The sequence below is a fragment of the Brevibacillus dissolubilis genome, from assembly GCF_006170445.1.
In the GTDB taxonomy this organism is placed as follows: domain Bacteria; phylum Bacillota; class Bacilli; order Brevibacillales; family Brevibacillaceae; genus Brevibacillus_B; species Brevibacillus_B dissolubilis.
This window is the reverse complement of record NZ_VCNA01000009.1, coordinates 1-57,671: the sequence shown is the minus strand read 5'-3', so window position 1 is coordinate 57,671 and position 57,671 is coordinate 1. Positions and strand designations below refer to the sequence as shown.

The 57,671-nt window shown below is 48.7% G+C and carries 49 protein-coding genes and 1 riboswitch (1 of these 50 running past the window's edge); of the genes, 38 read left to right on the top strand and 11 right to left on the bottom strand.

The features are described from left to right. Nucleotides 1-407: the 5' portion of a DUF2507 domain-containing protein gene (locus FGI41_RS17055; RefSeq protein ID WP_255298517.1), read on the bottom strand. The gene continues 64 nt to the left of window position 1, outside the view; the window shows 407 of its 471 coding nt (coding positions 1-407); its start codon is at nt 405-407; its stop codon lies off the left edge, out of view. 352 nt (nt 408-759) lie between these two features. On the opposite strand from FGI41_RS17055, the gene FGI41_RS17050 reads away from it, so the two are divergent. The 10 genes from FGI41_RS17050 to FGI41_RS17005 all read left to right on the top strand — a co-directional run bounded on the left by FGI41_RS17050 (nt 760) and on the right by FGI41_RS17005 (nt 12,241). Further along, nucleotides 760-1,371, top strand: coding sequence for a succinate dehydrogenase cytochrome b558 subunit (locus tag FGI41_RS17050; RefSeq protein ID WP_139491551.1), 612 nt, complete (start codon nt 760-762; stop codon nt 1,369-1,371). A 23-nt stretch (nt 1,372-1,394) separates the two neighbouring features. Beyond that, a complete protein-coding gene (gene sdhA / locus FGI41_RS17045; protein ID WP_139491550.1) occupies nt 1,395-3,158 on the top strand; it encodes a succinate dehydrogenase flavoprotein subunit in 1,764 nt (587 codons plus the stop codon). A gap of 2 nt (nt 3,159-3,160) precedes the next feature. Next, nucleotides 3,161-3,910, top strand: coding sequence for a succinate dehydrogenase iron-sulfur subunit (gene sdhB, locus FGI41_RS17040; RefSeq protein WP_139491549.1), 750 nt, complete (start codon nt 3,161-3,163; stop codon nt 3,908-3,910). A gap of 361 nt (nt 3,911-4,271) precedes the next feature. Further along, on the top strand, nt 4,272-4,895 hold the full coding sequence (locus tag FGI41_RS17035) for a BLOC-1 subunit 2 family protein (protein WP_139491548.1): 624 nt from the start codon (nt 4,272-4,274) through the stop codon (nt 4,893-4,895). Nucleotides 4,896-5,015: 120 nt separating this feature from the next. Beyond that, entirely contained in the window at nt 5,016-8,837 is a 3,822-nt protein-coding gene (locus tag FGI41_RS17030; protein WP_139491547.1) for a S8 family serine peptidase, read from the top strand. Between the two features lie 63 nt (nt 8,838-8,900). Further along, on the top strand, nt 8,901-9,326 hold the full coding sequence (locus tag FGI41_RS17025; protein WP_139491546.1) for a hypothetical protein: 426 nt from the start codon (nt 8,901-8,903) through the stop codon (nt 9,324-9,326). 44 nt (nt 9,327-9,370) lie between these two features. Continuing rightward, the gene (locus FGI41_RS17020) at nt 9,371-9,826 is read left to right on the top strand and encodes a chemotaxis protein CheX (protein WP_139491545.1); all 456 of its coding nucleotides are present in this window, start codon (nt 9,371-9,373) and stop codon (nt 9,824-9,826) included. Nucleotides 9,827-10,022: 196 nt separating this feature from the next. Continuing rightward, complete coding sequence (locus tag FGI41_RS17015; RefSeq protein WP_255298516.1) at nt 10,023-10,886, top strand: ABC transporter permease subunit; 864 nt, start codon at nt 10,023-10,025, stop codon at nt 10,884-10,886. Beyond that, nucleotides 10,879-11,811, top strand: coding sequence for an ABC transporter permease (locus FGI41_RS17010; RefSeq protein ID WP_139491544.1), 933 nt, complete (start codon nt 10,879-10,881; stop codon nt 11,809-11,811). Before FGI41_RS17015 ends, FGI41_RS17010 begins: the two co-directional genes overlap by 8 nt. A 208-nt stretch (nt 11,812-12,019) precedes the next feature. Then, nucleotides 12,020-12,241, top strand: a complete 222-nt coding sequence (locus tag FGI41_RS17005; RefSeq protein ID WP_003334928.1) for a helix-turn-helix domain-containing protein — start codon at nt 12,020-12,022, stop codon at nt 12,239-12,241. 65 nt (nt 12,242-12,306) lie between these two features. On the opposite strand, the gene FGI41_RS17000 is transcribed toward FGI41_RS17005, so the two are convergent. Beyond that, a complete protein-coding gene (locus FGI41_RS17000) occupies nt 12,307-13,344 on the bottom strand; it encodes an ATP-grasp domain-containing protein (RefSeq protein ID WP_139491543.1) in 1,038 nt (345 codons plus the stop codon). A 785-nt stretch (nt 13,345-14,129) separates the two neighbouring features. Here FGI41_RS17000 and pruA point away from each other — a divergent pair. The 7 genes from pruA to nfsA all read left to right on the top strand — a co-directional run bounded on the left by pruA (nt 14,130) and on the right by nfsA (nt 26,030). Beyond that, nucleotides 14,130-15,713: an L-glutamate gamma-semialdehyde dehydrogenase gene (pruA, locus tag FGI41_RS16990; RefSeq protein ID WP_438358032.1), complete on the top strand. Its 1,584-nt coding sequence runs from the start codon at nt 14,130-14,132 to the stop codon at nt 15,711-15,713. 86 nt (nt 15,714-15,799) lie between these two features. Next, complete coding sequence (putP, locus tag FGI41_RS16985) at nt 15,800-17,263, top strand: sodium/proline symporter PutP (protein ID WP_139491541.1); 1,464 nt, start codon at nt 15,800-15,802, stop codon at nt 17,261-17,263. 179 nt (nt 17,264-17,442) lie between these two features. Then, nucleotides 17,443-19,140, top strand: a complete 1,698-nt coding sequence (locus FGI41_RS16980; RefSeq protein ID WP_139491540.1) for a sigma-54 interaction domain-containing protein — start codon at nt 17,443-17,445, stop codon at nt 19,138-19,140. A gap of 561 nt (nt 19,141-19,701) precedes the next feature. Further along, on the top strand, nt 19,702-23,154 hold the full coding sequence (locus tag FGI41_RS16970; protein WP_176560322.1) for a copper amine oxidase N-terminal domain-containing protein: 3,453 nt from the start codon (nt 19,702-19,704) through the stop codon (nt 23,152-23,154). A gap of 52 nt (nt 23,155-23,206) precedes the next feature. Then, nucleotides 23,207-24,265: a hypothetical protein gene (locus FGI41_RS16965; RefSeq protein WP_139491538.1), complete on the top strand. Its 1,059-nt coding sequence runs from the start codon at nt 23,207-23,209 to the stop codon at nt 24,263-24,265. Between the two features lie 764 nt (nt 24,266-25,029). After that, on the top strand, nt 25,030-25,209 hold the full coding sequence (locus tag FGI41_RS16960; RefSeq protein ID WP_139491537.1) for a hypothetical protein: 180 nt from the start codon (nt 25,030-25,032) through the stop codon (nt 25,207-25,209). 71 nt (nt 25,210-25,280) lie between these two features. Further along, nucleotides 25,281-26,030 (top strand): oxygen-insensitive NADPH nitroreductase, encoded by a 750-nt coding sequence (nfsA, locus tag FGI41_RS16955; RefSeq protein ID WP_139491536.1) that lies wholly within the window; start codon nt 25,281-25,283, stop codon nt 26,028-26,030. A gap of 88 nt (nt 26,031-26,118) precedes the next feature. On the opposite strand, the gene FGI41_RS16950 is transcribed toward nfsA, so the two are convergent. The 3 genes from FGI41_RS16950 to FGI41_RS16940 form a co-directional block, all read right to left on the bottom strand. Next, complete coding sequence (locus tag FGI41_RS16950; RefSeq protein WP_139491535.1) at nt 26,119-26,496, bottom strand: hypothetical protein; 378 nt, start codon at nt 26,494-26,496, stop codon at nt 26,119-26,121. A 302-nt stretch (nt 26,497-26,798) separates the two neighbouring features. Then, complete coding sequence (locus FGI41_RS16945; protein ID WP_139491534.1) at nt 26,799-27,095, bottom strand: putative quinol monooxygenase; 297 nt, start codon at nt 27,093-27,095, stop codon at nt 26,799-26,801. Between the two features lie 38 nt (nt 27,096-27,133). Then, nucleotides 27,134-28,042: a DMT family transporter gene (locus tag FGI41_RS16940; RefSeq protein WP_139491533.1), complete on the bottom strand. Its 909-nt coding sequence runs from the start codon at nt 28,040-28,042 to the stop codon at nt 27,134-27,136. 181 nt (nt 28,043-28,223) lie between these two features. Between FGI41_RS16940 and FGI41_RS16935 the strand changes: the two genes are divergently transcribed. From FGI41_RS16935 to FGI41_RS16915, 5 genes are all read left to right on the top strand, one after another. Then, a complete protein-coding gene (locus FGI41_RS16935; protein WP_139491532.1) occupies nt 28,224-28,886 on the top strand; it encodes a GntR family transcriptional regulator in 663 nt (220 codons plus the stop codon). A gap of 81 nt (nt 28,887-28,967) precedes the next feature. Further along, entirely contained in the window at nt 28,968-29,672 is a 705-nt protein-coding gene (locus tag FGI41_RS16930) for a futalosine hydrolase (RefSeq protein WP_139491531.1), read from the top strand. A gap of 3 nt (nt 29,673-29,675) precedes the next feature. Beyond that, nucleotides 29,676-30,512 carry a 1,4-dihydroxy-6-naphtoate synthase gene (locus FGI41_RS16925; RefSeq protein ID WP_139491737.1) on the top strand — a complete coding sequence of 279 codons (837 nt, stop codon included), beginning with the start codon at nt 29,676-29,678 and terminating at the stop codon, nt 30,510-30,512. Nucleotides 30,513-30,789: 277 nt separating this feature from the next. Next, nucleotides 30,790-33,228 carry a copper amine oxidase N-terminal domain-containing protein gene (locus tag FGI41_RS16920; RefSeq protein ID WP_176560321.1) on the top strand — a complete coding sequence of 813 codons (2,439 nt, stop codon included), beginning with the start codon at nt 30,790-30,792 and terminating at the stop codon, nt 33,226-33,228. A 30-nt stretch (nt 33,229-33,258) separates the two neighbouring features. Further along, a complete protein-coding gene (locus FGI41_RS16915) occupies nt 33,259-34,191 on the top strand; it encodes a TcaA NTF2-like domain-containing protein (protein WP_139491529.1) in 933 nt (310 codons plus the stop codon). A gap of 139 nt (nt 34,192-34,330) precedes the next feature. On the opposite strand, the gene FGI41_RS16910 is transcribed toward FGI41_RS16915, so the two are convergent. Continuing rightward, nucleotides 34,331-36,742, bottom strand: coding sequence for a M4 family metallopeptidase (locus FGI41_RS16910; protein ID WP_139491528.1), 2,412 nt, complete (start codon nt 36,740-36,742; stop codon nt 34,331-34,333). Nucleotides 36,743-37,076: 334 nt separating this feature from the next. Further along, nucleotides 37,077-37,175, top strand: a riboswitch (purine riboswitch). 67 nt (nt 37,176-37,242) lie between these two features. Here FGI41_RS16910 and FGI41_RS16905 point away from each other — a divergent pair. Then, on the top strand, nt 37,243-38,673 hold the full coding sequence (locus FGI41_RS16905) for an NAD(P)/FAD-dependent oxidoreductase (RefSeq protein ID WP_139491527.1): 1,431 nt from the start codon (nt 37,243-37,245) through the stop codon (nt 38,671-38,673). Nucleotides 38,674-38,763: 90 nt separating this feature from the next. Here FGI41_RS16905 and FGI41_RS16900 read toward each other — a convergent pair whose 3' ends face one another. Genes FGI41_RS16900 through FGI41_RS16890 form a run of 3 tightly spaced genes read right to left on the bottom strand, consistent with a single transcriptional unit; the run spans nt 38,764 to nt 42,506 of the window. Beyond that, complete coding sequence (locus FGI41_RS16900; protein ID WP_139491736.1) at nt 38,764-39,870, bottom strand: Ger(x)C family spore germination protein; 1,107 nt, start codon at nt 39,868-39,870, stop codon at nt 38,764-38,766. A gap of 41 nt (nt 39,871-39,911) precedes the next feature. Next, a complete protein-coding gene (locus FGI41_RS16895) occupies nt 39,912-41,420 on the bottom strand; it encodes a spore germination protein (protein WP_139491526.1) in 1,509 nt (502 codons plus the stop codon). A gap of 3 nt (nt 41,421-41,423) precedes the next feature. Further along, entirely contained in the window at nt 41,424-42,506 is a 1,083-nt protein-coding gene (locus tag FGI41_RS16890) for an endospore germination permease (RefSeq protein WP_139491525.1), read from the bottom strand. Between the two features lie 232 nt (nt 42,507-42,738). Here FGI41_RS16890 and FGI41_RS16885 point away from each other — a divergent pair, with 232 nt between their 5' ends. From FGI41_RS16885 to FGI41_RS25080, 12 genes are all read left to right on the top strand, one after another. Further along, nucleotides 42,739-42,993: a hypothetical protein gene (locus tag FGI41_RS16885; RefSeq protein ID WP_139491524.1), complete on the top strand. Its 255-nt coding sequence runs from the start codon at nt 42,739-42,741 to the stop codon at nt 42,991-42,993. Nucleotides 42,994-43,512: 519 nt separating this feature from the next. Beyond that, nucleotides 43,513-44,088 (top strand): ribonuclease H-like YkuK family protein, encoded by a 576-nt coding sequence (locus FGI41_RS16880; RefSeq protein WP_139491523.1) that lies wholly within the window; start codon nt 43,513-43,515, stop codon nt 44,086-44,088. After that, nucleotides 44,078-45,502: an RtcB family protein gene (locus FGI41_RS16875; RefSeq protein WP_139491522.1), complete on the top strand. Its 1,425-nt coding sequence runs from the start codon at nt 44,078-44,080 to the stop codon at nt 45,500-45,502. Before FGI41_RS16880 ends, FGI41_RS16875 begins: the two co-directional genes overlap by 11 nt. A gap of 322 nt (nt 45,503-45,824) precedes the next feature. Beyond that, entirely contained in the window at nt 45,825-47,780 is a 1,956-nt protein-coding gene (locus FGI41_RS16870) for a primary-amine oxidase (protein WP_139491521.1), read from the top strand. Nucleotides 47,781-48,341: 561 nt separating this feature from the next. After that, nucleotides 48,342-48,497, top strand: coding sequence for a hypothetical protein (locus tag FGI41_RS25085; protein WP_176560320.1), 156 nt, complete (start codon nt 48,342-48,344; stop codon nt 48,495-48,497). A 46-nt stretch (nt 48,498-48,543) separates the two neighbouring features. Next, nucleotides 48,544-48,996: an ArpU family phage packaging/lysis transcriptional regulator gene (locus tag FGI41_RS16865; protein WP_139491520.1), complete on the top strand. Its 453-nt coding sequence runs from the start codon at nt 48,544-48,546 to the stop codon at nt 48,994-48,996. A gap of 342 nt (nt 48,997-49,338) precedes the next feature. Further along, the gene (locus tag FGI41_RS16860; protein WP_139491519.1) at nt 49,339-49,584 is read left to right on the top strand and encodes a hypothetical protein; all 246 of its coding nucleotides are present in this window, start codon (nt 49,339-49,341) and stop codon (nt 49,582-49,584) included. Nucleotides 49,585-49,676: 92 nt separating this feature from the next. Next, entirely contained in the window at nt 49,677-49,988 is a 312-nt protein-coding gene (locus tag FGI41_RS16855; RefSeq protein WP_139491518.1) for a hypothetical protein, read from the top strand. Continuing rightward, complete coding sequence (locus tag FGI41_RS16850) at nt 49,985-50,197, top strand: hypothetical protein (protein WP_139491517.1); 213 nt, start codon at nt 49,985-49,987, stop codon at nt 50,195-50,197. Before FGI41_RS16855 ends, FGI41_RS16850 begins: the two co-directional genes overlap by 4 nt. Further along, nucleotides 50,185-51,003: a baseplate J/gp47 family protein gene (locus FGI41_RS16845; RefSeq protein WP_139491516.1), complete on the top strand. Its 819-nt coding sequence runs from the start codon at nt 50,185-50,187 to the stop codon at nt 51,001-51,003. Before FGI41_RS16850 ends, FGI41_RS16845 begins: the two co-directional genes overlap by 13 nt. A 268-nt stretch (nt 51,004-51,271) precedes the next feature. Continuing rightward, nucleotides 51,272-51,586 carry a hypothetical protein gene (locus FGI41_RS16840; RefSeq protein WP_255298515.1) on the top strand — a complete coding sequence of 105 codons (315 nt, stop codon included), beginning with the start codon at nt 51,272-51,274 and terminating at the stop codon, nt 51,584-51,586. Then, nucleotides 51,587-51,736, top strand: a complete 150-nt coding sequence (locus tag FGI41_RS25080) for a hypothetical protein (RefSeq protein WP_176560319.1) — start codon at nt 51,587-51,589, stop codon at nt 51,734-51,736. On the opposite strand, the gene FGI41_RS16835 is transcribed toward FGI41_RS25080, so the two are convergent. After that, a complete protein-coding gene (locus FGI41_RS16835) occupies nt 51,728-52,882 on the bottom strand; it encodes a HupE/UreJ family protein (protein ID WP_139491515.1) in 1,155 nt (384 codons plus the stop codon). The genes FGI41_RS25080 and FGI41_RS16835 overlap by 9 nt on opposite strands. 189 nt (nt 52,883-53,071) lie before the next feature. Next, a complete protein-coding gene (locus FGI41_RS16830; RefSeq protein ID WP_139491514.1) occupies nt 53,072-54,022 on the bottom strand; it encodes a superoxide dismutase in 951 nt (316 codons plus the stop codon). Between the two features lie 156 nt (nt 54,023-54,178). Between FGI41_RS16830 and racE the strand changes: the two genes are divergently transcribed. The 3 genes from racE to FGI41_RS16815 all read left to right on the top strand — a co-directional run bounded on the left by racE (nt 54,179) and on the right by FGI41_RS16815 (nt 57,491). Further along, nucleotides 54,179-55,000, top strand: a complete 822-nt coding sequence (gene racE, locus FGI41_RS16825) for a glutamate racemase (RefSeq protein WP_139491734.1) — start codon at nt 54,179-54,181, stop codon at nt 54,998-55,000. Between the two features lie 245 nt (nt 55,001-55,245). Further along, nucleotides 55,246-55,896, top strand: a complete 651-nt coding sequence (gene trhA / locus FGI41_RS16820; protein WP_255298513.1) for a PAQR family membrane homeostasis protein TrhA — start codon at nt 55,246-55,248, stop codon at nt 55,894-55,896. 131 nt (nt 55,897-56,027) lie between these two features. Next, nucleotides 56,028-57,491, top strand: a complete 1,464-nt coding sequence (locus FGI41_RS16815; RefSeq protein ID WP_255298512.1) for a hypothetical protein — start codon at nt 56,028-56,030, stop codon at nt 57,489-57,491. Nucleotides 57,492-57,671: the final 180 nt, after the last annotated feature.

Below are 57,671 nucleotides of genomic sequence, written 5' to 3'. Positions count from 1 at the left end.
TGTCCGTCCGCCTGCTGTCCAAGCCATTGGCTGATGGCTCCGGTGATGATTCCCGTTTCAAGCGAAAGCATCTTGGGTAAACGATCCTGTGGAAGCTGGGCGAAGAGGGAGTGATCCAGTGTAAACGCAATCTCCTGCTTGGACTGATCCGCGACTTCTAATTTGCCAAGTCCCAGGCGCATGAACGGCAGAATCAAATCCTCAGGTGAGTCGATCGGAATTTTGCCTCCGATATCTTTTCCCATCCAATAGAGAATCGGGGCCTCACTCTCACCGAGCATGGTGGTGGAGAGCGTCTCCCGCAAAAAGTAATATCCGGTATAGGGCATATTCATCTGCTCCATCGTACCACGCAGCTGGGCTGGAATCAGGTTGATCAGCTGGTCTGTCTTCTCTCCCATCGGCATCGGCTATCTCCCTTTCTTTGAACCGCATTTTTACTAGAATATGAGAGAAGAAGAGTAGAAATGCCTGATCATCGTAATTTGGGGTGACCCACTATGTTTAATCTAACGATGGATTAAGTCTATCCATGTCTTGACGCTCTATCCTGACAGGAGTACAATAAATTTTGGTCACATAATGTACAACTTTTCTTCTATATTCCGACATGATTCGCACGGCCCGGGAAGCGCTATGAACACTAGGTTTTTTGTGAAAGCGTATCCTTGGAATGTGTGTAACCTTTTTCCGATTGGGATAGGATATGGAAGGACAGGGAAACACAAGTTACAAGATTACTGAAGGGGGGACCCATGCATGGCAGCATCAACGAAACAATTTTTGTATCACAAGCTTCACACACTATTGGGCTTGTTCCCAATCGGTTTGTTCGTGATCTTCCACTTAGCGGCAAACCATCAGGCAACACAAGGACCTGAAGCGTACAATTCTGTTGTCGAAATGATCGAAAGCACGCCATTCCTTATTTTCCTTGAGTTCGGTTTTATCTACATTCCACTTCTTTTCCACGCGGTATACGGACTTTATCTCGCATTCCTTGGAAAACAGAACGTAAATAACTATGGTTATTTCCGTAACTGGATGTTCCTCTTGCAACGTATCACAGGTGTAATCACCTTGATCTTCGTTGCTTGGCACGTTTACGAGACTCGCATTCAAGCAGCACTCGGCGCGGAAGTCGGTTATGAGATGATGCACGAAATCCTCAGCAACCCAGCGATGCTCGGCTTCTACATCCTCGGTGTTCTGTCCACCGTTTTCCACTTGTCCAACGGGATCTGGTCATTCCTCGTTCACTGGGGTATCACAGTGGGTCCTCGCTCTCAACGCCTCGCTACGTACCTGACAGTGGGAATCTTCGTGGTTCTGTCCGTCATCGGTGTACGTGCGGCTCTCGCATTCGCATAATCTAGGATAGGGGGAAACAAAACATGGCAAAAGGTAAATTAATCGTTGTCGGTGGTGGCCTGGCCGGTCTCATGGCAACCATCAAAGCGGCTGAAAAAGGCGTACCGGTAGAACTCTTCTCCCTCGTACCTGTAAAACGCTCTCACTCCGTTTGTGCTCAGGGCGGTATCAATGGTGCGGTGAATACCAAAGGGGAAGGCGACTCTACTTGGGAACACTTTGACGATACAATCTATGGCGGTGACTTCCTCGCGAACCAACCACCTGTAAAAGCAATGTGTGATGCCGCACCTGGTATCATCTACATGCTGGACCGTATGGGCGTTATGTTCAACCGTACGCCAGAGGGTCTGTTGGACTTCCGCCGTTTCGGGGGAACCAAGCATCACCGCACAGCGTTCGCTGGTGCAACTACCGGTCAACAGCTTCTGTATGCACTCGACGAGCAAGTTCGTCGTTTTGAAGCAGAAGGTCTCGTAACCAAATATGAATACTGGGACTTCCTCGGTGCTGTTCTCGACGATTCCAACGTATGCCGCGGTATCACTGCACAAAACATGCGTTCCGGCGAGATCAAATCCTTCGCTGCTGACGCGGTTATCCTTGCAACAGGTGGTCCTGGTATCATCTTCGGTAAATCGACCAACTCCATCATCAACACCGGTACGGCTGCTTCCGCTGCTTACCAACAAGGCGTTACCTATGCAAACGGTGAGTTCATCCAGATCCACCCAACCGCAATCCCAGGCGATGACAAGCTGCGTCTCATGTCTGAGTCTGCGCGTGGTGAAGGTGGCCGTGTATGGACCTACCGCGACGGTAAGCCTTGGTACTTCCTCGAAGACAAATATCCTGCGTACGGTAACCTCGTTCCGCGCGATATTGCAACCCGCGAAATTTTCCATGTCTGCGTAGATTTGAAGCTTGGGATCAACGGTGAGAACATGGTATATTTGGATCTCTCTCATAAAGATCCGAAAGAACTCGACGTTAAACTCGGCGGGATCATTGAAATCTATGAGAAGTTCGTTGGGGAAGACCCGCGCAAAGTTCCAATGCGTATTTTCCCAGCGGTTCACTACTCCATGGGCGGTATGTGGGTAGACTACAACCAAATGACCAACATCCCAGGTCTCTTCGCAGCTGGTGAGTGTGACTATTCTCAACACGGTGCAAACCGTCTTGGTGCGAACTCTCTGCTTTCTGCGATCTACGGCGGTATGGTTGCAGGTCCGAAAGCACTCGAATATATCAACGGTTTGGAGAAGTCCTCCAGCGATCTGTCCAGCTCTCTCTTCGATTCCTTCACCAAGAAAGAGCAAGACAAGTACGACAGCATCCTCAAAATGGATGGTACCGAAAACGCATATGTCATCCACCGCGAGCTTGGTGAATGGATGACTGACAACGTAACGGTTGTACGTTACAACGACCGTCTGCAAAAAACAGACGACAAAATCGTTGAGCTCATGGACCGTTGGAAAAAAATCAACATCCACGATACACAACGTTGGAGCAACGCTGGTGCTTCCTTCACCCGTCATCTGTGGAACATGCTTGTTCTCTCCCGCGTCGTGACCCTTGGTGCACTCAAGCGTGACGAGTCCCGTGGTGCTCACTACAAACCAGACTTCCCAGAGCGCGACGACGAGAACTTCATGAAGACCACCATGGCGAAATACAATGCGGCTACTACTGCTCCTGATATTTCTTATGAAGATATCGACGTTTCTCTCATTAAGCCACGTAAACGCGACTACTCTCAGAATAAGAAGGGAGGCAATTAACCATGGCTGAAAAAACCATCTCTCTTGTCATCACCCGTCAGGATACTCCTGAGTCTACTCCATATAAAGAGGAATTTACCATTCCTTACCGTCCGGGTATGAACGTGATTTCCTGCTTGATGGAAATCCAACGTAACCCAGTCAACTCCCAAGGTCAGAAGACCAAACCGGTTATCTGGGAATCCAACTGTTTGGAAGAGGTCTGCGGTGCTTGTTCCATGGTCATCAACGGCAAGCCACGCCAAGCTTGTACGGCACTCGTTGACAAGCTCGAGCAACCGATCCGTATCGCTCCTATGAGCACCTTCCCTGTGCAACGCGACCTGTCCATCGACCGTAGCCGTATGTTCGATGCACTCAAACGCGTCAAAGCATGGATTCCAATCGACGGTACCCACGATCTTGGCCCTGGTCCACGTATGCCAGAGGTTGAACGTCAATGGGCTTACGAGCTTTCCAAATGCATGACGTGTGGTGTATGTCTGGAAGCTTGCCCGAACGTAAACGAAAAATCTCCATTCATCGGTCCATTTGCGATCTCCCAGGTTCGCCTGTTCAACGAGCATCCAACTGGTAACATGAACAAACACGAGCGTCTGGAAGCTCTCATGGGCGAAGGCGGTATCACAAATTGCGGTAACTCCCAAAACTGTGTACAATCCTGCCCGAAAGGCATCCCGCTCACTACTTCCATCGCTCACATGAACAAAGAGACTACGAAACATGCTGTGAAGCGTTTCTTCTTCTCTTAATCGTTCGTGATATATGTTTTAGGAAAAAGGTCGTCGTACGAATAAGTACGGCGGCTTTTTTTATTTATAGTGGGCTCTCCAGCGGAGAGCGAGAGGATGATCTGTTTTCCAGTCGCCTTTCCCTCACTACGTTCTGCCGGTCTCCTTACAAACAGATCATCCTCTCGCTCTCGGTGGAAAATCCATGATTATATAAAAAAGAGCCGATCTAATAAAGTAACCGCTAGATACCAGATTGATCAACATATATAAAAAAGTTATGTAATAACGAATAAAATTTAGGAACATGTATTCGGCGAAAAAATCTTAACAGGGTGTAAGATAGAGGCGAAGTAAGCAGAACATTGAAGAGGGTGAGTGGATGAGTGTTTTGAGAAAGGATTTCAATAGCGATTGGGTGCAGGTGTTTCGGGGGATTTTGCAGGAGGAATTGAAGCCGATTCATGAAAGTTTGGAACGGCTGGATGCAAGGCTGGAAAGGGTAGAGACGAAGGTAGACGGTTTGGAAAAGAGGATGGATGGTTTAGAAGCCAGAATAGACAACCTCGAAGCGCAAATGGCTAATCTCCAATCCCAAGTCAACAGAATCGAGGCTAAAGTCCACAGTCTCGAAGCCAAAGTCAACAGCCTCGAAGCCAAAGTCAACAGAATCGAGGCTAAAGTCGACAGACTCGAAGCCAAAGTCAACAGCCTTGAAGCTCAAGTCAACAGTCTGCAATCTCAAGTCAACAGTCTGCAATCGCAAACAGACCGCTTGGAACTCCGCATGAACAGTATGGAGACACAGGTCGCAACGCTTCGGGCGGAGATGAACTTCAAGTTTGAACAGCTGCATGACTCCATTCATAGACATCAGGTGTCATGCATTGACAGCGATGAGAAGATTCTAGCTAAGGTTCATAACATGCATGAAGACGTGCGCTTCATCAATCGGCGCATTGCCGATGTCGAATTGGAAGTCAACAAACGCAGAGCCGCTCAATAATCCTGCACTCATTTTGCAGGCTGTTATTTTCTTTCATCCAATTTGTGCATATCCAAGCCCTCCCTATGGAAAACTTTAAGAAATGGAAGAGCGATTGCTTACATCAGGAGGGGGCTGAACATGAAAAAACAGGTTCTAAGCATCGGACTGGCATCATCCTTAGTGCTGATGCCGTCCATGAGCCACGTCAGTGCGTCGCAGACGGCAGGAACAACAGCCGATACATCATTAAACCATCCATACCCAAACCCAACGAAACAGACGGAAATCCAGCAGGCTGACCCGTTGACTCTAACACAGGTACTCCAAGACATCCGTCCGAATACCGCAGCCCGACCTTTGAACAGTCTGATCCAAGCCAACGAATGGGACAAGGTCGATCATGTCATTTTAGACGAGCAGGTAAAGATCGCACCTACCTCCACACTGGATATGATCCAAGCCGCTAAAGCATGGCAAGAGCTGGGGGTTAAAGGAGAGGGGATGCTGGTCTCGATCATCGATACAGGGGTGAATCCGCAGCATCCCGATTTTCAGCCACCGCGCGATAAACGGGCAGCCCAGGCCAAATCCGGCTCCCCCAAAAAAGTCATCCCCGGCTATAACTGGGCTGACCGCAACAAAATCACCAAGGACGTAGGTGAATCCCAGCACGGTGTTCATGTCGCCGGGATTGTCGCTGCCAACGGCAAGATCAAAGGGGTGGCGCCAGAGGCACAGCTTTTAAGTGAAAAGGTCTTCTCCAATTACCAAGGAGAGATGTCGGGATTAAGTGAATCAATTCTCTTTGCCATCACCGATTCCGTCACCAAAAAAGCGGACGTCATCAACCTGAGCCTTGGTTCGTCTGCAGGCTATGTCGATGACACCAACACCGAGCAATACGCGATCAAACGCGCGGTGGACAACGGAGTGATCGTCGTGGCCGCAGCAGGGAACGATGCTTACTTCGGCAGTGAAAAGGTGAAGACAGAGAACCCAGACTACTCCATGGTCGGCTCCCCTGGAATCTCCCCAGATGCATTCAGCGTAGCTTCGGCTAATGCGACCACCCTTGCTGGAATGAGCTTTGCAGTCACAGGCGTGAGCGGGTTGGATCGTGCCGTCTATCTCACTTCCCACCAGTCCCAAGGAGACGCTATAGATCCTGCTCAAGCCCTCACCAAGACCTATTCACTCGTCTATGTGGGCAAAGGAAAAAAAGAAGACTACAATATCAATGTCAAGGATAAAGTCGTGCTGATTGAGCGCGGAGACATTTCGTTTGACGAAAAGCTCCGCCTCGCCAAGCAGGCAGGAGCAGTCGGTGCAATCATCTACAACAACACCAACGGTCCGCTGATCATGAGCGGCCAGGAGATGAAGAACATCCCCGCTGTAGCCATCCTCAAGCAGACCGGAGAACAGATCGCCTCCCGCTTGAAAAAAGGCAAAAACGTCACCGTCACCTTCGACGGTCATTATGCGCAAAACCCACTGCCCTATCCTAATGGCGGCACCATCTCCGGATTCACTTCATGGGGGCCTACTCCTGACCTGCAATTCAAGCCAGAGATCACTGCACCGGGTGGCGGGATTCTCTCCACCGTCTATGATGACGATTATGGTGTCAAAAGCGGTACATCCATGGCGACCCCGCACGTCGCAGGCGGCATGGCACTCCTAAAGCAGTACTATATCAAACAAGGCCGCAATCTCACGGGCCGTCCACTGGTCGAGACACTCAAAGCAGCCACCATGAACACCGCCGAACCGATCTTCGATCCACGCGATGTAGCCGCCATCTCCAAAGGCAGCGAGGAAAAAGCATACCCATACTCCCCGCGTGTCCAAGGGGCAGGCATGATACAGCTCGTCCGCGCCGCCAAGACCCCAGTCGTTGTCACCGATGCCAAAGGCAAAGCAGGTATCTCGCTCGGACAAGTAGGGAAGACCACCAGCTTCTCGCTTTTTGTAGAGAACAAGTTCGGCAAAAGCCCGATCACCTACACTCTCCAAGATGAATTCGGCGTCCTGACCGACCTGCAGCATAACGGGCAAAACATGCTGACCGATGTACCCCTGCAAGGAGCCAAGCTCAGCTTTTCTAAGGCACAAGTGACGGTGAAGCCGGGCGAGCGGCAAGAGGTGAAGGTAACTCTGACGATTCCAGAGCAAGCTGATAATAATATTTTTGCGGAAGGCTTCATCGCCCTGACCCCGGAAAAAGCGGACGTTCCGAAGCTCCGCGTCCCCTACTATGGCTTCTACGGTGACTGGAACGCCCCTCGCGTGATGGATGCACCGATGTGGGAGGATTCCAGCCAAGAAAAACTGACAGGAGTCAAAACCACCTGGTATCACGACAAAGAAAACGACAAATGGAAATTCCGCGATTACCTCGGCGTCAACGGAATCGATGAGCATGGCAATGTGATGATCGACCCAAGCCACATCGCTTTTTCACCCAATGGAGACGGTCACTATGACACGGCCGCACCGTCGATCACCTTCCTGCGCAATGCCAAGCAGGTGTCGATCGATATCGTGGATCAATCCGGCAAGCTGATTCATTCCCTGGTTCAGGATCAAAAGGTCTCCAAGTTCGATCAGTCCAAGCTGGGCATCCCCTATTACTACACCGAACGGGAAGAGTGGGGCTGGGACGGCAAAGCCTATAATCCTGATAAAGGAACCTACGAGCCTGTAGCCGATGGAGCCTATCAATTCGTCATCAAGGCCAAAATCGACGGACGCCACGCCAACTGGCAAAGCATGACCCTGCCCATCCGCGTAGACCGCAAAGCACCGAGCCTATCAGCATCCCTTAGCGGCAACCGGGTCAACTGGAGCAGCCGTGACAAGGATGTCCAAGGCTACCTCGTCTATGTGGACGGCAAAAAGACAGGCGGCCCATACTCGTCTGCATCCCATATGACCGTCGTCAATCAGCCTAACAAAAAGATCACAGTGGTCGCCTATGACTACGCCGGCAACATCACGATGGCCCAAGTCAACGGCAAAAGCGACACCACACCGCCATTCGTAGAGTTCCCCAATGATATCTTCGAGCAGATCCTGGTGAACAAACAGCCGCATGTAGCGATCAGCGGGAAAATCGCTGGGGAAGACATGCTCGACCGCGTCACACTCGTGATCAACAACCACACTGTGCCGGTCGAAGCAGACGGCGCTTTCTCCACGCTGCTCTCGCTGCCAGAGGGGCTTAACTACGTGACCTACAGCGCCACAGATGTCTTCGGCAACAACCGCCAGTTCACCCAGCGCATCATCATCGACTCGACCGCTCCACAAGTTATGGTGGTCAACGATGGCACAGAAGAAGCCTTCTACGACACCGGCACCGAGAAAATGTGGATGCCGATCGAGATCAGTTACCGTGACGCCAACTTCAAAGGCCAGCTGCGCGTCAACGGCGAGATCATCCAGAGCTGGGAAGAAGACCAGATCGAAAAAATGGTGGAGAAAAGCTTTACCAAGCATGTCCTGCTCAACCACGGCGAAAACAAAGTCCTGGTAGAAGGAATCGATGAAGCAGGCAATCTGGCCTTCATCACGGTCAACGCCTATGTCGATACCCATGCAGGCACACTGGTCCTCCAATACGGCGAACAGCGCCTCAGCTACACCGCCAAACCGATTCCACAGCCATCTGTCGGCTTCGGTCACGCTGCCTACGAAGGTGTCATTGGTGACGGACTCGTGATCCGTGGGCGGGTCGTCGCGCAGACACCGACCCGGTTGCATTTCTACTACGGCGATCAGCGTCTCCAGGCGGATTTTAACGAGCGGGGAGAATTCCAGCTCGACCTGCCCGCCCTCAAGGAAGGCAAAGAAACCCTGACCGTCGTCGCCACCGACCCACTCGGCCGCGAAGCCAAAGCACAGACAGCCGTAGTCGGGAAACGATCCAAGCAGTCACCAACGGATAAAAATAAGTAAAAACAGGGAGTAGGGGATACGTGAAGCAGGCGTCTCCCCTTTTCTCTATGGAGGTGCAAAAACATGTTTTATCATGGCATAAAAAAGGAATATGTATATCAACACTATCCGATCTTATCACCCCGTCGAAGCGTCTCAAAAAAGGACAAAGAGCAACTTCAAGACAGACAACACCTCATCGAAAAGTTCGGTTGCGAACCGATCCATTTATTAGAAGAAAGTCCAGATTATCCGCGAGTCCGCTGTGTGGTGGAATGCTTACATTTTGGAGATACGGTCTTTGCTTTTTCCCGCCTGTCAGACCCGCTGTGGCAGCTGAGCAAGCACGAAGTCGGAGTTCCCATTTTAGATTTGAACGAGGCCGTTGCCATCTATTTGACTTCTAATGATCTACAACTACGAACATTATTTGGTAACATCCCTATCTTTTTGGTAAAGTCTTCCCAAATAGTGAAAAAGTCTTGTATGATACAACTTTCGACACTATAATTATGAAGGTAGGGTAAATTAGCCTTGAAAGGATTTGTTAACCTATGAAAGCTCAATATATCAATCCGTTTCTAGAGTCAGCTTCCCTCGTCATCTCACAGGTATGCAATGTTTCCCCTACACGTGGAGAGTTGTCGATTAAAGACGTGAAGTTTTACGATGAACATATTTGGATCAAAATTGGTATGACCGGTCAATTACAAGGCGATATCGTATTCGGTCTGCATAAAGAGGTAGCTCTGCGTATTGTCTCTGCCATGATGGGAGGTTTCCCCATTGCTGAGATGGATGAAATCGGAAAAAGTGCGATCTCGGAACTGGGCAATATGATTTCAGGGAATGCAAGTACCCTGCTTTTCAATCAAGGCGTAGCCATCGATATCACGCCACCACAGCTGGTAGAGGATATCGAACACTTCAAAGCCGAAGGCAAAGCCCTGACTGTTCCGCTTGAAATCGGCGATCTGGGCAAACTTGAAATTCAAGTGTTGGTTCTGTAAGTGATGAAAAGAAGAATCGAAAACGACCTTCTGGTGTCGATTTGCTGACATTCAGAAGGTTTTTTGTTTTGGGGAAACAGGTATGACAGAACTTATGACTTTGTAAGGATATATAAAAAAGAATAAAAAAAGTGCATTTGTATAGCGTGACAAAAAAAGTTATTGTAAGATTTTTGAATAGTAGGAGGTGTTCGAATTGTTTAAATATTTGATGCAGATCATAGGTGTTTTCCTGCTGATTCTGCTGGTGTCGGGGCTGCCCATCATGTTTGGAATTGATGACGAGCGGGACGTGGTTTTCCGTCCAGAGGTATTGGTGATCCAGTCCGCAGACCTGCTCACCGATCTTTCGCAAGGCACGCTGGGCACATATTGGATCGGGAGAACGGAGCGCAGCATTGCCGATGACCTCGTATCGTTTACCGAGCAATCGTTTATTCTTCTTTTATCGAGCCTCCTGATCGCGGTTATCAGCAGTATAGTGTTTGGTCTGTTCCTGCATCACAACCGACTGTCTCGGGGAGTGAAGCGGGTACTGGATTTTTTGTCCACGATTCCTGACTTCATTATGATCATGTTCTTCCTTGTGGGAGCGATTGCGTTTTACCAGATGACAGATATTCGTCTGATCACGCTTTCTCCGTTTGCAGAGGGGGGGCTTAGGCTTTGGTTCCCTATTGTGGTGCTGTCGATTGGGCCGACGATTTTCCTGCTCAAAATGGTAGATCTCAAGTACTACCAGGTGGGGGGAGAGGATTATATCCGGACAGCCTTGGCCAAGGGGCTGGCGATCCGCCATATCCAGCTTCATCACGTCTATAAGAACATCAAGCCGTTTTTGGTCGCTGACTTGAAAAAAGCGATTGCCATCACCATCGCCAATCTGTTCGTTGTCGAGTATCTGCTCAATGTGTCGGGGATTACCCGCTTTATTTTCGGGGATTATGCCTTCGCCACGGCGGCAATTGGGCTGGGTGTTTTGTTGTTGCTCTCCGTCTTGATTTATGGCTTAATCCGCGGCATCCTATACTTGTTCGAGCGAGGTTTTATCTATGAGTAGTGTGAGCAGAGGCCGTTTTCCGGTTAGCTTTTGGATTGGCAGTGTCATTGTCTTCGTGTTGGTCATGGTCGCTTTGCTGGGGCCTTCGATGGCTCCGTATGGCGTGAAGGATCAGGTCAAGGTGCACAGCACGGTCGTCGACGGCAAAGATGTCATCGTCTCCCCACCGCTTCCCCCGTCAGCTGAGCATTTGCTTGGGACGGACAAATGGGGCTATGATCTCTTGACGCTGTTATTATATGGCGCCAGATATACCCTGTTCACAACTGCGATCATCGCGTTGCTGCGTGTTGTGCTCGGGACCATCATCGGCTTGTACATCGGGATGGCGGAGCGCAGGCAGAACTGGTGGATCTCCATTGAGAATGCTTGGAGCTACATGCCGGTAATACTGCCTGTCTACTTCCTATTGGTGCGGGTCAATATCAACTCGCCCTTGTCGGAGACGGAATTGACGCTCTTTTTCATCGCCGTCGTCACGATACTGGGCATCCCAAGTGCAGTGTCGTCAGTACGGCAAAAGACAGAGCAGATCAAGGAGATGCCATTCGTTACCGCAGCAGAATCGCTCGGAGCGGGCCGCGAGCATATCATCGTACGACACGTCTTCCCGCAGCTGAAGGAGCAGCTGATGATCGTCTTCGTCATGGAGATCATCACGGTCATGTCGCTGATGGGTCAGCTCGGCATCTTCAACCTGTTCGTCGGTGGCACTCTACAGACCTTCTCGCCGGATTTGTACCACTCGATGACACACGAATGGGCCGGCCTGATCGGCCAATCCCGCGGCTTCATCCAATACAAGGTCTGGGTCTTTTTCGCCCCGCTTACCGCATTCATCATCGCCGTCGCAGGCTTTACGCTCATGTCAAAAGGACTACAGGCGCGTTATCAGATGACGTATGAGCGTAAGCCGTTTGTCTAAAGGGATGTGGCACGTGCTGGCGGAATTTTTGACGGAAAATCTGCGGTTGCAGAGGAACCACCCGCCCAATTTTGACATAGAGTAATAAGGCAAAAGCCTAAATACCCTTTACCTTCGGCACCATCACCACCCACCCCACATAGGATAAGGTGACTGTAACAATCCCTCAACCTTGTTCCTGTAGAGCCCACAAGGAGGGGTGGCACGATTGAAGAGTAGCGATCAGAGTAAACCACTGTTGACCAATCGTGAAAGAGAAGTATTTGAACTCCTAGTTCAGGATAAGACAACGAAAGAGATAGCAGGACAACTCTTCATCAGCGAGAAAACAGTCCGAAATCACATCAGCAACGTAATGCAGAAGCTCGGCGTGAAAGGACGGTCACAGGCAGTAGTTGAACTTGTTCGACTTGGAGAACTGAAGATTTGAGACGTACTTATCAAACAGCCTCCCCGACTTCCGTGTATGGAAGTGAGGGGAGGTATTTTTTTGCGTCATCCTATTGTAACGAGTTGACCACTCCGATTAAATTTTGATAAGTCGAGTCTGAGGAGATGATCTACGTCCTCCTCTTTGAAGTACTCGAAGAAGACTACACCGAACAACTGCGGATCGTACTCATTAGACTTGTAGTAATTCAACATTCTCGGAAAGTTACTGAATAAACCGTTCCAGTCCACGGCACTGAACGTTCCCTCTGCGCAGAAGAACCCGTACTTCCTGCCAGAGTGAGAGGCGTGAATTTCGCTCCAATTGGGTGTTTCACCTCGGATGAACATGACATATGGGTTAAACCCGTACGCGTAGTAGGTAAGATCAGACGTGAAGGAGCCAGCGAATCGGATCGGGTTAAATTCAATCGGAACAGGTTCACCTGTTCTTGAGCATGTTCTCCATTCGAAATGAACAGGGAAATCCCTGAGATCGAGAGGAGCCAAGCTGTTCATCACTTTAGTTGCTTCATGAATCTTCTCCATAACCAAGTCAGACGAGGATAAGTAGATTCGGTCTGACACGTCATTGGAAGATAAAAACGATCTTTTATAGATGTTCAGGATGACCGGAGTCCCGTAACTGTCGAAGTAAGCGTCTGCCGCGAATTCCTCACCTTCGATTCGTGTTTCGATTAGAAGTGTGGACCTTGACACTACGTCCTCTGCATAAACCTCTCCAGAGCCTACTATAGAGATGAGTGCTCTTAGTTCGGTTTCTGAATCAGCTCCGTTTACTCCTAAGCTACCATAACCCATGTTAGGTTTTAGGATCACAGGATACGCTAGTGAGCCGAGGTCTGAACTTAATAGTTGATCTTTTGTTCCTACTAGGAATTGAAGGGTAGGGTACGACTTCGAGATGATCTCGCGCACAACACCTTTGTTCTTTAGCGTAAGGGCATCCCTGTACGATTTCGGGTACTTTTTGCTAAGTTCTTTGATGTAAGCTTCGGAAGTTACGATGCATTTGTCTGACGTGTCAATCTCAATCGCTTCCTTCACTACTCTAGTTACGTACTTCATATCTGTAATAATCATGTTTAACCTCCGTCGTATAAATAGCAAAAAGCCAGTTTTTTAGGCTGGCTTTGTTGTATCGGTAATTTACGTTTGTGCGATGCCGAGCTTGATTTCGTTAGCTTTGATTTTTTCTTTGAGCAACGAGGTGGCTTACAACCTCGGCACTTCATTACACCCTCAACGCGATTGTCTTTACCTTCGGAGTCTGCCTTGGTTGGGAATTGGTACACGTTTTTTACGATAGTGAGTTTCGAGTCGTAGGACTTTTGATATATTTAGGATAACAGGTAGCTTGAAAATCTTCAACCTTTTGAGCAAAGGCTTTGAATGTTCAGATTGACCGTTAACCAATGTTCGTAGAACTGGATCTACTGCACTTTTCTAGACAAATCGCGACAGAATCAAGGGAATCGTACTGCCTCAATGGTTTGCCAAGGGTGCGCATCAGCAACGTCATGCAGAAGCTCGGCGTGAAAGGACGGTCACAGACAGCAGTTGACCGATAAAAAAGTGTCAATCAATCATACAAACTTGTTCAAAACAGGTAAGAAACCGTGCATGTCAATGGTATTAAATTGACAATGTTGCTAATGTAAAAAATATATAGACACTTTTGTATAAAATAATATAAAATTAAGTAAAGGGATTAAACAACGAACAACAATGTATACGTTAACAAGGATTCTGAGGGAGTGTTCAGTCGCTTACGAACAACGAACAATACCTCACAACCAGTCAAGGGTTCGTACGGAAACAGCTTTTAGAAACAGATGGAATAAAAAATTTACATCAATAGGAGTCGGATAATTTTGACAACTCTAATTCAGCAAACCCCATTTCAAAACGAACCCTTCACGAATTTCTCTCTGGAAGAGAATAAGCAAGCGATGTATGCCGCTCTGTCAAAAGTAAAACAGGAGCTGGGCAAGACGTATCCGCTCGTGATCGGTGATGAAAAGCTGTTTACTGAAGAGCAGACCATTTCCATCAATCCGGGAAATGTAGATGAGGTCATCGGTTCTGTCAGTAAAGGATCGAAAGAGTTAGCAGAAAAAGCGATGCAAGAAGCTTTGAAAACATTTGAAACATGGAAAAAGGTGCCTCCTGCAGAGCGTGCTGCATATTTATTCAAAGCAGCAGATCTCATGAGACAGCGCAAGCACGAGTTTTCTGCTTATCTGATCTATGAATCAGGTAAAAACTGGGCGGAAGCAGATGCGGATACAGCCGAGGCGATTGATTTTCTCGAGTTCTATGCAAGAGAAATGATCCGCCTCAGCGAGACAAGCCTTCATCAGCCGCTTACCAAAATCGAAGGGGAAGAGAATCATATTACGTATATCCCCCTTGGTGTAGGAATTGTCATTTCTCCGTTTAACTTCCCGTTGGCAATAATGGCCGGGACAACCGTAGCCGCGATTGTATCAGGTAATACCGTCGTGTTGAAACCGGCTGATGCAACCCCTGTGATTGCAGCCAAATTCGTTGAATTGATGGACGAGGTTGGTCTTCCTGCGGGTGTCCTCAACTTTATGCCTGGAGACGGTATCGAAGTGGGTGAGTATTTGGTTGAACACCCACAGACCCGTTTTATCTCATTCACAGGTTCACGCGCGGTGGGATGTCGAATCTATGAAAGAGCTTCAAAGGTTCAACCAGGCCAATTATGGTTAAAACGTGTCATCGCCGAGATGGGCGGTAAGGACGGCATTGTTGTTGATGAGACAGCTGATTTGGATGCAGCAGCCGGGGCAATCGTAGCGTCAGCCTTTGGTTTCCAGGGGCAAAAATGTTCTGCCGGCTCCAGAGCGATCATTGTCGAATCGGTGTATGACCAAGTAGTTGAAAAGGTAACCAACTTAACCAAACAGTTAGCGGTTGGTTTGCCTGAGGAGAACCATCCAATCGGTCCGGTGATCGATCAGAGGTCTGTTGATAAGATCATGAGTTATATCGAAATCGGCAAGACAGAAGGCAGACTGCTGACAGGCGGTTCAAGAGCAAGTGGGAATGGCTTCTATATTGAACCAACCGTATTTGCGGATGTGGCACCAAAAGCACGCATCATGCAGGAGGAGATTTTTGGGCCTGTGCTCGCGCTCGCGAAAGCAACTGACTGGCAGGAAGCCATCGATATCTATAATGATACCGATTATGGATTGACCGGTGCCTATCATTCACAGGATGAAGAACGCATCGCTTATGCGCTCGAACATATGCACTGCGGCAACCTTTATATCAACAAAAAATGTACAGGTGCCTTAGTGGGAGCACATCCGTTTGGCGGCTTTAATATGTCCGGTACAGATTCAAAAGCTGGTGGATACGACTATCTGCTTTTATTTACTCAAGCTAAATTGAAATCTAGAAAAATTGTTTACAAGTAAATAAAGGAAGTGGCCTCTTACGTGGGACATTTCCCTAATAAATATAGTAAGCTTAATGAACATTGTTCTGAGAATGGGGGATTCATTTGAACACACAGATCCTAATTTCTATCGGTATTTACATGGTTGGTATGCTGTTCATCGGTTATTTCGCTTACAAGCGTACGTCCAATCTGTCCGACTACATGTTGGGAGGCAGGGGGCTTGGAGCAGCTGTTACCGCACTGAGTGCTGGTGCATCTGACATGAGTGGATGGCTGCTTATGGGTCTGCCCGGTGCGATGTATACGCAGGGCTTGAGTGCATCATGGATTGCGATTGGCTTAACCATTGGTGCCTATCTCAACTGGCTTTATGTGGCTCCGAGACTTAGAACCTATACGGAGATCGCCAACAACTCGATGACGATCCCGGCTTTCCTGGAGAATCGCTTTGGTGATAAATCTTCTATCTTGCGTTTGACCTCTGGACTTGTCATTATTATTTTCTTTACCTTCTATGTATCTTCTGGGATGGTATCAGGTGGGGTTCTTTTTGAGACAACCTTTAATCTCGATTACCAGGTAGGACTTTGGATTATCGCAGCGGTAGTTATTGGTTATACGTTGTTTGGTGGATTTTTGGCGGTTAGCTGGACCGATTTCGTACAAGGTCTGATTATGGTGATCGCGCTGATTCTTGTACCGGTTGTCACCATTATGGAAGTGGGGGGCATCGGACCAGCATTTGATGAGATCAAAGCAATTGATCCGAAAATGTTTGATATTTTCACAGGAACCACAGTGATGGGCATTATTTCCCTGATGGCGTGGGGCTTGGGCTACTTCGGTCAGCCACATATTATCGTCCGCTTTATGGCGATCTCGTCTGTGAAAGAAATCAAAAAAGCAACACGCATCGGGATGGGCTGGATGATCTTTTCTGTCGGTGGTGCTATGTTTACCGGATTCATCGGATTGGCCTACTATTCCAAGAATGGACTCGACTTGTCTGACCCAGAGACCATCTTTATTAAGCTGAGTGAAATTTTGTTCCATCCATTAATTACCGGCTTCCTGCTGGCCGCATTATTGGCAGCCGTGATGAGTACGATTTCTTCGCAGCTTCTGGTTACGGCAAGCTCACTGACAGAGGATGTCTATCGCACATTCTTCCGCAGATCCGCATCTGATAAAGAACTGATGCTCGTCAGCCGCCTTTCTGTATTGATTGTCTCCGTGATTGCTGTCGTCATCGCATTTGATAAGACAGGAACGATTCTCTCGCTCGTTGGATATGCCTGGGCAGGCTTCGGTGCTGCTTTTGGCCCGGTAATCCTCCTGAGCCTGTACTGGAAACGGATGAATAAATGGGGCGCTCTGGCCGGAATCATCGGTGGTGCTGCTACCGTTATCATCTGGGCAAGTGTTCCGGCATTAGTAAGCAGTCTGTATGAGATCATTCCAGGATTCATCGTAGGTCTGGCGGCGATCTGGATTGTCAGCCTGCTGACTCCAGCACCAGATACAGAAGTTTCCAAGGAATTTGATCAGTACAAGCAATCTGCGTAAGTAAGGAAGCTGTACACTCTGTTGATGAAAAAAGCTGATACCTGTATTTGATACGGGTTCAGCTTTTTTACTTTTCCAGCGTATTCCTATTTTAGTAACTTACATAAAAGATTGCGATTAGGTAGAAAACTCAGTTATATGTATGTTAAAGTGATAAAAAGGCTAGAAAGGATTTTAGTATGTTCAATAGCACACAATCTCAACTTGAGTACTCCTTTATCATCGTAAATGATCATACATCATTAACCGAAATCAAACCGAAACTGAATGAGTATAAATTTGTCGTTGTGGTGGCAGGTACAACATACTTTATCATTCATGACTATGAATACAGTCTGATGGCTTTGGGTGACGACTCTGCAACGATAATCGATTGGCTGACACAGCTTCAGTGGCTTCCATCCACGGTCGCCACCACTGATCAGCTTGCCCAATCAGAAGTGGATTGGCGCAGACCCGTTCTGATCAAAAATGAAAAGGATTTCATCGGTATACTGACAGCGGAAAAGCGGATCGACCATCTGGAGATTTCGAACCGACAGATTTGTGCCTATTTTCAAACTTTGGCGGAGACCATCAATGACTCTGTTACCGCTGTAGACGAAGCCGGTAATGTTGTCTATTGGAATTCAACAGCGGAAGAGACGTACAAGATCAGTAAAGAATATATAGTAGGGAAAAAAATAGGTGCCCACTTTAGCGATGATTCGATTGTCCTTCACCGCATCTTAAATGAAGGACGCCCTGTCAGAGGGCAGTATCATCGGCCTAATAAGGATACACACGTTCTGATCAACGCTTCGCCTATTATCATCGACAATCGCATCATCGGCGGGGTGGCGACCGAGCACAATATCACCAATATCATTCGGCTCAACGAAGAACTGGACTCCAACTCATCGGTATTCGTTCCGAAGTCCAATCCATTCGCGGCCATGGTAAGTGGAAGCCCTCAATTTCAGGAAGCCTTGAAAATGGCCCAAAAGGTCGCGCATGCAGATATTCCGGTTCATATCATGGGAGAATCCGGGGCCGGAAAGGAAATGCTGGCTCAAGCCATCCACTATGGCGGCACAAAAGCGGACGGACCTTTTATCACCCTGAACTGTTCGGTCATTCCGTCTGCTCTCTTAGAAATCGAGCTCTTCGGTTTTCAAAAGAACCCCTTCACATCCGACCAGCAGACATTACAAATCGGCAGAATCGAGCAGGCTTTAGACGGTACGTTGTATATTGAAGATATTGATAAAATGCCGCTTTCTACGCAAGGAAAGTTATTAGACTACTTAATGGACCATCGTTTCTACCGGGTGGGTGGGGCCGAGAAGATCACCGCTCCTACCAGAATCATCACCTCTACCTCCCAATCGATTGATGTTCTCCTCAAGGCAGGGAATTTTAATGAGAAACTGTATTATCAGCTATCTGTGATCACGATCGACATCCCGCCTCTGCGCTCCAGAAAAGAGGACATCGTAGCACTGGTCGACACATTCGTTCAGGAATTTGGCTCCAAGTATAAAAAGCCGGTTCCAGACATCGACTCGGAAGCGATGATCCAGCTCATCAATTATGATTGGCCCGGAAATATCCGTGAGCTGCGCAACACAATTGAGCGGTTGATCATCCTCAACGACAAGCCGTCTATCACCTGTGAGCATTTGCCTGAACCTATCAAAAACAAGTGGATGGAAAAACAAACCGACGAGAAAAAGAGTGAAATGGATACACCAAAAACGGTTGTGAAAAATACAGAGGCGGTCGAGATCGAGCAGGCTTTGCGGAAAACGTATGGGAATAAGAGTGCGGCAGCGAGCTTGCTGGGGATTTCGAGAGGGACTTTGTATAATAAGATAAAGGAATATGGGTTGGGTTGATGGGAAAAATGCACCGGGTTTTTGGTGTGTTTTTTTCTTTTGGCTCACAGTGGTTCCCAATGATCGATAATGGGTGGAAATTAGAAATATAAATGCTTCCCTTACCTTTTGTTTCTCATGGACAGAGCTAACTTATGCGGTGAATTTCCGAATACGAATGTTGCTTCAGATAATACTCTACTAGTCAAAGAAAGTTTTCTCCTATCACCTACAAAAAATTGGAGATCGCTATCGGTTTGCATACTTACTTTATTAGTAAATATAATACAATATCTCATTTACGTATCTTTAACCACTATATAAAAGCCATGTAAATAATTACGTTGACATGGCTTTTATTGTATTTATAATTACTTTAGTATATCTAAAGTACAGTTATTTTGTACTATACAAAGGGATCTTTTAATGGGAGTAGGGATTGGGTTGCGATAAAGATAGTAATAGAAAAACAAGGAGCTATACTAACATTAATATTTCATGTGTTTTATTGTTAAAAAATTCAGAATTATAAACACGAGAGATTTTATTCAGTAATTCTAAAATGTAATAGGAGGCAAATACGTGCCACGGATAAGCACTTCAACTTCTAGACTACCTGCAGCTACAACAACTACCATTTTGCAACCTCCAAAGCAGCAGGTTACAACAACATCATCTAGTCAAGATACACTTTTCATTAGTAATAAAGCAATGAACTTGGCAGCAAACCAGCCTAAACTTTCACAAACGCCGGATTATAAGCCGCTTCCAAAACAAACATCAACACCAGTGCCAATACCGACACCAACACCAACGCCGAAACCGCCAACACCAGTGCCAACACCGAAACCTCCAACACCAGTGCCAACACCGACACCAACACCGACACCAACACCAACACCAGTCAAAGAACCAAAAGAACCTCCAATTCATTGGGAACGTCCTGAAAACGATAGTATGCTCGATGACTGGAAAAGTAAGAACAACCCCGACCCGTCAGAAGGGCAAAACGACGGTGTTAAGGATTCGTCGTCTATCGGCCCCGACAAAGCCCAGGGAGAAATCAACTTCAATATTAGAGTGGAAATCGATGGAGAAGAGCTCGATTTACAGAAGAACGGATACATGTCCGAAAAAGGGAACGCAATGCTTCCACTTCGAGCCGTGTTGGAACATCTTGGTGCTAAAGTTACTTATGATGTACAAACCAAGACCATTACAGCTATCACAGATGAAATAGAACTAGTAATGAAGGCGGATAGCAAGTATGCAACTGTCATTCAAGATGGAAAGTCAAAGGAAATAGAACTAAAAGAACCAATGAGTCTCAAGGATGGCTACTCATTTTTACCAGCACGTATGCTAGAAAATGTTTTCGGAGCAGATGTAGATTGGAATGATGACACAAAGACGGTGGTCATTAACACCAAAAAAGTTGATGATGAGGAGAAAGACATAAATGCTCCTGCAAGAGTAGTAGTTAATGGAACGAGAATTATTCTGTCTCGTACACCATACGTAGAAGATGGACAAGCCATGCTCCCATTCCGTGACATTTCTGACGCAATCGGGGCTAATATGGATGTGGAATACGATAAAAAAGGCAAAGCAACCGTTATCATTACACATGGTAATACCAAGGTTACCGTCAAAGAAGGCGACGATTTTGGATACATAAACGGAAAAAAAGTGAGCTTTGATGTGTCTTCTGAAATGAAGGACAATCGTCTTATGATACCGGCCCGTTTCATTGGGGAAGCACTCGGATTAGCTGTAGACTGGAACAAAGATGACAAAACCATAACGTTTACCAATAAAAACCAAAAAACTCAGACAGACGATAAGCTGTATAATAGTCATGCGGAATTTAAGGCCGCTTGGGATGCCAAAGTCTCTAACAGCAACTTGTCCAAAGCAGAGCAGGATAAAATAATAAAAAATCTCAAGGATCTCTGGTGGCAAGTAGCTACTGGGGAGGATAAGGTTTATACCACTGCGGATCGTACACATGGAGCAGTTCGGGGATTGCTTGACCGTATTGAACTACTAAAGCAAGATCTAGTCACAAAAGGGTTCAAAGACGTTGAACTTGAATGGAGTAATTATTACAATCAGGCTACTGAAGCAGCCCTAGATTTTGTTAATGGAAACAATGGAGGCAAACAGGCAAGCGGTGTAATTGCTTATGAGGTGCTCCGAAAGCAAAATGAAGGTAAGGAAATTAAGATTGGTAATAAAACGGTCGATTTCTCTACTTTCATTAAGTTCCAGGTATTCGCGAACGGTATTAAATTTAATGAAAAGGATTGGTATCGAAATGATGCCAATGAAGGAGATGTAGACAAGTTTAAAGAAAAATTGGATACCATGCAAAGAGCGTTTTACAGTTTGAAATCAGACAGTAATAAGGTTATCTCTGATGCCTTTGACCTTGCTATATCTAAGCGTCGTAATGCAGGCTGGGAACAAATTGTAACTCGCAAAGTATCTGAATTGTACTTTAAAGTGGCAAGAGGCGATTTTTCAGGAACATTCTATAAAGAGAAAAATAGTAAAATAGCTAACGCTTATCTGGATGTATTGTCAGGCATGAACAGATTGCTGGATTCGAAAGGATTTGAAAAGGGAGATTACCAACCTAGAGATTTTATTAATGAAGGTGCTAAAATTGCCCGTCAATTTTTAGAAGGCATTGAATCAGGAAATCGCAAGGCTGCATATGATGCTTACAAGGCTTTTGAAAAGTATATGCAGACAGAGAAGGTTGTTTGTGACTATAAAACGTTTGAAGACTTTGTTAAGTTTCAGGTATATAAAAACGGATGGAAGTACGGTGTCGGTGCTGATCAAGACACTGCTACCATAATTGATGCTCAAAAGTATATGGGAGAATTGCAAAAAATATTAAAGAACCCTCCAGTTGAAAATCAACCGCAGGGTGGTTATGGACAATTCTTAAAATTACTTGCAGATCACGAATCAAGTGGTGGTGATTATAAGGTTGTTAACCGTTTGGGATATGCTGGAAAATATCAAATGGGTGAATTGGCCTTGGTAGAAGCGGGATTCTACCTAGGGGATAAAACAAGCAAAAACGATTATATTGGTGGATGGACAGACAAAGCGCAAAAACTTGGAGTAAATAGCCTAGATGATTTCTTAAATAATCCCAATGCACAGGAAATCGCAATTGTTGAATTCCATAAAAAGTATTGGAGTTATATCTCCAAGCATTCAGATAAGATCGGAACACAAATTCATGGGGTTACGGTAACTGCATCTGGATTGCTGGCAGGTGCCCATCTTTTAGGACCTGGCGGTGTAGATCAGTTATTTGGGGGTAAAAAACACTATAATGAAGATGCAAATGGTGTACCTGTTGACGGTAATGGTACTCCAATCACTAAGTATATGAAAAACATGGGGAATCTGGACTTAACAGAACTACTCGGATATAATCCTGATGAAGGTAAATTGGGGAATAACCCGCCTAATCCGCCCGGAAAGTCCGGCAAGTACTATGACTATAAGCCAACAGTCTTTGGCACGGAGGGCAAGAAGAAATACCATCTTACTGAGCAAGAAGCAAGCACCTATCTAATTGATCTGAAAAAAAATAAGCCAGAAAACATTATTCTTGCCACAAGCGTTAGTAGCAACTTCTATATTCGAAAAGGAAGTTTAGATGCACTCACTAACTTTGCAAACGAATATAAACAGTTAACAGGTAAGAAATTGGTAGTCACTAGTACGTGGCGAAAAGATGATCCAGACTGGCATGGTACTGGGTTTGGTGTGGATCTGGATACAGAAAACGCACCGCGGGATCGTAACGGTGAAGTACGTTATCCGCCAGGAAGTCCTGCAAAAAAAGAACTTGAATTGTTGATTGAATTGGGTGTTAAGCATGGTTTTGGTGGTATTATTCATGGGGATGTAGATGTAATTGCTAAAATGAAAGCAAAGCATCCTGACGCTAACATCTTCCAAATGGATGATCACTATAACCACTTACATATGTCCTATATTCGATAAGTAATTTTATTTGGCAAGATTCCATGTATTAAGTTAGAAAGGGACATTGATTATGAGAAAAAAAAATACGAGCATTACATTCCTTACTATAACTATTGTATCGAGCCTGATGTTCCTTTCAGCATGTTCCAGTAATCCAACTGTTAAGAGTACTCCAGTTGAAAAAGTACCGGCAAATTCTCCAGTTAAAAGCGCACAACCTTCTAACACAATACAAGCCAATGATTTTGATCCAAGAACCGTTAAAGCAGGGGATCAAATCGCATCCCTTGTCGTTGCATCAGTTGAAACAGCCCCAGCTTCATCACTGAATGCGGATAGTTACGTTGATGCGGCTAAGATTCAATTTGATGGGGAAATAAAAGTGAAGGGAACCTATCGCTATCATTCATTAGAGAGCGAGACCCAGAGTGGCAAGATCCTTTTTGAGGTGGATCGAACTGAAAGTTTCCCTCGTATGAAGCTATCTGACAATCCACAAATGCAACGCTCTGATAGTATTGTATTAACATTCAAGAAAGAAAACGAGAAACAGCAGTTTGGCCCTCCGGGTTCTGAGGGTGAAGCTACGTTAGTCTTATCTAACTATCAAGTCCGCTACTCACAGACAGATGAAAAAGATACAGCAGATGTTAGCCAGATTGTAGCAGTCACAACAACTAGTCAACCAGATCCTAGACAAGATGAAAGCCAGAAAACGAAACAGCAAGAAGCCAATTGGATTACTTTTAATTCGGAGAAGTATGAACAAGAGCATAATTTACTCAATGCCTTTTATCAAAACGAATTAAATGAAACACAAGAAAAGGGTTTTGATTACTCGGTCGCAAAAGAAGACCTCAATGATGATGGGATAAATGAGTTAATTGTTGCAATCCATCACATGTACTTTACAGGTGCTCAATCGAACAGTTATCTAGTGATTTTCCCATTTGTAGAAGGCAAATTGGGGAAAGAAATAATCATTGGACCAGTAAATCTTGATATCGATGATAAAGGTAATCAGCATGAATTAGGTCTTTATCCCGAAAAAGGTAAGGGGCAGTGGAGGGACATAATAATTAACGGTAATATTTATTCCTTTAAGGGAGAAGAGTATCAAAGTCAATAGTAAGTTATTCTATTAATTTCCAAACGTCTTGGCTTCCAATAGTCAGGGCGTTTCTTATTTTATAAATATAAGATTTTACAGCCAAACGCTTACTTTACAAATCTGTTCATGGCGGTTTATAATTATGCCACATTTACCTTGGTATTTACCGTCTGTGGTGCAACTCCACTAGCCCAATTGATTGTTGACCTCGGCACAAAATTAGCAGGTTCCTATTGGTTTGTAGGGATCACATATGCAGGATGTGTTTCGGTTGCTCTTGCTAATCTGATTTCCTACACAAAGAAATGGGAGTTGGTCTATATGGCACTTAACGTTGTTATCCTTCTTGGGTCCTTGGTTCCTTGTGGGGCGAATTTAGTAGGACGGTAATATATACACAAGGCTGCAGCACCAAATTTATGAATTAGTTCATGGATTTAATGCTGCAGCTCAAGGTCCAAGAAGGGTGACTTAATCCAAAAGGGTCAGGTGAAAATGCCTGGCTTTTTTGTGTTATCGTTGTTACTAATAAGGACGGATAAACGAGGGCAGATTTAACGATTAAGTAAAGTGCCGTGTTATTTTTTAGACTCTCTGTCTGTAACACGATATGAAGGACTCTCAGTAGTTACGTGATATACTGATTATTCGAGGTTTTTTTGCTACTCAGTACATTTTTCTGCTGCAATGAGTGAAATTGAGTGGAGGTATTTTTTCCCCACCCCTTGGCATTACTAAGATATCCAGCATTTTTATACCACTTCACACAACAGGGGACCCTCATGAACCAACTCAACCACCTATTCGCCCAACTCTCCCATGACTACTTACTCATCGCCATCGCAGCCGTCCTATTTTTTATTGGAAAAGCCATCACGGGTTATATAACATATAAACAAATCAACAAAAAATTTCAGAGGCTTGAGCAAAAGCTAGATGAATTGCTCCGCAGACAATCTTAGAATAACCTTCATCCAAGCGGGCGAGATACTCATATAGCAAGCTGCTCAGATCACGGACACGGAGGACCCACATGAACCCAACCATCGAAACCATCCTGCAGCACCGCTCCATCCGCCAGTTCGAAGACCGACCACTGTCGGAAGAGCAGATCCGCACCATCGTCGAGTGCGCCCAAGCTGCTTCCACCTCCAGCTTCATCCAAGCCTATTCGATCATCGGAGTGAAGAATCAAGAGCTAAAAAACAAGCTGGCTGAGTTGTCCGGCAACCAACCGTATGTGGCGCACAACGGGCATTTTTTCGTGTTTTGCGCTGATCTGCACCGACATGAGCTGATCGGGGAGATGGAAAAGGCAGATCTGTCGACCTCCCTGGAAAGCACCGAAAAGTTCATGGTGACGGTCGTAGATGCATCCCTAGCCGCTCAAAATGCAGTCGTCGCAGCAGAAGCGATGGGGCTGGGGGCTTGCTACATCGGCGGTCTGCGGAACAATCTGCCAGAAGTGTGCGAACTGCTGAAGGTACCCAGACGTGTGATTCCGCTCTTCGGCATCGCAGTCGGCTACCCGGCGCAAGATCCTGACTTGAAGCCGCGCCTACCGTTCAACCATATTTACTACGAGGATACATACCAGCAGGACCAATCCCAGCTGGAAAGCCAATTACAGCAGTACAACGAGCTGATCTCTTCCTACTATGAAGAGCGGACGAACGGAAAACGCCGCGATACATGGACAGGGCAGATGGCCAACATGCTGAGCAAGCCGGTGCGGATGTTTATGAAGGAGTTTTTGGAGGGAAAAGGATTTAACCGAAGATAGCTCTGAACCTCATAACAAATAGAACCTCCCTGACTTCCGATCTAGAGGAAATGCGGGGAGGTTCTATTCAAATCGTCAGCTCGGTGACTTAATTGTATCCGTCCGAAATCCCGCCGTATGCACTGCATGACGTATAAGGATTGGATTTGGAATTGCAATAGACGCGGAGGGAATATTCGCCAGGAGCAGGGCTGATGACTCTCTCCAGCGTTCTTGTGGTGGTGCTCACTGTACCAGAGCTGAAGGCAACGCCCTCTTTGAAAATGGTGTAGGAAAGAGGTGTGTTATTGTTATAGTACATGTAGATGCTGACATACAGATTTTCACCGTTTTGAATCGTAATCCGGCTGGTGGTAGCACTGGTCATCCCTGGGTCCAAATCAAAACCGGACATTTCTGCATGGGCTACGCCTACTCCTACCGTGAATAGGGCGGTTAACATAAGTGCGGATAAGGTTCGTTTCATTTCATTCCCTCCAATTTCATAGGCTATGTTTTTGTTTACAAATAGTGTAATTTTTGGTTCGCACTTTTACGATATTATAGTAAATTTGTGGTAATTTCAATAGTTTTACAATTTTGATTCATTTGTACCAGTTGGATTCCTGCTATTTTTGATTCCGAGGAATTATGATCCAGAATAAGGATATCCGTGACAAGAATCCGAAGAGGTGATTTTGTTCTGGTTCTGTTACATGTAAAAGGGCCGTGACGTAAGTGTCACGGCCCTTTTCGGTATTGGCAGACATCGAGTTGGAAGGAAGAATTCTAGGATGGCTTCGGCGTTACATGAAAAATTTCCGGATGTGTCGGCTCAGCCAACAGCTCTTGTACAGATTGCATGAACTCCACAAAATGCGGTGTTTTCACATGATAATCGATGGCTGCTTGGTCTTCCCATTTTTCCAGGACGACGAACGAGTTCTCATACTCCGTAGACTCAAAAAATCCGTAGCTGATGTTGCCCGACTCGGCCCGGGAATGTTTGGTAACCTCTCTGGCGTGGGTGAGGAACTGTTCACGCTGATCCGGCTTGATGATCAGGTGAGCGTGGATGATGATCATGGGGTCATCTCCTTTGGTTAGAAAATCTTTAGGTATGGTTATGATTTGCTAACAGAAGATAGAATATCCTTTTTCCGATTCAGCATCCCGGTCGTCAGGTACACCCCGAAAAAGACGAGCACACCGCCGATAACCTGTGCAACCATAATCTTTTCACCCAGAATCCCGCTGATAATCGCGGTGAAAAACGGGATGAGATTCAGGAAGATCCCGGCTTGGCTTGCTCCGATTGCGCGTACGCAGACATTCCACAGCACAAAGGAGCAGACAGATGCAAAGATTGCCATATAGAGGATGCCGGATGCGCCAAGCATCGTGACCTTTTCGATCTCAATTCCCTGGGCAATCGCAAGCGGGGCTAGTATGACGGTTCCGAACAAGGAGGAGACGGCGGTCGCGGTGATGGGGGGCATGGTGAGCTTTTTCCCGATGATGGAGTAGAAGGTCCACATCAAGACGGCTGCGATCATCAGGAGGTCGCCTTTGTTTACCTCCAGTTGTATGAGTTTTCCGATATTTCCTTGGGTGAGGATGACCAAGGCACCGATCAGGGAGACGATGAACCCTGTGACTTGAATGCGGGAGATGTTCTCCTTGAGCAAAAAGACGGAAAACAGTACGATCACGCCGGGATTTAGGGCGCTGACCAAGGCTGCATTGGTCGCAGTGGTATATTCGAGTGCAGAATACAGCACCAGATTATATCCAGCCACACCCAGTATGGCCATCCCGATCAGGGCGAGCCAGTTGGACTTGACCGCCTTCTGCCAGTCAGGCTTTTCCACGAAATAAGCGATAGGAAATAAGAAAAAGAGTGCCAACAGCCAGCGTGAGAAGGTGATCCAGAGCGGAGATACTTCCATGATTACATACTTACCAAATACATAATTGCCTGCCCAGAATAAGTTGGTCACGACCAAAAGCAGCCAGATCCGGTATTTCGCCATGCTTGTCCACTCCTCTGTATGTTTCTCTCTGTTTGTATGCAATATATTGCGTTCTAGAGCTTGGAATCATCGTAACACACTTGCAAATGGTCTGCAATATATTACACTGGAGGTAATAAGCAGGAGTGAGCGATTGGCACGCTTGCTGGTATTTATCGGTTGAAAAAGAGAGGACATATATATGCCTATTCCTACGAACTATTCCGCACATGTGCGGGTGTCGGCGCGAGATCATGCGTTCAAGCAAATCCAAGAATGGATCATAGATGGAACCTTCCAACCCGGCGAAAAGCTCAATGACGGCAAGCTGGCTGAGGCTCTCGGAATCAGCAGGACACCTGTCCGGGAAGCGTTGCAGACCTTGCAGGCACAGGGGTTTATCGAGATGCGTCCGGGAAAAGAGACACGGGTGACGATGATTCGGAGTGAGGATATCTCCAAGATTTTTGCGCCGCTGTCGGCGTTGCAGTCATTGGCGGCTGAGCTGGCGACACCTGTGATGACGGGGGAGACGATTGCGCTTTTGTATCAAATCAATGAAAGCTTCGCCAGATGTGTCAGAGAGGGATATTCCTTCGCGGCCCTGAAGCTGGACGAACAGTTCCACCAGAAGATTGTCGAGACCGCGGATAATCCATATATTTCTTCGATGGTGTCGACACTGGAGGCGCATTGCACCCGTCTCTATTACATCAAATCGGTTGTGCCTGCACATACCTCGATAGAGGAGCATGAGCAGATGATCCGTGCGTTTGAGCGACGGGATGCAGAGGCCGCAGCGGCTCATATGCAGCGAAATTGGCAGCGGGCTGTGGAGGATTTTCATTCACGGCTTCAGGAATAAACTTTGAACGTGCCCGACCTCTTTACATCAAGGAGAGTTGGCGATAAGTTTGAATAAAGGCAGACAAAAGGAGTCTTTCACGTGAATCCTGATGGAAACAAAGAAACATCTCTAGCAGCAAATCCATCCCGGCAGGAAGCGGGCAAGCGAATTCTCGTCATGACCTCGGTTGCAGGTGAGCGGGATGCTGTGCTGCGCGGTCTTGGCGGGCGGGGAAGCGATCGAATTGACGTGGTGATCGCGGGTGTCGGCCCTGCAAAGGCAGCTGTCAGTACCACCAAAGCATTGGTAAAAGCCAAGTATGATCTGGTCGTCAACGCTGGAATTGCCGGGGGCTTTGCCGGACGGGCAGAGGTCTGCACACTGGTTGTGGCAGATGAGATCATCGCAGCAGATCTGGGCGCGGAGACACCGGAGGGCTTTTCTGGCTTGGACGAGCTGGGCTTCGGTTCTGCACGTGTCGCGGTCGACGCAAAGCTGGTCAAGCGGGTCACAACAGCAATAGCGGCGGCTGGACTGCCGGTGACGAGCGGGCCTGTCCTGACACTCTCTACCGTCACGGGAACCGCAGCAACCGCACAGGAGTTGATCAAGCGGGTACCCGGAGTCGCAGCCGAAGCGATGGAGGGCTATGGTGTTGGAGTAGCCGCTCAAGAGTTTGGCGTACCGGTTCTGGAAATCCGCTCGATCTCCAACGCGGTCGGCCCGCGTAACCGGGAGGCTTGGCGGATCAAAGAAGCTCTCAGCTTGCTGGAAGCGGCAAGTGCAGCATTATTGGAGGTATAGATGATGAAAATTGCTTTTTCACCTTGTCCGAATGATACGTTTGTATTTCATGCCTGGGTACACGGGCTGATCCCTGGTGCACCTGAGCTTGATGTGATGTATGCAGATATCGACATCACCAATGGTCTGGCAGCCAATCCGACTCCAGATACACCGGAAGTGATGAAGATTTCCTATGCGGCTCTGCCGTGGGTGCTGGAAGATTACGCACTGCTTCCATGCGGCGGCGCGCTTGGCAGAGGCTGCGGCCCGCTCGTGCTGACCGAAGAAGGTCTGACCGATCCTGCGGTGCTGGCTGGCCGCCGTGTCGCCGTACCGAGCGAGCGTTCCACCGCATACCTGCTGTTCCGGCTCTGGGCCGCTCAGAACGTACCGGGCGGTGTAGGCGAGATCGTGGTGATGCCATTCCACGAGATCATGCCAGCTGTCCGTGACGGCAAGATCGATGCCGGACTGGTCATCCACGAAGCGCGCTTCACCTACCAGAACTATGGGCTTAACATGCTGACCGATTTGGGCAACTGGTGGGAAGGCGACACCGGTCTGCCGATCCCGCTTGGCGCGATCATCGCTCGCCGCACGCTCGATCTGAAAGCGATCGAAGGTTGGATTCGTGCCTCTGTCGAACATGCATGGGCCAATCCGGAGATGACCCGCGACTACGTCATGTGCCACGCACAGGAGCTGGCCCCGGAAGTGGCTCAGGCTCACATCGATCTGTATGTCAACAAGTTCACCGCTGATCTGGGAGAAGATGGGTATGCAGCGATTGCTACCCTGCTCAACCGTGCGGCAGAAGAAGGACTTGTACCGAAGATCGATCCGGCACTGCTCCGCTAATACCAGATGCATGTGGGGCGGATGCCCACACCATTTGTGCATCAATCATACACCCCGTCAGACTGGTACGGGATCTGAAAAAGGCTGTTGCTGATGAGCATTAATTCATCGGCAGCAGCCTTTATTTTTTGCCCTGAAAAAGGAAATACCTATAATAACCATTAACACCAATCTCTATCCATTAACACCATTTTGTTAAATTCTGCATTGACTTGGTTCGGCGATTTTCACTAATATGAAACTCATCTTCATAAAACAGCAGGAAGGGAACAGTGCCATGGTGATAAACAAAATGGGGCCATTCGAATATGGCAGAAACAGGCCGAACTCATCACAACAACCTCCCACGACACCAGAGGTTGCAAAACCGTCCGCAGAGTCACTTCCACTCAGTCAAGATACGTACACCCCATCAGCCGAAGCGGATTTACCTACACTAAAAACCTACGATCCCCAGACGATAGCCAAAACCGCTGCAGATGCCGCCTCAAAGCAAGTATCCGTAACCTTCAACGGGGCAACTCTCACCTTGCGTGAACCCGCTTACAACAAGGACGGAACGGTCATGGTTCCACTCAGAGACGTCTTTACTGCAATCGGTATCGACAAGATCAGCTATGACACAAGCACCAAGACAGTGACAGCCTCTAATGCTCAGATGACCATGACGCTGATCGTCGGGCGCTCTGCCGCTACGGTTATCCATCAGGACGGCAAGAAGCAATCCATCCCACTCGCACAACCGATGGAAGTAATAAATCAACATGCGATGATTCCAGTCAGACTGCTCGAAGATGCCTTCGGCGCCAAGGTCGGCTGGGACGGGACGAAGCAGACGGTACACATCACCACGGCCCAAGCACCCACACCCACCCAGCCGCAACCAACCAAGACAGACAGCTTGCTCATCGCCAAATACCCAGAGTACAAAGCTGCTTGGGATGCAGCCAAGTCATCATCTGCCAGCACCACATTCACAGCCGATCAGCAAAAGAACCTGCTGACCGGGCTCAAACAGCTATGGTGGAAGGTCGCGACAGGCAGTGACCTCGTCTATACCGACAGCACACGCACGCATCAGGGAGTAAGAGAGTTGCTCGATGGGATCGAATCACTCAGCAAGCAGCTGACCCAGACCAAGGGCTTTGCCGATTTTTCGCTGAAAGAAACCGCTTATCTGACCGAAGCAGCCAAGCTCGCAGGGGAGTTCGTCTACAGCAGCGACGGTGTGACCCAAGCCAAAGCAGCCATCGCCTTCGATGTTCTACGCAAACAGGCCGAGGCAAAAGGCACCGCACTCGACCCCGCTTACAAGAGCCTGCCGACTTTTATCAAATACCAGGTGTTCACCAATGGAGCAGACTCTGGACAGCTAAAGTCAGGTGATCTCCAAGCAGGACAAGCTGATGCCACTGCATGTACCAACCGTTTGACACAGGTACAGGCTGCTTTTTATTCGATCAAAAGCAATGCAACGGGAGCGGTAGCTCAAGCCTTCAACGCGGCTGTCAGTGGTCTATCAGACGCCACCCAGCAGAAGAAGCTCATGACCTCGCTCAAAGAAGAGTGGTACAAGGTAGCCAAGGGTGATTTCACCGGAAGCTTTTATCCCCAGAAGAACAGTGATGCCGCGAACCGTCTGCTCGATGTCATCTCCGGCATGAGCCAGTACCTGGAGAAGACAAAAGGCTTCGCCAAAGGGGACTACGCACCTGCCGCCTACCTCAACGAAGGAAGCGAGCTGGCACGGGATTACATGGCGGCAGTAGATGCCAAGCAATACCTCAAGGCACAGACCGCCTACAACCAGTTCCAACAGCTCAAGAGCAAAAACACGGTAGCTTCATCTTATACGGATTTCAAGGATTTCATCGGCAAGGTAATCTACCAGACAGGCTGGAAATACGGAGCGGGGGCGGGCAATGGCTCTGCCACCATCGAAGACGCGGACAAATACGTGAGCAAGCTACCAGAAGTCATCGCATACAAAGAACCGCCGAAGACAGACGATATCATGAAGATCGGGGTGCTCTCCTCCAAGTACGAATCCAACGGCAATCCCGGAACCATCGCCAATAATCCGGGAGACACCGGAGGCAAATCCTATGGTGCCTACCAGTTCGCCTCCAAAATGGGCTCGGTCGACAGCTTCCTGCGCTGGACAGCGGGCCAGAACAAGGATGTCTACAACCGCCTGATTCATGCGAAGGCTACGGACGGCAACACGTTCGGCAGCAATTTTGACCGGGAGTGGAAGGCGATTGCCACCAGCAGCCGTGACGAGTTCCTCCGCCTGCAGCACAATTACGTCAAATCCGCCTACTTCGATTCAGCCGCCCAGAAGCTGAAGGCCAACTACGGCTTCGATATCAATACCAAGAGCCTCGCGCTGAAAAACGTCCTCTGGTCTGCCGCCGTCCAGCATGGTGCCAACGGAGCGGTCAATATGTTCGGTACGCTGAATCTCAAGGGCACAGACGAACAAATCATCCGGGGCCTGTACGCCGAGCGCTCCAAGGTGTTGACCCCAACCGAGATGCGAAAGATCAAACCGTCGGGCACGATCAACACCATGACCGGCACGAAAGCAAGAGAATACGGAGTAGAAGGTAAAACCATGCGATATTTTTCCGGTAATTCCTCCAGTATTCAGCTAGGTGTCTACGGGCGTTTTATGAGAGAATTGACTGATGCCCTGAATATGTTGAAGGGCTAATCTACCACTACGTATATGGGGGTTATTCCTATGCGAAAACAAGGACTTGCCCTGTGTCTGATCGCAAGCCTCCTGCTGACAATGACGGCCTGCGCCAAAACGACCGACACAGCCAAGCCATCCCATGATCCCAACCAGCCACATGTCACCCAGCCAGATGCAGGCACGGGTTCGGGTGCAACCACCCCACCTGCAACTGGCGAAGGGACTCCATCTGATAACCCAACCGCACCAAATAACGCGACTAATCCAACATCACCAACTCCAGCCGAAGGGAACACCCCCTCATCCCCTGTGGATAACCCCGACCAATTGATCCGGCAGACCGTCACCAACTACGAAAAAGCACTGGTCAACGCGATCAACCAAGGTGATTTTTCACTGGTGGAGCCACTCCTAGTCCCCGACAGCAGCCTGTACAAATCCCAGCAAAACCTCGTACAGACCCTCTCCCAAAAAGGGACGATCGAGAAGCTGATCGGTCTGACTATCCAACGAATTGAAAAGGCAAAAAGCCCCAGCACCTACCGCGTCTATGTAACCGAAATCATCAGCATCCAAAAGGCCAACGCACAGCCGCAATCAAAAGAATTCGCCTGGATCTACACCGTGAAGATGGCAAACGGACGAGCAGCCCTGTCCGAGATCGCCGTATGGGAAACAAACCAGCCAACAACCCCGAACAAAGAGCAGCAATCCCAAGCGTACACGTTGGATCATGCCATCCAAACGGTGGCCGATCTCTACTACCGAGGCTCGACACAGGATCTGCGCGGCTATGAGGTAGCGAAGGAAACCTATGTTGTACAGCTCGGTGTAGACGCTGGCAGCGGCTTGATCTCTACGGTAGAGGCGTTTTTGGTAGAGAAGGGCAAGGTCATTGACCGGCTTGTCAAAGAGGATGGAAGTGTGAATGAATCCTTCTGGCAGCGGGTTGAGCAGATGAAGACGAACAAGAAGTAAACAACTAGAATGAACAAAAATGGTGCAAAAACTGTGCACAAACAGCACGACGAAAAACCCTCTTCGCTTCCTGTTGAAGTCAGAGAGGGTTTTCGCGTATTCAATCAGATCAAGCGTACCTTACCCTTTTACCGCTTAACTATTCAATCGGAGCAACTGGAGCTGCGCTCTCAGCAACGCCTTCAGTCGCTGCTTGTACAGTCGCTGGGGTGAAGTAACCAGCTTGGTCGATGGTGTAACCATACTTCGTTACGGAAGAGTCAGTGACGAGGTTGGATGTGATGGAGCTGCCATCGACGATGACCCAGAACGCACTGAGTGTACCGTTGTAGCTTTGTACAGTAGTACCAGCAGCGTTTTTGACATAGACGTAGTCATAGCCGGACTCGGTCTCAAAACGGCTGTAGTGGAGAGCTACTTTGGTCGCACCAGCTTTGGTGTAGGTGTGTGCTGTACCGTTGTTGTAGTTGTTGGTGTATGGATGCGGGGTATCCAGTGGGTAGGATACATAGGTCCAAGTACCAGTTGGCGCGGTGCCGCCGCCTGCGAAGGTTGCTTTCAGTGCATAGGCTTTGCTTGGGTTGGATGCGCCGCTGTAACCAACGACTTTGATGAAGTAATCGCCGGCAGCAGTCGCATTGTAGCTGATAGATTCAGCAGAAGTACCGCTGTTCCAAGAGCGTGCCACTTGGGTTCCAGCAGAGTTGAAGAGATACAGGTCATAGTCTGCTGGCAGGTTGTTGAGGGTTACAGCGATGGTACCAGCAGAAGCAGACAGCTTGAACCAGTCTTGGTCGGAGCTGGTGCTGATGTTACCGTTGTAGACGGTAGCAGAAGTGATTGGACCATAAGCGGCTGCTTGCGTGTCGTTTGGCTCGTATTCGTCACCTGCAGGGACAGAACCGTCCACACCTACAGCATCCCAAGCAGCCGCAGCAGCTACTGCTTCCGTCGAGCCTGCACCATACAGGTCAACAGCGGATTGAATCACCGCATTGCGGGCATCGAGGAACTGGGAGTTGGTGGTCAGGTAACGGGTAAGGGCACGGTAGTAGACTGCGCCTGCCTCGTCACGGGTTACACCAGCAGAGGTAACGAAGTTATAGAACGCTTTGTTCGGGATACCGGAGTTGGTATGCACGCCACCATTGTCGCCAGTGGTGTAGTTGTAGTCGTCCATATGACCTGGGTCACCGTATGCAGCTGGGTTGGACATGGAGCGAAGTGCATCGCCTGGAGTGGCTGGAGTGTAGATGTCTTCACCAACGAGCCAGAGGTCGTCTGCTTTGTTTTCTACGAGGTTACCGAATACGTCAGAGAAGGACTCATTGAGAGCACCCGGCTGATCTTGGTAGACGAGGTCAGCAGAGGTTTCCGTTACCGCGTGAGTGATTTCATGAGCGATTACGTCGAGGGAGCCGGAGAACGCGATGAATGTGGTGCCGTCCCCGTCGCCGTATACCATCTGTGTACCGTTCCAGAAGGCGTTGTTGTACTTGTTGCCGTAGTGGACGGTGGACTTGATGGTCGCGCCGCTGTTGTTATAGGAGTTGCGGCCATGCTTGTTATAGAAGTAGTCGTAGGTCATGCCTGCATAAGCGTGAGCGTCAACACCTGCTGGATCATTCCAGTTGTTGTCAGCATCGCTTAGGAGTGTACCTGGGAGAGTGCTGCCGTTGTTGGCGGTGTAGGTTTCGATTTTGCCGCCGGTGGAGAACATTGGCTTGGTTACATCGCGGAGGTAGAAACCGCCAGTGTAAGAGTCGGTGTTCAGAGACTTCGTATCGCCGAGGACACCTTTACCAGAACCAACTGCCGCAGCATGAAGGATCTTGTTGATTTGATGCACGACAGTACCATCGATCGCATCGACGAACACATCGTAGTAGACAGGCTCACTGCTGTCGAGGGTGGAGATGCTGGTGCGGTAGACGAGCTTGTGATCTTGTTTTGGAGCAGCGAAGATGATCAGCTCAGCCTTTTCGATATCAAAATTGGCAGCAGAAGCGACACCGAGTGCTTCTTTTGCGGTTTGGATTGCTTCATCAGCAGAGATTTTCGCTTTGGTTGGGATATTTTTTTCTTTGATTTCTGGGTCATAGTAACCCGTGATGACATTCGCGTCACCGTTTTTGTCGGAGGTAAGGATGAGTTCATTGCCAAACACAGGGATGCCTTTGTAGACTTGTTGGAACTTGAACTGGCTGCCGAGTTTGTCTGCTTCTTGCTTCTTGAGCACCAGCTCTTCTTGGACAGAAGCCAGATCGAACAGGTCGCGGTTCTCGTCGAGGACAGCGAGTGCGTCTTCGGCCTTCTTCAATTTTTTGTTGGAGACTTTACCGGAGACGAAGTTCGGAACGGCTTTCTTATCGTTCCATGTGATTTTTTCTTTACCTTTTGAATCTTTCGAAATCTTTTCCAGCACCAGCATTTGCTTTTCTTTCTTGTCGATCTGTTTGTCTTTGCCGTTCGCTGGGCCGGCAAGTACAGGAGTGGCTGCCATGGCGAGTACCATGGTAGGGACTACAGCGTAAGTGGTCCATTTTTTCATTGTCAAAAGTCACCCTTTCCATTTTTTGAGGATTAATACTAAGTTTACTACAAAAATAATAACATTTGTGCAATTTGTAAATAAAAATTTAAAATTATTAATAAAAAAATTTTTGTTGATAATCTTTGCTCTGATTGAAATCTTGGGGCTTCATGGAGTATTTTCGTGTGTAAGAAATGATCAATAGTATGTCACATTCGTGTTTAGCGAGATATTGAGGCGAAACCATGTGAAAAACCAGGTCATAACACCTAAAAGCGAACGTTCCAAACTCTACATATTGACAAGTAGTATATCGGCATATTATGATAACAACTGTTTGGTGAACAAAAGTTTATAACAATAAAAAATCATTCGTATATCCTCGAAAATAAGGTTGAGGGTCTCTACAAGGAACCGTAAATTCCTGACTACGAATAGGGCATGATTGTACCTATTTGGCAGTCAGGATTTTCTTTTGATAGATGCACTCTTATACATTATGGATGGGGGAATTCAACATGAACAAATATGATGTAATCGTAGTAGGAGCAGGTCCGGCCGGGATTTTTACCAGCTATGAGCTGATGCTGAAAAACCCAAGCCTCAAGGTTCTGCTTGTTGATAAAGGGCACGACATCTACTCTCGCAGATGCCCGATCTTAGAGGAAAAAATCAAGCTCTGTCCACCACCGGCAGGGAAAAAAGACTTCGCAGGCTGTCTGCCATCCTGTTCGATCACGGGCGGTTTTGGTGGTGCAGGTGCATACAGTGACGGTAAATTCAACATTACAACAGAGTTCGGCGGCTGGATGACCGACTATCTGAGCGGTTCACAGGTGCTCGATCTGATCAAATATGTAGACAGCATCAACCTCGAACACGGCGCGACGGAGTCGATCACCGACCCGACGACCGAGACGATCAAGGATATCGAGCAAAAAGCGTACGCAGCAGGTCTTAAGCTGCTCCGCGCACAAGTCCGCCACTTGGGAACCGAGCAGAATCTCGAAATCCTCAAGTCCATCTATGAAACACTCAAGACACGAATCGACATGATGTTCAAAACCGAAGTGGAAGACATCATCACGACCAAGACAGAGAATGGTCACAAGGTAGAGGGCATCACGCTCAAAAACGGTGAATCCTATCACGCTGACTATGTCGTGATCGGCCCAGGCCGCGACGGCTCCGCATGGCTGACGGATGTGCTGAAGAAGCGCCGCATCAAAATGTACAACAACCAAGTTGACATCGGTGTGCGCGTCGAGACCTCTGACATCGTGATGCGCGAGATCAACGAGCATCTGTACGAAGGCAAGTTCATCTTCAACACCTCTGTCGGCACACGTGTCCGTACGTTCTGCTCCAATCCGTCCGGCCACGTCGTCGTCGAGAACCACAGTGGGATCATGTGCGCCAACGGTCATGCGTATAAAGACCCGGCACTTGGCTCCACCAACACTAACTTTGCGCTCTTGGTCTCCCACAAATTCACTGAGCCGTTCGACAAACCAAACGAATACGCTCGTGAAATCTGTGAACGTGCCAACGATCTCTCCAACGGCGGTGTGATCGTGCAAAAATACGGCGACATCCTGCGTGGCCGCCGCTCTACCGAGACCCGGATTAAGGAAGGCTTCTTGGAGCCGACCTTGAAGGAAGCGGTACCAGGCGACCTCGGGCTTGTCCTGCCATACGTCACGATGAAAAGCCTGATCGAGATGGTAGAAGCATTGGAAAAGGTAACGCCGGGGATCGCGTCCGAGCATACGCTTTTCTATGGGGTCGAGGCGAAGTTCTATTCTGCGCGTCCGAAGCTTACGGAAGAGTTTGAGACGGAGATTGCCGGGCTGTACTGTGGCGGCGATGGAGCGGGGATTACCCGTGGTCTGGCACAGGCTGGTGCTGCTGGCGTGTGGATCGCACGAAATATTGTGAAGAAGTTCTAGTAGAATGAAATAGACGAAGACCTCATCCGGTGTGTAGTAGGGTACACATCAGGTGAGGTCTTTTTTTCGCAGGGTTGTTCGTTTACAGGATCACTTCATCTTTGAGAGTCCGCCGTGTACGATTTTCACCTGAACATCGACAGATGCGAGCGATTTTTCTGTGATGGGCAAGGTATGATCCTTGGATAGCTTTTTCCACGTGTGCGGTTGTCTCTTATAAAATAGATGTCCCAACTGCAACACATCTGCATCATGCTTTAACCCCGTCTGAAACGTTTTTATCACTTCTTCCTTGATCTTCTTGGCAGTGAGGGTCTCCATTTCTGAAAGGGGAATCAGGCTGGCACGCTCTGTTACATAACCCGAAACATTGATCTTTACATCAAAAACCGGGGTTCCGTTTTTAAGCGTAGGGGTGATTTTTGCTTTCGGTCTTTCCAGCACGACCAAAGCAATAGGCAATTTCCCTTTTTTTAGCGGGATCGCGCTTCTTGTCGTGTTACGTTCCAGCCATCGCAGGCCTGGTAATTGTTCTCGTGGGATACATCCCTTGAGTTTTTTATTTTGTAAGATGCAGACACCGTCCAACTCCAATTCAGGCAAAGGCTTTTTGTTTTCGGCCCAGTGTTTGTCGGTAAGGGATAAGTACGGAAGTAAAACAGCACGGTTTTTATCGTTGATCATGGAGACAAACCGGTACAGCTGTATGGGGCGAAGGATCGCGTTTTGCCTGTACATGTCTTGGGGATCGGTTAATCGGGAATAGAGTACGGAAATATTCAAGATAGGTTTGGCGTCAAAAATATCCTCAATACGCTCCTTTGTGGCAAAGGCCCATACCGTATAGCGCAGTTCATAGTAGCGGTCAAACTCATCCAGCACTTCATGGACGATGCCGTTCTTAATCGCTCTCTCCGTAAAAACCACGCTCTTGACCTGACTCCAGGCAAGTCGCTGGGTTGCGGATGGGTACAAGTTAAAGATGGCCGAATCAAAGGAATCCCCGACTCCTTTTCCCACAGAGATAACCTGGGGCTGCCGCTGACCGCCTGCCTCTGCTTTTGCAATATTGGTGAAGCTAAGGATTTGCAAGTAGGTAACCACTTTGTTATCGACGTAATCTACACCAATCGAGTTGATATAGATGAGATGCTCAATCTCTCTCATATTCCAGCATCCGCTAAGAATCAGGGACATACATATGATTAGCGGATAGAACGCGTGCGGGTGCCTGCGAATCACTTCTTTTTTCCCTCCTTTGCAAAAGTCGGATTCAATGAATCAGGTTTCTCATAATTGGATCTCCACGGAATCCGAAAGATCGTCTTATATATATCAGAGCGGATAAATGGGGAGATCGGAGTAAAATAATACACCCCAAACGAACGGACATTTGTGAAATAGACCAGGACACCCATAATGCACATCATGAATCCGAACAACCCGAGGAATGAGCAGATCAACATGGTGACAATACGCAGGAGGACGACAGCCGATACCAGGTTTTGATTGACCAAAGTAAATGTGGACATCACGGAAATCGCGATGATCACAAGGATTCCGGGGGCTGTTAAACCTGCTGAAATAGCGGCTTCTCCAACAATCAATCCACCAACAACGGAGATAGTCTGCCCTACCGCAGATGGTAACCGTAACCCGGCTTCACGGAAAAGCTCAAACAAAAACAGCATCAGAAAAGCCTCTAGACTGGCTGGAAGTGGGACTCCCTGTCTGGACATGACCAGAGTAGCGATCAAGGTATAGGGGAGCTGGTCCTGATGAAACGTAATTAACGAGACCCAAAAACCTGGTAAAAACAGGGCAAGTACGACACCTATGATCCGAAGAAGCCGGGTAAAGGCCACAAACAGGAAAGGGTTCTCGGCATCCTCGGGCGTATTCAGAAGAAAGGTGAAATCAACTGGTGCAATGATCGCAGTAGGAGAACCATTAAGCAAAATGACAAATTTTCCATGTAAAAGGGCATTGACGACGAAATCAGGCCTTCCGGTGTATTCAAAGATCGGGAGGAGTTGGAATCTTTTATTTGTGAGCAATTCCTCTAGTTGGGTCATACTGACGATTCCTTCGATTTTGATGGATGCAAGCTTATGCCGAATGCTGGAGAGCAAATCTTGACTCATCTGGTTCTCCACATAGAGTAGCCCGGCAACGGTATGGTATTGAGTCCCCAGAATAAACTGCTCGTAATGCAGCTGTGGTGTTTTCAGACGTTTCCGTACCAAGGCGACGTTTACGATAAGCTCCTCTGTAAAGCCGTCCCTTGGGCCTCGAATTGAGGTATCTGTGCTGGTTTCCTCTGGATTACGCTTAGGGGGATCGGATGATTCGGCCCAGTAAAGACACGAGAGTTGCTCAAAAAACAACAACAGATTGCCACTGAAGACCCGGTCGACGATTTCATTGGCGTCAAGGTCATCGTTGAGAGGATACATGGGAAGGGGCCTGTTTTGGTCAAGGTCGGAAGCATTTTGGATGGAATGTTGATGGAACAAATGATTTAACCGGGGAAAGATGTCCTTGTTGATATGCATGACATCGCTTAAACCTTCACAATAGATGAGCACGACCCGCTGGGGAGTAGCTGCATCACCCATGGTAAATTCCTTGATCTTTACGTCAGAACAGCCATAGAACAGCTCTTGGAGGCTTTCGACGGTGAGGCTCTCAAGTTGGGGAGGAACCTGTGTCAATGGGGCAGCAGAGTCATGTTTGTCCATGCGCATAGGCTATGTACCTCCATCAGTTGATTTTCTTGCCGACAAGAGAACGAGAAGAAGAATCAGAACAAAAAGGGATACGCCCAACAACCCGGGCAACAAAAATGAAACCAACGCCCGATAAAAGTCAATATCAGAAATGGGTAACAGATTCAACAGAAAAACAAGGAGATAGAGGCCGGTCAGCACCGATATCCGCTTTTTTCCTGCCGGAAGGTCTAACGCTTCGACCACCAGATAGAGCATGAGAGAAACCCGGATAAACGCACCGCTAAACCACTGAAAGATACTCAAGAAATCGAGGTGCTCGACAAACACGCCCAATGAGGCCAACCGCCATTCTTCGTAGGCGGGATAACGGAGTTTGGCTGCGAGGTCAGGACCGAATTCGGCGATGGCACCGACCAAAGGGCCAAGTGTTAAAAAAATAAGGCAGATCCCCAGAAACAGCAGGCTGGTAAATGTCATTTTTTTCTTAAGTTTAGAGGTGAGCAGCAAGAGAAGGATGATCTCGCTAAATCCAGCACCGCAGTAAATTATCCCCTGTATTGCAAGTTGGTATCCATCTTCCATAATCGGAAGCAAGGCCGAATAATCCTTATGCTTGAAATTCGCTGACATCACGAAGAAACCTAAGACAACCACAACAGGAAGCAAGACGCCAGATGTCATCGCAATGGAGCGAATCCCCATCACCGAGTTCATATAACAGACGAATAAAAAAAACGAGGTCGTGATAAAGACGGGTGTTGCTGGAGAAAAAGAAATACTAACCCAAGTGACTGTATCTTTAACGGTAATGTAACATAGTACAGAAGCGTATAAGACAAGCAAGATCGTGACGAAGTAGGTAATCGCAGGGGGATATTTTTGTTTCAGCCATTCGATCAGTGGTTTTTGTCCCAACCGGTTGTAGAGATAGTAAATAGCCACAAGACCAATCAGATAGATGACCCCAGCAGCGAGCACGGAAAGCCAAGAATCTCTCCTCGCTACATCCAAAAGGACCGGGATGATGATGACATGGTTGGTCAAACCATTGGACAGAAGGATTACGAACATCAGTTGGAAGTAAGAAATACGAGAAACCATGATCGTCCTCCCAGAGTTATGTATACGTGATAATTTGTACCATGTTCAGTGAAAATAATCATAAAAACCATATAGATTCCTTTGGTTATGAATAGGATCGAGGCTATGAAAGGAAAAAAGTGGTTGACAACATCATAGACTGATGATAACTTTATACAAAATTCATGGGTGAGCGAACACTACATGGATGTAAGTCCAGAAAGGCTACGACCAAGAAAGGAGAGTGTATGTCATGAGAAAGTCCCCAATTCGTATCGGCTTGGATCAATTGGCATGGAACCAGCCTAACCAAAACATAGAGCGCCAGCTTCGGACACGAGAATCCATCCAACGCGGCGAACGAATCGGCCAGCGTGATCATCATTTAGACAACATCGCGCTGAATCGTCATAAGAATGATGAAAACAGACTTTTCAAGACGTACCTCCAACTTCATAACCGTAGCTTTTTGGAAAAGCCGGGCATTGTCTCACGGCAGTGGTTGTAGTCCTATCAATACCTGTACAATCCTGCTAAGACTTGGACAGTTCTGCTGACACTGCGTACCCAGTACCGCATCCTTCACGTTCAATTCGTTGACGCGGGAGCAGATGACGTGTCCAACCTACTCTTACCCGGTATCCCTGTATCCACACCACGGCGCGATCGAACGGACAGAATGATTCCGTCGCCCGCCAATCACACCATATGTGAACCAAAAGGCTACTTGTCATGGACGGTAGCTTTTTCTTATCCCTCCCATTCTGCTGTAAAGGCACCAATGGCCCTAAGGCCGCAGCAGATCCAGCATCTAACATCGATCCCGCTACCCGTACATTTAGATTCACCGGTAGCAAGGAAGCATGTGAGACGACGCTATTCGGGAGGTAAGAAAAAGCTGCGCCGAATGACCGGTAGCCTTTTTTACTCTAACTACATCTCGTTCATCAAAAGGTGAACAGAACGACCACCCCACAAATCCACCACAGAAAGGAAGAGAACCTGCCTTGCTTTACAGGTGACGACTATGAAAAAGAAAAATCATCTGACCCTCATCCATCACGGAGAATTTCAGAACACGACGAACAGACGCATGACGTTGGAAGACGTGTACGCCCGCATGCTTCATTTTATGCAGCAAGATCCCCGGGCCGCGTATGAACTCTGCATCGGAACAGACAGCCAAGTGCACCGGTGGTATACCACCTTCATCACCGGGCTGGTGCTTAGGCGGATGGGCAAAGGAGCATGGGCATGCTACCGTAAAGTGGTCGTGCCCCGCCGTTTTGACTCGATAGCAGAGAAGCTATCCACCGAAACAGCCTACAGTGAAGAGATCGCGATGCATTTCGTCGACATCAGGCTGCATGAGATGGAAGACATCGTGCTGCCGTATGTGTATCAGGGGGCTTCCTTGGAGGCATTCGTCCATATCGATGCGGGTGATGATATCGTCCGCAATAAGACTGCCCCGTACGTGATGGAGATGGTACGCAGGGTAGAATCGATGGGGATGACAGCGAAAATCAAGCCAGAGTCCACTATAGCTTCCAGTTACGCCAATAAATTTACCAAGAAACGAGAGAGCAAATATGGATACTAACCGACAAGTCAAATACCACGGAAACAACCACCGTGAAGTGCAGCTGCCACACGGCTCCGTCCACGTCTTTGCCAACGATGCCGTATTCGAAACATTCGAACAAAAAGTATATGACATGGCCGACAACAACCTGCGGATTCCCCGGCATGTGTACATGAGCTACACCCCTGACGCGCACATCGGTGTGGGAACCTGTATCGGAACCACGGCTGTCTGGAATATGCGCGATGGCTTCGTCTCACCCAGCATTGTGGGGGTGGATATCGGGTGCGGGATGCGTGTACACTTGACCCCCCTGCACAAACGTGATCTCCAAGACAAACAAGTCCGCCGCCAGCTGATCGATGCGATCGAGAAGTATGTCCCATCCAACGAGCGCAAAAACTCCAACTACGCGGATATCGATATCATGGATGTCGTGCAGCACGGCCTGCACGGTCTGCCAGCCTCATACGTACCGGATGAGCGGTGGCTGACACATGTGGAGGAGTCTACATTCCGATACGATCACAGCTTTCTGGAGCATCTGCCGGGAAAAATCAAGAAAAACGCCCACGGACAGCTGGGGACGCTCGGGAGCGGGAACCACTTTTGCGAGATCCAGTATGTAGAGATCGACGAGTCCAACCGTGAGCTGGCAGCCAAGTGGGGGATGTTCGACGGTCAGGTGATCGTGATGATCCACTCTGGTTCCCGTGCATGGGGGGCGATGCTTGGACGTGAATACACCAAAACCCTGCGCGAAGCGATGCACAGCTGGGGCGTCACCAATCCAGACCCGAACCTGATCTATGCACCGATCAATTCGACAGAAGGCCAGCGTTATCTGCACTTGATGTACTCCGCGCTCAACTTCGCCGTCTCCAACCGTCATATGATCGCATTCGGGGTGCGGGAAGCATTCCGCGATGTGTTTGGCAGTGAATGCGAGGTGCCGGTGCTCTATGACCTGATGCATAACTACGCGCTCAAGGAATTCCACCGGGAGCAGCCGATGCTGGTACACCGCAAAGGAGCGACTCGTGCTCTTCCGGCCGGTCACTATCTCAACACCGCCGCTTACAAAGAAACGGGTCACCCCGCTCTCATCCCAGGCTCGATGGGCACGTCCTCCTACATTATGCTCGGCTCCGAACACGGTCTGAAAAATTTCTACTCCATCTGCCATGGAGCCGGACGTATCCGCTCCCGCCGTGCCACTCGGGAAGCCGTCAAGGTGGATGAGTTCGAACAATCGCTCAAAGTCGGCACAGAGGATGAGATCCTCGTCAACCACCGTACGCTGGAGCGAATCCTTGACGAATGTCCGCAAGCCTACAAGGACGTCGACCAGATCATCGACAGCATCGTCGGTGCCAAGCTCGCATCTGTCGTCGCCAAGTGTAAACCAATGGCCGTGGTCAAAGGAATCTAGCATCAACGGACAGAGCCGACACGCAGAAAAAACCTCTCTTGTTTCCGATTCGGAGAAGAGAGGTTTTGATCTTTTCCTATTTATATAGAAGAAAGACGAAATCGAAGGAGGACTTGGGACTTTTTTCTGTTGTTCAATCCTACCAATACTTGTTATTATATGTAATACATTATTATAAATAATGTGTATAATGTACATAATTTTGTAATTCATACATTACTAAATTGTTACAGTTCTTGTATAATTGCAGTAAAAGATAGGCAAATGTCGGCTTTTGTAGTTACATTTCCGGCTTATCCCAAAATTTGAAGGAGTGAAAATCATGCAACAACAACAAACGAGTCTTGTACTCCATCCGTTGGAGCCGTTGACCGCTGAGGAGATTCAGCAGGCAGTGGCTATCCTGCGTGAAAAACAACAACTCAGCGAAAAGGCCCGTTTCGTCGCGGTTACCCTGCACGAGCCACCTAAGAGTACGGTTTTTTCCTTCAAAAAAGGTGATCCAATTCATCGTGAAGCTTTTGTAGTCGTTCTTGACAATGCCGAAGAAACCACCTATGAAGCAGTCGTATCACTGACTGACCAGAAAGTGAAATCTTGGACTCCACGTCCAGGCATACAGCCGTCTGTTATGCTCGATGAATTCTTGGAGTGTGAAGAGATCGTTAAAGCCAGCCAGGAATACCTCGACGCACTGAAACGCCGTGGCATCGACAATACGGACATGGTGATGGTTGAGCCTTGGTCTGCGGGTCATTTCGGAGTTCCGGAAGAGGAAGGAAGACGGATTCTTCGGACCATGTCTTGGTTAAAAATGTTTTCTGACGACAATGGGTACGCTCATCCGCTTGAGGGGATCGTTACTTATGTAGATATGAATAAAAAAGAAGTCATCAAAGTAGAGGATTACGGCGTACTGCCAATCCCGCCAACTGATGGCAACTATACCACCAAATATGTGCCTGTCCGTGAAGATTTGAAGCCGTTGGAAGTCGTACAGGCTGATGGTCCGAGCTTCACCATCGAGGGACATGAGATCAAATGGCAAAAATGGAGCATCCGCTTCGGCTTTAACTATCGCGAAGGTCTGGTACTCCATCAGGTAACCTATGACGATCAAGGCAAAGAGCGCCCGATTCTCTATCGTGCATCCCTGTCTGAGATGGTTGTACCGTATGCGGACCCAAGCCCTGTACACAGCCGCCAAAACGCTTTTGACGTAGGTGAATACGGCATTGGGATGCTTGCTAACTCACTGCGTCTGGGCTGCGACTGCCTGGGTGAAATCCGTTATTTCGACGCGTATCTCAACAACTCCAAAGGGGAAGTCGTCGAGATTCCGAATGCGATCTGCCTTCACGAAGAAGATTACGGAATTCTCTGGAAGCATACGGACTGGCGCAATGAAAGCGTAGATGTCCGCCGTTCCCGCCGTCTGGTGTTGTCCTCGATTTCTACGGTCGGCAACTATGAGTACGGCTTCTTCTGGTACTTCTATCAAGACGGCAACATCGAATTCCAAGTCAAATTGACAGGTCTTCTGTTCACCTCTGCCGTCGCACCGGGTGAGAAAAACAAATACGGTTCTCTGCTGGCTCCACAGCTGCTCGGCTTCAACCACCAGCACTTCTTTAACATGCGGATGGACTTCAACCTGGACGGTCCAAACAACACAGTCTACCAGATCCACACCGAAGCAGAGCCGATGGGACCAGAAAATCCATTCGGCAACGCCTTCTATACCGTAACCAAGCCGCTTCGCAATGAGCTAGAAGCGGTAGGTGACCTTGATCTGCACAACCAAAAATACTGGAAGTTCGTCAACCCGAACGTGAAAAACCACGTGGGCGAACCAGTGGGCTACCGTCTTGTGCCGGGTGAGAACTGCTTCCCATTCGCTCATGAAGAATCCAGCCTGATGAAACGTGCAGGCTTCATCAAGCACCACATGTGGGTAACTCCTTTTGATGAAAAAGAACGCTACGCTGCTGGTGATTATCCAAACCAACACGCTGGTGGCGACGGTCTGCCAAAATGGGTACAACAAGACCGCAACATCGAAAATACCGACCTCGTCGTCTGGTACACCATGGGTCATCACCACATCCCACGTCCAGAAGACTGGCCGGTCATGCCAGCTGCCTACATCGGCTTCATGCTCAAGCCATCCGGTTTCTTCGAGAAAAACCCAGGTCTAGACGTACCGCCGAACCCGCAAAAATGCAACAGCATGGTGAAAAAGGGCAATGCCGTAGGGAGTTCCCACAGCTGCCATTAATTCATGAATACCGAGCAATCGTTATAGAACTGCGGAAAAGCCCCTTTTACTCGTGTTACAGACGGGTAAGAGGGGCTTTTTGTTGCAGATTATTATGTTTTTTTGAATTTGATTTGCCTTTATCTACAGCTGGTGGGAGAGACGGGGGCTGGCAGGCAGCGAGCCTCTTTTGCTCCCTGCTCAGCTTCGAAAAAGCCAAACGTGCCCCTACCTCTTAGTATCTGCTCAGGGGCAAACCCCTCCGTTCGAATAGGCTTCTTCGAACCCTTTTTGACCCGAACAGCACGTTTGGCTTTTTCGCAGCGGACAGTATATTCTCCCCCTTGCAGGGCGCAAAGAAGGCGAGCAGACTGCCAGCCCCCGTCTCTCCCCAACACGAAATAAAGGAAAATAATTCTCCCCGATTTTCCTGAATTTCTAATTGCTTTTGCTGTCAAAAAGATGGATAATAAATATAGAACGTTTGTTCGTATATATGATCGCTACATGGTCGAACATCATGATCGGCTATCACATAAGGCTATCTCTATTTATATCGGTACAGGTTGGGAGGAAGAGTAGATGAATTTGATCCGTCATGTGATTTTGCACAATTTTGCTGCGTATGGCATCCGTGAGCGAAATGGCAGACCGCTTGAAGAGATTACGACACCTGAGTTAATTGAAGAATGGGGCTATTTTGAGCGGCAGCAGCAGTGGACCGTGTCCGTTTCCTAGGTTGTAAGAAATACGAACACACGAACAGCTAAGAGGGAGGTTCTATATGTACCCTATGTCATCATTGCTTCCGCAGATGGATAAGATTAAGACGGAGAGAAAGGTTCGGGAAGCGCTGGATCTGGCGCGGGATTTTATCCGTATGGGTTTTCATCCAGATCTGGAGACGAGTACGGTGGTGAATTACTCGGCGACTCCCCGTTCGGTGACCAATAAGTTTTTTAGTACCACTGAATCCACAGCAGTGCAGAACGTGGATATCGAACAGAGACGTCGGGAGCATGTGAGAGGTGTGCTGGTTGCTGTGGAGCGGCTGGGCAAAAAAGAACGGGACATCATCATGATGCGCTGGTTTGACGATGATGACCGTACCGACATTGAGACCTATACCGAACTGTGCTTGGCGCACGCGACATACTATCGGATTCGTTCGCGGGCGTTTTATAAGCTGGCCGTTTCATTAAAACTGGAAGTGTATACCAATGGGAGAGCGGAGTAAGATCTGCTCTCTCTTTTTATTACCTGCCAAGGGAAGGGAGGGTGAGAGGAAAATGATACGGTTTTGATACGATGATGAGTCGGGGGTGAGACACATTTTCCGAAAAAGGGTGGTAAGATAATACGGTAGGAAATTACGAACATGTGTTTGGTTTGCGCGCCACAAACTTAGTTACGCCAAAGACAGGATTTCTATATCGAATTAATGGCGAAAGCCAAAGGAACGTATTTTGCTAAAAATAGGCCGTGTGCTTTGGAACAGTTAGCCAAATATCCGGGACTTGGAGGGAATGAACTGTGCATCTCAATTCAGAACAGCACGGCAGAGCCGGGGAAAAAAGAAATGGTTATCATACATGTGCCGACCAAGCGCACACACAAACTGTCCGTAGCCCGTGTAAACGAACTGGTAGAGAAGACCGTCGAACTCGATCTTGTGAAGCAAGCGGTCAAATTAGGGGATACCGCGTTGGTGATCGAGGAGAACGTACCTTTTACAGGGAGAACCTCCGGAACACCGGCAACACTCATCAGCCATCATTTTACTATGATGTTCTCTGTCATCAGTGGGGCTGATATCGATAGCTAAAAAACCTGCCATATGAATCTCCAATACCCCGCCGCTCGCCGCTGCGGGTTTTCTTATGCTCATTGAGACCAGCCTGATGGTGCGGGAAGGAATTGAGTTTTCCTGCCCTGCTTTTTCGGGCCAACGCTATCCGGAGCGGCAGTACCTATGGCGAGTCGACCGAGAAGGTTTTCACCACTGTCACCATCGAGATATACAACAAAGAGCAGTTCGCGTCCAGTGTCACAAAAGAAAATCTGACGCTCATCAAACAAATCGGTCGAATGCACAAGGTAATCGATGCAGGGGAAGAGAAAAACCTTTCCGACATCGCTTCCAAGCAACTCACCGAATTGTCGAAAATTCCGTGGACACGCTCTGTGACTGTGGTGCATAACGATCCTAAAGCGGGCAATACCAGATGAATCTGTTATGGAAGAAGGGAGGGGATAGCCGTGCAACAAGCGCTGCAGCTGATTTTTGCCAGATCCAGGAGGCGCTTGAGGCACACAGTGAAATCGAACAGGCCGATGTGCAGGACGTACGCTTTGAACAAAACAGGGTCACACACACGCTGTCCGTACTCGGGATGCGTGGCGAGACCAGAATGGAAGTGGATGTATGGAAAAGATGAACAAGCCGCAAATGCCGATTTTGCGGGAAACACCGGATCAAGTCTACCAACGGATGGCCAATCGTGCCAAAGCGTTGTATGAAGCGCGCGGAGAGACTCCTCCGGCGACAGCAGAAGGCGAGTTTTTCTATGATTTGTGGTATCCATTCGCCGAGGAGATCAGCGAGAACCAGCAGCTGCTTGAATATGCCTTTTTGCAAGGCTTTCTGGTCCGAGCTGAGGGGGAGTATCTGGATGCCCATGGAAATCGGGATGGCCTGACGCGTAAAGAGGGAGAAGACGACGAAACCTACCGCGAACGTATCTTGAAGCGTACCCGCACCGAAGAAGGCAATGGCCGTCGTGCGGATTACGAGGTCTGGGCGCGTATGGTGCCGGGTGTCGGCAATGCGGTCGCAATCGAAAAAGAGCGCAATGATCTGTCTATCGACTTGTACCTGACCGATCCAGACGGCCAGCCAGTCTCAGAGGAGGTGGCCGAAGAGGTACGCAAGGTGCTGTGGATCAGCCGCCGAATCGTAGGACATGATCTCGCTTGCCATCCGGCTCCGGTCTATCCGTTGAAGGTGGCGGTCAAGCTTACCTTCAGTGATGCCGGCAAACGTGACTCCGCTATTCAATTGATTGCCAAACGCATACGAGACTACATCAAAGGGCGCTCACTGATCGTGTACCAACAGATCGGGGCGCTCTTCTTCGTTGACGGTGTGACTGATTTTCACGAGTATGTGCTCAATGGTGGAACCGACAATGTCAACGTACCGGAAAAAGTAGTGGCAACGCTTGATCTGGAAGTATCCCCATGATCCCGCTTCGATATCGGGAGCAGCTGCCGCCGTATTGGTATGAAAACCAAGTGGCGATCAAGCACGTTACGGTGTCGGGCGATGAGACAGAATACCAGAAGGCCATGATTTGAGAATTGGGGGAGCAGTTTCTGCTCCCTTCCCCTGCATGTGGGCTGGATATCTGGGACTGGATTTACTTTGGCGACATCGAGAATAGCAGCATCGAACAGCGGCGGGAGAATATCCGCTTACCAATACATTTTATTCGAAACAGGAGGTGTAGGGATTGACAGTAACAGTGATACAACCCTTGTTAATGGAGCGGCTGTTACTCGACCTGAGCGGACATATCCGTCACGCGCAGGTGAAGGTGAACGGCCAGCAGTATATCTACCCGATCCACAAAACCGTCATTACCGAGAACCAAGTGACCAGCTACGTCTATCTCAATGATGTCGAGGCACAAGGTCAGGTAGAGAACGTCAGTCTCTTAGACTCTGACGGCTCGGTGCTGGCGATCAAACCAACCACGATTACAAAAGGAGACAGCGGTCTGCTCGTCGCTTTTGTTTTTACATTGAAAATGGAGGTGAGCGCGTAGATGAGTTATCAACGGACCGATTGGATCGTCAACTGGGTAGCCGTAGGTAACGATGATAAATGGAATTTCAACACCAAAAAAGCAAGCAGACGAGCCTTTTGTACCCAGGCCGTTCTGCTTGCTTTTTTTGTTTTCATACGACTATCCTAAAATCTGCTGAAACAGCCAAAACCCACCCAATACGACAATGACGGTTGAGGCGATGCTTACCCCGCGTCTGTATTGGGCAAATCCCTGCAGGCGGGACAGAATCGGAAGGATGATAGCAATCAGGGTCAGCTGAATCACCTCGATCCCGAGGTTAAAGCTGAGCAGCGATGTGATCATATGGCTCTTCGGAATCGTCATCTCCTGCAAAATCCCGGCAAAGCCCATCCCATGGATCAAACCGAAGAAGAAGGTGAGCGTCCAGCGGTGGTTCACTTTATCACGGATAATATTCTCGATGGCGACCCAGCAGATGCTAATCGGGATGGCGAGTTCGATGAATCTTTCCGGTACGTTGATATAGCCAAGCACGGCCAGTGTCAGTGTGATACTGTGTGCAATGGTAAACGAGGTGATGATCGACAGATATTGACGGAAGCTCTGCTTGCACAGGATCAGGGCAAACAGGAACAGCAGGTGGTCATAACCGAACAGGATATGCTCCATCCCGAGGGTAAAGAATGCCCACCAGGTAGAAGGAGTCTCATGCGACCCGGCCGTTTCCGCAGTTTCTCCGGTTGCCGTCCCAGCGGCAGAAGCATCTGTGCTTGCGGCGACCCATTTCGGATTGATGACGCTTTCCCATACTCGGTTGGAATCTTTCAGAATAGCTTCTGAGAAGTCTTGTCCAGCGCGGATGGAGACCATGTTGACGTAGTTGGACTTTTGGTTTGAGGTGTAGAAATCATCTTGGAGCTTGATGGCGATATCGGGTTTCACGTCCAAATAAAGCAGCTTGACGGTGATGAATGGCTTACCTTTTTTCTCGGACTTCTCTACGGCTTGTACCATCGGGGATTGCATCTCATCAGCGAGGAAGAGGGACAGGTTGGTGATGACCAGATCACCGATTTGTGTGGTGGCGGCCATCCGTTCGTTGTCGTCGATCAGGTTGTCTTTGTTCAGATCCACATCAGGCAGAAGCTCGATGACAGACAGATCGTCAATGGAAAACGACAGATCTACACCAGACGGCGAGATGGATATGTCACTGAAGCTTGTACTCAATGGATGTGCCAAGGCCGCTTGCGGGGTGAGGAGCACGAAGCAGAGAAGAAGCGATAAGAGCCAAGAGAGTGGGCGTTGCATAGGCGAACCTCCTTACATTTGTTTTTTTATCATTTATTCCAAATGTTCTTACATGTTATTAATTATATATCGGTTTACTATATTTTGGCTAATAGAAAATGGTCGAATTTTGCAGTACAATACAAAAGAGCAAGCACCATTTGCCGTGGTGTTGCTCTTTTTCTTGTCAGTGAATCTGTGTTTATTGCTTCAGGGTGTGCCTTGTGCCTGCTCGAAGCGCTGTTCGACATATGACCAGTTGACGACGTTCCACCAAGCATCGATATAGGCTTGACGGTTATTGCGGTAGCTCAGATAGTAGGCATGCTCCCAGACGTCGAGCACGAGCAGGGGGACATTCTCCCATTGGCTGTGGTTCTGGTGCTTCTCGGCCTGCAGGATCTCCAATCGTCTGGCTGGAGTCGACCAGACCAAAAGAGCCCAGCCGCCGCCTTCTACGGTCTCCGCTGCTTTGGAGAAGTGACGCTTGAATGCGTCGAAGGAGCCGAAATCGTTGTTGATCTGCGTGAGCAGCGGGCCTTGGGAGAGACGGCCTCCACCAGGACTCATGATGTTCCAAAAGAGGGTATGCAGGTAGTGGCCCGCACCGTGGAAGGCTGCTTCGCGCTCCCAGTGCTTAATTAAGTCGAACTCATTGGTTGAACGGGCGAGCGCCATCATCTGCTCGGCTTTGTTCAGTCCGTCTACATAGCTTTTGTGGTGTCTGTCATGGTGCAGCCGCATCGTCTCTGAATCGATATAGGGTTCCAGCGCGTCATACGAATAGGGCAGAGGAGGCAGCTTATGCTCGCCTGTGGGTACCGGTTCCTCTGGGGTCGGATGGTTCTCTTCTGAACCGAGTCGAAGCCATCCACTGGCCGGTTCATAGCGGGAATCCTGCACCAGACGCAGAAACTGATGAAAATTCGTCTGTACGTCCTCCGCCTGTGCCGTCAGGTGGCGGATCTCCGGCTCAGCCACGCTCTTGCCGCCATCCTTGGTCAGCCCATGCGCCGCCCTGCGTCCAATCTCGGTAAAGGCGGCCTCGAATTTGACCAAATGCTTTTTGTGGGCAGACATCTCCGGGTTGTTGCGCAAATACTGCACCCATTGGCGTCCCCACTCACTCCAGTCCATCAGATGTTGCAACGGCTGGTTCATCCTACTCCTCCTCTTTCGTATCTTCTTCTATATCGATATGAAACAGGAGCCTAATGGGTGTATGTCACGTCCGGTACACGGCCGAAAACCGATTGCATATCGTAATCAGAAGAAATGCTTCTGTCATTTCGCCCCCTAAAAAAGGAGATATTCATGATGAGTCCAAAAAAAATGATCGGGATTATTGATTCAGGTGTCGGCGGTCTGACTGTCGCACGGGAAGTGATGCGACAGCTGCCGCAGGAGAGGATCGTCTACTTCGGCGACAATGCCCGTTGCCCCTACGGCCCGCGCAGCTCCGAAGAAATCCGTACCTTCACCAACCAAATGATCCGCTACGTTTTTCAATACGATCTGAAAGCACTCGTCATCGCCTGCAACACCGCTGCTGCTGTCGTGCTCAATGAAGTGCGCCAATCCACCCAACTGCCTGTCTTGGGCGTGATCGAGCCGGGCGCACGTGCCGCTATCTCTGCTTCACGCACAGGTCGGATCGGCATTATCGGCACCAATATGACCGTACAGAGCGGCGCCTACGAAAAAGCCCTGCGCCGCATCAATCCCAACCTGTACGTCGTCAGCCTCGCCTGTCCACCCTTCGTCCCACTGGTAGAGAACCGCATGCTTCATACCGAAGAAGCGAGACAGATAGTATACGAGACATTGGCCCCGCTCAAATACGAAGAGATCGACACACTGATCCTCGGCTGTACGCATTATCCTCTGCTTGCCCCGTTGATCCAAGAGGTGTTCGGCGATGAGGTCACCCTGATCAGCTCAGCCGAAGAGACCGCGCGCGAGCTGTCCACGCTTCTGTCGATTCAGGATATCCATGCCGCCGATCACGGCTGTCTGCTGTTGCCTGAGCATCTGTTCTACACCAGCGGCGATGCTGAGATGTTCAAAGCAACCGGGGAAGAGTGGCTCGGGGTAGAGATCAAGGTGGAGAAACGGGATTTGGAAGGGATTTTTCTATAGATTCGGAACGGATTGATGGAAAACAAAGACGCTCCATGAAGCCTTGGGACATGAGGAAGGGCTTTGTGGGGCGTTTTTGCGCTCTCCTTCGAGCCCTGATGAAATCGTCACAATATAACTGCAATTTGCAGGGACTGCCTCGCATGGGTTTGTGTTATGATTAGCGAAATACCATCCAACATTCCATGTACTCCATTTTTCGGTCATCTTATAGAACCCATCTATATGCACAGGAGGCTCACCCCATGAAATTTTTAAAGATGAAAGAACCAGTCAACACCTGGACCCACTTCGTCCCATTCCTCGCAGGCATCGTCGGTCTCGTCTTCTTGATCCTCGAATCGTACCAGAATCCGTCCAAGCTGATCACCATGACGATCTTCGGTGCGAGCGTCATCATCCTGTACGGGGCGAGCACCATCTATCACTGGATTCGCACCACCCCGGAAAAAGAGCTCGTCCTGCGAAAAATCGACCATATGGCTATCTTCCTTTTGATCGCGGGAACCTACACGCCTGTACTGTACTACGGACTGGAAGGCGCGTGGAGATGGACCATGCTGATCGCAGTCTGGGTCTTATCCTTTATCGGAATTGCCATGAAAATCTGGTTCATGAACCTGCCTCGCTCCGTCTCCACCGTGTTCTATGTGGCACTCGGCTGGATCGCCGTCGTCCCGTTTGCCAAGCTGGTACAGAGCCTGCCGGTGGAAGCGATTGTGCTGATGATTGCAGGGGGTGTTGCCTACACGATCGGCGGCATCATCTATGGAACCAAGAAGCTTAATTTTATCCCCAATAAGTTTGGTTTCCATGAAATATTCCATATCTTCGTCGCGACCGGAACCCTGCTTCATTTTCTGATGATCTTTATCTATGTGATGCCAATCTCATAACCAATCACTCGACCCTGCCTTGTGCTGATCAGCCTGGCAGGGTTTTTGTATGAGGCAGGATCACCTGTAAAAAACAACCATTTGTAAAAAGACGGAATGCTGAGAAAGATGTAGGTGGAGGTGCATTGAACATGCAAGGAACCATCAACAGAAACAACATGCTTGGAGCAGATGAAGCAACTCTTGCCGCAGCCCATGAAGCCATTCTGATCAGCCGACCCGACATTTCTAATCTGGCCAATTGCGTCGAAGAAGTCAGACGAGCCACCCTCAACAGCAGCATCACGGAGCCTGCTGACCCGACCGATTTTCACCAATTGCGCGGCAGACTCGAAGCGGTACGTGCGAAGTTCCCACCGATCTACCGTGAGTCTGTCGTCAATCCGTTTATCCAGACGCTTGATCAGCTCGGGCCAGACGGGTTTCGGGACGTATTGGTAAGCGATCCGCACAGAGAGGGGGCAGCCGCTCTGATGTTTGACATCGCGCAGGCGATCCTGCAGAACGGAGAAGGCTATCAGGAGAGAGCCACCGATGCCTTCCAAGAGGTGATCAGCGACTTGTACGACGGCTTCTTGAGTGCAGAGGACCGTCGCGGTGTGAAGCCGCCGGATCACAGCATCATCCCCGCGCTGGGCAAATGGGGACGTCCCGAGTTCGGCCCGTATACATGGCCGATTGACGCTACCTCTGTTTTTGGTCTGGAAGCAGCCATTGTGAATCTTCCACCAGTCAATGCTACTCAGGGTCTCTTAGCGTGGTCGGCGATTCCGCATGAGGTGACCGGACATGATATCCTGCACGCCGATGAGGGATTGCTAGAAGAGCTCTCCGCCAAAGTCAGAAGCGCACTGTTGGAGCAGAATGCGGGCAATGATCTGGCTGAGTATTGGGCCACCCGGATTGATGAAACGGCTTCTGATATTTTAGGAATTCTTAACTTGGGTCCGGCGGCAGCAGTCGGTTTGATCGGATATTTCCGTGGGCTGAACGCGGCTTATGCCGCCAAACCAGCGCTGCGCAACAGCGGACCTGCATCTGACCCGCATCCAGCCGACATCCTGCGGGGATATATGGGAGCCTATGCAGTCGGCATGCTTCGATTCAGTCAGGCGCGTGAATGGAAGCGACTGCTTGAACAAGAGGTTGACAAGGATCTCACCACCATCCGCTTGAATGGTGTCGCGGTCAATACAGACGAAGCCAAGCGTTCCGCCAAGATTGTCGCTACCACGATCATGAAGGGCAAGCTCGCGAGCCTCGAGTACCATAGTCTTGATGAGATTCAGAACTGGAGAAACAAAGACGAGCGGATCGTCGCTCTGTTGCGTCCACTCTTGACCACGGCAGGCACACTGCCCGCCCCGCAACGCTCTGGAATCTATGCCGCTCACGTAGTCGCTGCCGCCGTGACGGAAGCGGTCTCGAAGAATGCCGAGATCGACGTCATTTTTGACCGGATGATTACCCTGCTCAAGACGATGCATGACGGCAATCCTTCCTGGGGCCCTTTGTATGTCCAGCATCCGGGCAATCTGGATCGTCACCTGCTGTATCACAGAGCCGAAGAAGAGCCGCCTGTCTATCAGGTGTAAGACAGCCAACCATAACGCGAAAAAAACTCGTCAAAAAGACCGCTATGGATGTTGTGGTCAAGACCCTATTTTGTAGACAGTAAGAAAAACCCCGGCCGTTAGGCCGCAAGCTGACGCCTGTATTCTATAGGGGTCAGCTTGTTTAATTTGATTTGCAGACGCTCTTCATTGTAAAAACGG

Bases quoted from the DNA above. Each gene is read 5' to 3' on its own strand.
- FGI41_RS17050 (WP_139491551.1), top strand. From the start codon at position 760: ATGGCAGCATCAACGAAACAATTTTTGTATCACAAGCTTCACACACTA.
- sdhA (WP_139491550.1), top strand. From the start codon at position 1,395: ATGGCAAAAGGTAAATTAATCGTTGTCGGTGGTGGCCTGGCCGGTCTC.
- sdhB (WP_139491549.1), top strand. From the start codon at position 3,161: ATGGCTGAAAAAACCATCTCTCTTGTCATCACCCGTCAGGATACTCCT.
- FGI41_RS17035 (WP_139491548.1), top strand. From the start codon at position 4,272: ATGAGTGTTTTGAGAAAGGATTTCAATAGCGATTGGGTGCAGGTGTTT.
- FGI41_RS17030 (WP_139491547.1), top strand. From the start codon at position 5,016: ATGAAAAAACAGGTTCTAAGCATCGGACTGGCATCATCCTTAGTGCTG.
- FGI41_RS17025 (WP_139491546.1), top strand. From the start codon at position 8,901: ATGTTTTATCATGGCATAAAAAAGGAATATGTATATCAACACTATCCG.
- FGI41_RS17020 (WP_139491545.1), top strand. From the start codon at position 9,371: ATGAAAGCTCAATATATCAATCCGTTTCTAGAGTCAGCTTCCCTCGTC.
- FGI41_RS17010 (WP_139491544.1), top strand. From the start codon at position 10,879: ATGAGTAGTGTGAGCAGAGGCCGTTTTCCGGTTAGCTTTTGGATTGGC.
- FGI41_RS17000 (WP_139491543.1), bottom strand. From the start codon at position 13,344: ATGATTATTACAGATATGAAGTACGTAACTAGAGTAGTGAAGGAAGCG.
- FGI41_RS16980 (WP_139491540.1), top strand. From the start codon at position 17,443: ATGTTCAATAGCACACAATCTCAACTTGAGTACTCCTTTATCATCGTA.
- FGI41_RS16965 (WP_139491538.1), top strand. From the start codon at position 23,207: ATGAGAAAAAAAAATACGAGCATTACATTCCTTACTATAACTATTGTA.
- FGI41_RS16960 (WP_139491537.1), top strand. From the start codon at position 25,030: ATGAACCAACTCAACCACCTATTCGCCCAACTCTCCCATGACTACTTA.
- nfsA (WP_139491536.1), top strand. From the start codon at position 25,281: ATGAACCCAACCATCGAAACCATCCTGCAGCACCGCTCCATCCGCCAG.
- FGI41_RS16950 (WP_139491535.1), bottom strand. From the start codon at position 26,496: ATGAAACGAACCTTATCCGCACTTATGTTAACCGCCCTATTCACGGTA.
- FGI41_RS16945 (WP_139491534.1), bottom strand. From the start codon at position 27,095: ATGATCATCATCCACGCTCACCTGATCATCAAGCCGGATCAGCGTGAA.
- FGI41_RS16940 (WP_139491533.1), bottom strand. From the start codon at position 28,042: ATGGCGAAATACCGGATCTGGCTGCTTTTGGTCGTGACCAACTTATTC.
- FGI41_RS16935 (WP_139491532.1), top strand. From the start codon at position 28,224: ATGCCTATTCCTACGAACTATTCCGCACATGTGCGGGTGTCGGCGCGA.
- FGI41_RS16925 (WP_139491737.1), top strand. From the start codon at position 29,676: ATGAAAATTGCTTTTTCACCTTGTCCGAATGATACGTTTGTATTTCAT.
- FGI41_RS16920 (WP_176560321.1), top strand. From the start codon at position 30,790: ATGGTGATAAACAAAATGGGGCCATTCGAATATGGCAGAAACAGGCCG.
- FGI41_RS16915 (WP_139491529.1), top strand. From the start codon at position 33,259: ATGCGAAAACAAGGACTTGCCCTGTGTCTGATCGCAAGCCTCCTGCTG.
- FGI41_RS16910 (WP_139491528.1), bottom strand. From the start codon at position 36,742: ATGAAAAAATGGACCACTTACGCTGTAGTCCCTACCATGGTACTCGCC.
- FGI41_RS16905 (WP_139491527.1), top strand. From the start codon at position 37,243: ATGAACAAATATGATGTAATCGTAGTAGGAGCAGGTCCGGCCGGGATT.
- FGI41_RS16900 (WP_139491736.1), bottom strand. From the start codon at position 39,870: ATGTCCCTGATTCTTAGCGGATGCTGGAATATGAGAGAGATTGAGCAT.
- FGI41_RS16895 (WP_139491526.1), bottom strand. From the start codon at position 41,420: ATGCGCATGGACAAACATGACTCTGCTGCCCCATTGACACAGGTTCCT.
- FGI41_RS16890 (WP_139491525.1), bottom strand. From the start codon at position 42,506: ATGGTTTCTCGTATTTCTTACTTCCAACTGATGTTCGTAATCCTTCTG.
- FGI41_RS16885 (WP_139491524.1), top strand. From the start codon at position 42,739: ATGAGAAAGTCCCCAATTCGTATCGGCTTGGATCAATTGGCATGGAAC.
- FGI41_RS16880 (WP_139491523.1), top strand. From the start codon at position 43,513: ATGAAAAAGAAAAATCATCTGACCCTCATCCATCACGGAGAATTTCAG.
- FGI41_RS16875 (WP_139491522.1), top strand. From the start codon at position 44,078: ATGGATACTAACCGACAAGTCAAATACCACGGAAACAACCACCGTGAA.
- FGI41_RS16870 (WP_139491521.1), top strand. From the start codon at position 45,825: ATGCAACAACAACAAACGAGTCTTGTACTCCATCCGTTGGAGCCGTTG.
- FGI41_RS25085 (WP_176560320.1), top strand. From the start codon at position 48,342: ATGAATTTGATCCGTCATGTGATTTTGCACAATTTTGCTGCGTATGGC.
- FGI41_RS16865 (WP_139491520.1), top strand. From the start codon at position 48,544: ATGTACCCTATGTCATCATTGCTTCCGCAGATGGATAAGATTAAGACG.
- FGI41_RS16860 (WP_139491519.1), top strand. From the start codon at position 49,339: ATGGTTATCATACATGTGCCGACCAAGCGCACACACAAACTGTCCGTA.
- FGI41_RS16850 (WP_139491517.1), top strand. From the start codon at position 49,985: ATGAATCTGTTATGGAAGAAGGGAGGGGATAGCCGTGCAACAAGCGCT.
- FGI41_RS16845 (WP_139491516.1), top strand. From the start codon at position 50,185: ATGGAAAAGATGAACAAGCCGCAAATGCCGATTTTGCGGGAAACACCG.
- FGI41_RS25080 (WP_176560319.1), top strand. From the start codon at position 51,587: ATGAGTTATCAACGGACCGATTGGATCGTCAACTGGGTAGCCGTAGGT.
- FGI41_RS16835 (WP_139491515.1), bottom strand. From the start codon at position 52,882: ATGCAACGCCCACTCTCTTGGCTCTTATCGCTTCTTCTCTGCTTCGTG.
- FGI41_RS16830 (WP_139491514.1), bottom strand. From the start codon at position 54,022: ATGAACCAGCCGTTGCAACATCTGATGGACTGGAGTGAGTGGGGACGC.
- racE (WP_139491734.1), top strand. From the start codon at position 54,179: ATGAGTCCAAAAAAAATGATCGGGATTATTGATTCAGGTGTCGGCGGT.
- trhA (WP_255298513.1), top strand. From the start codon at position 55,246: ATGAAATTTTTAAAGATGAAAGAACCAGTCAACACCTGGACCCACTTC.
- FGI41_RS16815 (WP_255298512.1), top strand. From the start codon at position 56,028: ATGCAAGGAACCATCAACAGAAACAACATGCTTGGAGCAGATGAAGCA.